Source organism: Oceanospirillum beijerinckii DSM 7166 (assembly GCF_000422425.1).
GTDB lineage: Bacteria > Pseudomonadota > Gammaproteobacteria > Pseudomonadales > Halomonadaceae > Oceanospirillum > Oceanospirillum beijerinckii.
Genome location: NZ_AULT01000009.1, coordinates 115,344 through 173,014 on the forward strand (window position 1 = coordinate 115,344; position 57,671 = coordinate 173,014).

General features: G+C 49.7%; 52 protein-coding genes, 3 tRNA genes and 1 other RNA gene (2 of these 56 cut by a window edge). 31 read left to right on the forward strand and 25 right to left on the reverse strand.

What is annotated here, in order from left to right; all coding sequences use genetic code 11:
• Nucleotides 1-1,474, forward strand: partial view of a sensor domain-containing diguanylate cyclase gene (locus tag H579_RS0103790; RefSeq protein WP_028299576.1) — the 3' portion only. 146 nt of this gene lie to the left of the window's left edge; only the last 1,474 of its 1,620 coding nucleotides appear in the window; its start codon lies beyond the left edge, outside the window; its stop codon occupies nucleotides 1,472-1,474.
• A 74-nt stretch (nucleotides 1,475-1,548) separates the two neighbouring features.
• Nucleotides 1,549-2,298 (forward strand): substrate-binding periplasmic protein, encoded by a 750-nt coding sequence (locus tag H579_RS0103795; protein ID WP_028299577.1) that lies wholly within the window; start codon nucleotides 1,549-1,551, stop codon nucleotides 2,296-2,298.
• Between the two features lie 81 nt (nucleotides 2,299-2,379).
• Here the strand turns inward: H579_RS0103795 and H579_RS0103800 are convergent, their stop codons facing one another.
• The 3 genes from H579_RS0103800 to smpB all read right to left on the reverse strand — a co-directional run bounded on the left by H579_RS0103800 (nucleotide 2,380) and on the right by smpB (nucleotide 4,179).
• On the reverse strand, nucleotides 2,380-3,084 hold the full coding sequence (locus tag H579_RS0103800) for an NHL repeat-containing protein (RefSeq protein WP_028299578.1): 705 nt from the start codon (nucleotides 3,082-3,084) through the stop codon (nucleotides 2,380-2,382).
• Between the two features lie 207 nt (nucleotides 3,085-3,291).
• Nucleotides 3,292-3,649: a transfer-messenger RNA gene (ssrA, locus tag H579_RS28430) on the reverse strand.
• Between the two features lie 44 nt (nucleotides 3,650-3,693).
• Nucleotides 3,694-4,179: an SsrA-binding protein SmpB gene (gene smpB, locus H579_RS0103805; RefSeq protein ID WP_028299579.1), complete on the reverse strand. Its 486-nt coding sequence runs from the start codon at nucleotides 4,177-4,179 to the stop codon at nucleotides 3,694-3,696.
• Nucleotides 4,180-4,306: 127 nt separating this feature from the next.
• On the opposite strand from smpB, the gene H579_RS0103810 reads away from it, so the two are divergent.
• Together H579_RS0103810 and H579_RS0103815 are read left to right on the forward strand one after the other, a co-directional pair.
• On the forward strand, nucleotides 4,307-4,741 hold the full coding sequence (locus tag H579_RS0103810; protein ID WP_028299580.1) for a type II toxin-antitoxin system RatA family toxin: 435 nt from the start codon (nucleotides 4,307-4,309) through the stop codon (nucleotides 4,739-4,741).
• Nucleotides 4,731-5,027: an RnfH family protein gene (locus tag H579_RS0103815; RefSeq protein ID WP_028299581.1), complete on the forward strand. Its 297-nt coding sequence runs from the start codon at nucleotides 4,731-4,733 to the stop codon at nucleotides 5,025-5,027. Before H579_RS0103810 ends, H579_RS0103815 begins: the two co-directional genes overlap by 11 nt.
• Nucleotides 5,028-5,162: 135 nt before the next feature.
• On the opposite strand, the gene H579_RS0103820 is transcribed toward H579_RS0103815, so the two are convergent.
• Entirely contained in the window at nucleotides 5,163-5,387 is a 225-nt protein-coding gene (locus H579_RS0103820) for an outer membrane protein assembly factor BamE (protein WP_051227280.1), read from the reverse strand.
• A gap of 184 nt (nucleotides 5,388-5,571) precedes the next feature.
• Here H579_RS0103820 and fur point away from each other — a divergent pair, with 184 nt between their 5' ends.
• Nucleotides 5,572-5,982, forward strand: a complete 411-nt coding sequence (gene fur, locus H579_RS0103825; RefSeq protein WP_028299583.1) for a ferric iron uptake transcriptional regulator — start codon at nucleotides 5,572-5,574, stop codon at nucleotides 5,980-5,982.
• A 92-nt stretch (nucleotides 5,983-6,074) separates the two neighbouring features.
• Here fur and recN read toward each other — a convergent pair whose 3' ends face one another.
• Nucleotides 6,075-7,748, reverse strand: a complete 1,674-nt coding sequence (gene recN / locus H579_RS0103830; protein WP_028299584.1) for a DNA repair protein RecN — start codon at nucleotides 7,746-7,748, stop codon at nucleotides 6,075-6,077.
• Between the two features lie 218 nt (nucleotides 7,749-7,966).
• Between recN and grpE the strand changes: the two genes are divergently transcribed.
• The 8 genes from grpE to greA all read left to right on the forward strand — a co-directional run bounded on the left by grpE (nucleotide 7,967) and on the right by greA (nucleotide 18,967).
• On the forward strand, nucleotides 7,967-8,536 hold the full coding sequence (gene grpE / locus H579_RS0103835; protein ID WP_028299585.1) for a nucleotide exchange factor GrpE: 570 nt from the start codon (nucleotides 7,967-7,969) through the stop codon (nucleotides 8,534-8,536).
• Nucleotides 8,537-8,711: 175 nt separating this feature from the next.
• Nucleotides 8,712-10,640: a molecular chaperone DnaK gene (gene dnaK / locus H579_RS0103840; protein WP_028299586.1), complete on the forward strand. Its 1,929-nt coding sequence runs from the start codon at nucleotides 8,712-8,714 to the stop codon at nucleotides 10,638-10,640.
• 105 nt (nucleotides 10,641-10,745) lie between these two features.
• Complete coding sequence (dnaJ, locus tag H579_RS0103845; RefSeq protein WP_028299587.1) at nucleotides 10,746-11,894, forward strand: molecular chaperone DnaJ; 1,149 nt, start codon at nucleotides 10,746-10,748, stop codon at nucleotides 11,892-11,894.
• Nucleotides 11,895-12,075: 181 nt separating this feature from the next.
• Nucleotides 12,076-12,930: a serine O-acetyltransferase gene (cysE, locus tag H579_RS24115; protein WP_051227281.1), complete on the forward strand. Its 855-nt coding sequence runs from the start codon at nucleotides 12,076-12,078 to the stop codon at nucleotides 12,928-12,930.
• Nucleotides 12,927-13,730: a 4-hydroxy-tetrahydrodipicolinate reductase gene (gene dapB / locus H579_RS0103855; protein ID WP_211224663.1), complete on the forward strand. Its 804-nt coding sequence runs from the start codon at nucleotides 12,927-12,929 to the stop codon at nucleotides 13,728-13,730. The genes cysE and dapB overlap by 4 nt, the downstream gene beginning before the upstream one ends.
• A gap of 291 nt (nucleotides 13,731-14,021) precedes the next feature.
• Nucleotides 14,022-15,167 carry a glutamine-hydrolyzing carbamoyl-phosphate synthase small subunit gene (gene carA / locus H579_RS0103860; RefSeq protein WP_028299589.1) on the forward strand — a complete coding sequence of 382 codons (1,146 nt, stop codon included), beginning with the start codon at nucleotides 14,022-14,024 and terminating at the stop codon, nucleotides 15,165-15,167.
• Nucleotides 15,168-15,269: 102 nt separating this feature from the next.
• Nucleotides 15,270-18,494 (forward strand): carbamoyl-phosphate synthase large subunit, encoded by a 3,225-nt coding sequence (gene carB, locus H579_RS0103865; protein WP_028299590.1) that lies wholly within the window; start codon nucleotides 15,270-15,272, stop codon nucleotides 18,492-18,494.
• Nucleotides 18,491-18,967 (forward strand): transcription elongation factor GreA, encoded by a 477-nt coding sequence (gene greA, locus H579_RS0103870; protein WP_028299591.1) that lies wholly within the window; start codon nucleotides 18,491-18,493, stop codon nucleotides 18,965-18,967. Before carB ends, greA begins: the two co-directional genes overlap by 4 nt.
• 144 nt (nucleotides 18,968-19,111) lie before the next feature.
• On the opposite strand, the gene yhbY is transcribed toward greA, so the two are convergent.
• On the reverse strand, nucleotides 19,112-19,435 hold the full coding sequence (yhbY, locus tag H579_RS0103875) for a ribosome assembly RNA-binding protein YhbY (protein WP_028299592.1): 324 nt from the start codon (nucleotides 19,433-19,435) through the stop codon (nucleotides 19,112-19,114).
• A gap of 111 nt (nucleotides 19,436-19,546) precedes the next feature.
• Here yhbY and rlmE point away from each other — a divergent pair, with 111 nt between their 5' ends.
• From rlmE to pnp, 16 genes are all read left to right on the forward strand, one after another.
• Nucleotides 19,547-20,167 carry a 23S rRNA (uridine(2552)-2'-O)-methyltransferase RlmE gene (rlmE, locus tag H579_RS0103880; protein WP_028299593.1) on the forward strand — a complete coding sequence of 207 codons (621 nt, stop codon included), beginning with the start codon at nucleotides 19,547-19,549 and terminating at the stop codon, nucleotides 20,165-20,167.
• 95 nt (nucleotides 20,168-20,262) lie between these two features.
• A complete protein-coding gene (gene ftsH / locus H579_RS0103885; RefSeq protein WP_028299594.1) occupies nucleotides 20,263-22,245 on the forward strand; it encodes an ATP-dependent zinc metalloprotease FtsH in 1,983 nt (660 codons plus the stop codon).
• Between the two features lie 61 nt (nucleotides 22,246-22,306).
• Entirely contained in the window at nucleotides 22,307-23,155 is an 849-nt protein-coding gene (folP, locus tag H579_RS0103890) for a dihydropteroate synthase (RefSeq protein WP_036565243.1), read from the forward strand.
• A 6-nt stretch (nucleotides 23,156-23,161) separates the two neighbouring features.
• Nucleotides 23,162-24,511: a phosphoglucosamine mutase gene (gene glmM, locus H579_RS0103895; protein WP_028299596.1), complete on the forward strand. Its 1,350-nt coding sequence runs from the start codon at nucleotides 23,162-23,164 to the stop codon at nucleotides 24,509-24,511.
• Nucleotides 24,512-24,577: 66 nt separating this feature from the next.
• A complete protein-coding gene (tpiA, locus tag H579_RS0103900) occupies nucleotides 24,578-25,324 on the forward strand; it encodes a triose-phosphate isomerase (protein ID WP_028299597.1) in 747 nt (248 codons plus the stop codon).
• Between the two features lie 19 nt (nucleotides 25,325-25,343).
• The gene (secG, locus tag H579_RS0103905) at nucleotides 25,344-25,700 is read left to right on the forward strand and encodes a preprotein translocase subunit SecG (RefSeq protein ID WP_036565245.1); all 357 of its coding nucleotides are present in this window, start codon (nucleotides 25,344-25,346) and stop codon (nucleotides 25,698-25,700) included.
• Between the two features lie 37 nt (nucleotides 25,701-25,737).
• Nucleotides 25,738-25,824 (forward strand) — tRNA-Leu (locus H579_RS0103910).
• A 59-nt stretch (nucleotides 25,825-25,883) separates the two neighbouring features.
• Nucleotides 25,884-25,960, forward strand: a tRNA-Met gene (locus H579_RS0103915).
• A 219-nt stretch (nucleotides 25,961-26,179) separates the two neighbouring features.
• Nucleotides 26,180-26,256 (forward strand) — tRNA-Met (locus tag H579_RS0103920).
• 79 nt (nucleotides 26,257-26,335) lie between these two features.
• The gene (rimP, locus tag H579_RS0103925) at nucleotides 26,336-26,800 is read left to right on the forward strand and encodes a ribosome maturation factor RimP (protein ID WP_028299599.1); all 465 of its coding nucleotides are present in this window, start codon (nucleotides 26,336-26,338) and stop codon (nucleotides 26,798-26,800) included.
• Between the two features lie 23 nt (nucleotides 26,801-26,823).
• Nucleotides 26,824-28,317, forward strand: a complete 1,494-nt coding sequence (gene nusA / locus H579_RS0103930; RefSeq protein ID WP_028299600.1) for a transcription termination factor NusA — start codon at nucleotides 26,824-26,826, stop codon at nucleotides 28,315-28,317.
• A 26-nt stretch (nucleotides 28,318-28,343) separates the two neighbouring features.
• On the forward strand, nucleotides 28,344-30,830 hold the full coding sequence (gene infB, locus H579_RS0103935; protein WP_028299601.1) for a translation initiation factor IF-2: 2,487 nt from the start codon (nucleotides 28,344-28,346) through the stop codon (nucleotides 30,828-30,830).
• Between the two features lie 22 nt (nucleotides 30,831-30,852).
• Entirely contained in the window at nucleotides 30,853-31,257 is a 405-nt protein-coding gene (rbfA, locus tag H579_RS0103940) for a 30S ribosome-binding factor RbfA (protein ID WP_028299602.1), read from the forward strand.
• A gap of 5 nt (nucleotides 31,258-31,262) precedes the next feature.
• On the forward strand, nucleotides 31,263-32,180 hold the full coding sequence (gene truB / locus H579_RS0103945) for a tRNA pseudouridine(55) synthase TruB (protein WP_028299603.1): 918 nt from the start codon (nucleotides 31,263-31,265) through the stop codon (nucleotides 32,178-32,180).
• Nucleotides 32,181-32,427: 247 nt separating this feature from the next.
• The gene (gene rpsO, locus H579_RS0103950) at nucleotides 32,428-32,697 is read left to right on the forward strand and encodes a 30S ribosomal protein S15 (protein WP_028299604.1); all 270 of its coding nucleotides are present in this window, start codon (nucleotides 32,428-32,430) and stop codon (nucleotides 32,695-32,697) included.
• Between the two features lie 163 nt (nucleotides 32,698-32,860).
• Entirely contained in the window at nucleotides 32,861-34,978 is a 2,118-nt protein-coding gene (gene pnp, locus H579_RS0103955) for a polyribonucleotide nucleotidyltransferase (protein WP_028299605.1), read from the forward strand.
• A gap of 177 nt (nucleotides 34,979-35,155) precedes the next feature.
• On the opposite strand, the gene H579_RS0103960 is transcribed toward pnp, so the two are convergent.
• The 11 genes from H579_RS0103960 to dksA all read right to left on the reverse strand — a co-directional run bounded on the left by H579_RS0103960 (nucleotide 35,156) and on the right by dksA (nucleotide 47,496).
• Nucleotides 35,156-36,337, reverse strand: coding sequence for an acetyl-CoA C-acetyltransferase (locus H579_RS0103960; RefSeq protein ID WP_028299606.1), 1,182 nt, complete (start codon nucleotides 36,335-36,337; stop codon nucleotides 35,156-35,158).
• Nucleotides 36,338-36,492: 155 nt separating this feature from the next.
• Entirely contained in the window at nucleotides 36,493-36,873 is a 381-nt protein-coding gene (panD, locus tag H579_RS0103965; protein ID WP_028299607.1) for an aspartate 1-decarboxylase, read from the reverse strand.
• 91 nt (nucleotides 36,874-36,964) lie between these two features.
• A complete protein-coding gene (gene panC / locus H579_RS0103970; protein WP_028299608.1) occupies nucleotides 36,965-37,822 on the reverse strand; it encodes a pantoate--beta-alanine ligase in 858 nt (285 codons plus the stop codon).
• Nucleotides 37,822-38,613, reverse strand: coding sequence for a 3-methyl-2-oxobutanoate hydroxymethyltransferase (panB, locus tag H579_RS0103975; RefSeq protein WP_028299609.1), 792 nt, complete (start codon nucleotides 38,611-38,613; stop codon nucleotides 37,822-37,824). Before panB ends, panC begins: the two co-directional genes overlap by 1 nt.
• Nucleotides 38,614-38,719: 106 nt before the next feature.
• A complete protein-coding gene (gene folK / locus H579_RS0103980) occupies nucleotides 38,720-39,211 on the reverse strand; it encodes a 2-amino-4-hydroxy-6-hydroxymethyldihydropteridine diphosphokinase (protein WP_028299610.1) in 492 nt (163 codons plus the stop codon).
• Nucleotides 39,208-40,608: a polynucleotide adenylyltransferase PcnB gene (pcnB, locus tag H579_RS0103985; protein WP_028299611.1), complete on the reverse strand. Its 1,401-nt coding sequence runs from the start codon at nucleotides 40,606-40,608 to the stop codon at nucleotides 39,208-39,210. The genes folK and pcnB overlap by 4 nt, the downstream gene beginning before the upstream one ends.
• Before the next feature lie 758 nt (nucleotides 40,609-41,366).
• A complete protein-coding gene (locus tag H579_RS0103990; protein WP_028299612.1) occupies nucleotides 41,367-42,812 on the reverse strand; it encodes a sigma-54-dependent transcriptional regulator in 1,446 nt (481 codons plus the stop codon).
• A 2-nt stretch (nucleotides 42,813-42,814) separates the two neighbouring features.
• The gene (locus H579_RS0103995; RefSeq protein WP_028299613.1) at nucleotides 42,815-45,784 is read right to left on the reverse strand and encodes an ATP-binding protein; all 2,970 of its coding nucleotides are present in this window, start codon (nucleotides 45,782-45,784) and stop codon (nucleotides 42,815-42,817) included.
• Entirely contained in the window at nucleotides 45,774-45,950 is a 177-nt protein-coding gene (locus tag H579_RS29300; RefSeq protein WP_028299614.1) for a hypothetical protein, read from the reverse strand. Before H579_RS29300 ends, H579_RS0103995 begins: the two co-directional genes overlap by 11 nt.
• A gap of 95 nt (nucleotides 45,951-46,045) precedes the next feature.
• Nucleotides 46,046-47,008 (reverse strand): tRNA glutamyl-Q(34) synthetase GluQRS, encoded by a 963-nt coding sequence (gene gluQRS / locus H579_RS0104005; RefSeq protein WP_245583204.1) that lies wholly within the window; start codon nucleotides 47,006-47,008, stop codon nucleotides 46,046-46,048.
• A gap of 59 nt (nucleotides 47,009-47,067) precedes the next feature.
• The gene (gene dksA / locus H579_RS0104010) at nucleotides 47,068-47,496 is read right to left on the reverse strand and encodes an RNA polymerase-binding protein DksA (protein WP_028299616.1); all 429 of its coding nucleotides are present in this window, start codon (nucleotides 47,494-47,496) and stop codon (nucleotides 47,068-47,070) included.
• Between the two features lie 272 nt (nucleotides 47,497-47,768).
• Between dksA and H579_RS0104015 the strand changes: the two genes are divergently transcribed.
• Together H579_RS0104015 and sfsA are read left to right on the forward strand one after the other, a co-directional pair.
• Nucleotides 47,769-48,944, forward strand: a complete 1,176-nt coding sequence (locus tag H579_RS0104015; protein WP_028299617.1) for a pyridoxal phosphate-dependent aminotransferase — start codon at nucleotides 47,769-47,771, stop codon at nucleotides 48,942-48,944.
• Nucleotides 48,945-49,037: 93 nt separating this feature from the next.
• Complete coding sequence (sfsA, locus tag H579_RS0104020; RefSeq protein WP_028299618.1) at nucleotides 49,038-49,763, forward strand: DNA/RNA nuclease SfsA; 726 nt, start codon at nucleotides 49,038-49,040, stop codon at nucleotides 49,761-49,763.
• Here sfsA and H579_RS0104025 read toward each other — a convergent pair.
• The 8 genes from H579_RS0104025 to H579_RS0104060 all read right to left on the reverse strand — a co-directional run.
• Nucleotides 49,735-50,079: a Rieske (2Fe-2S) protein gene (locus H579_RS0104025; protein WP_028299619.1), complete on the reverse strand. Its 345-nt coding sequence runs from the start codon at nucleotides 50,077-50,079 to the stop codon at nucleotides 49,735-49,737. The genes sfsA and H579_RS0104025 overlap by 29 nt on opposite strands.
• Before the next feature lie 294 nt (nucleotides 50,080-50,373).
• Nucleotides 50,374-50,727, reverse strand: a complete 354-nt coding sequence (locus H579_RS0104030) for a pentapeptide repeat-containing protein (RefSeq protein WP_028299620.1) — start codon at nucleotides 50,725-50,727, stop codon at nucleotides 50,374-50,376.
• 149 nt (nucleotides 50,728-50,876) lie between these two features.
• Nucleotides 50,877-52,445 carry a bifunctional aminoglycoside phosphotransferase/ATP-binding protein gene (locus H579_RS0104035; RefSeq protein WP_028299621.1) on the reverse strand — a complete coding sequence of 523 codons (1,569 nt, stop codon included), beginning with the start codon at nucleotides 52,443-52,445 and terminating at the stop codon, nucleotides 50,877-50,879.
• Between the two features lie 225 nt (nucleotides 52,446-52,670).
• The gene (gene hemL, locus H579_RS0104040; protein ID WP_028299622.1) at nucleotides 52,671-53,954 is read right to left on the reverse strand and encodes a glutamate-1-semialdehyde 2,1-aminomutase; all 1,284 of its coding nucleotides are present in this window, start codon (nucleotides 53,952-53,954) and stop codon (nucleotides 52,671-52,673) included.
• A 144-nt stretch (nucleotides 53,955-54,098) separates the two neighbouring features.
• On the reverse strand, nucleotides 54,099-54,737 hold the full coding sequence (thiE, locus tag H579_RS24120) for a thiamine phosphate synthase (RefSeq protein ID WP_245583205.1): 639 nt from the start codon (nucleotides 54,735-54,737) through the stop codon (nucleotides 54,099-54,101).
• Entirely contained in the window at nucleotides 54,734-55,534 is an 801-nt protein-coding gene (gene thiD, locus H579_RS0104050) for a bifunctional hydroxymethylpyrimidine kinase/phosphomethylpyrimidine kinase (protein WP_028299623.1), read from the reverse strand. The genes thiE and thiD overlap by 4 nt, the downstream gene beginning before the upstream one ends.
• Nucleotides 55,535-55,558: 24 nt before the next feature.
• Nucleotides 55,559-55,993 (reverse strand): protoporphyrinogen oxidase HemJ, encoded by a 435-nt coding sequence (gene hemJ, locus H579_RS0104055; protein WP_028299624.1) that lies wholly within the window; start codon nucleotides 55,991-55,993, stop codon nucleotides 55,559-55,561.
• A 60-nt stretch (nucleotides 55,994-56,053) separates the two neighbouring features.
• Nucleotides 56,054-57,671, reverse strand: partial view of a chloride channel protein gene (locus tag H579_RS0104060; protein WP_051227283.1) — the 3' portion only. 143 nt of this gene lie beyond the right edge of the window; only the last 1,618 of its 1,761 coding nucleotides appear in the window; its start codon lies beyond the right edge, outside the window; its stop codon occupies nucleotides 56,054-56,056.

Here is a 57,671-nt window from a genome sequence, read left to right on the forward strand (position 1 = left end):
TAACACCCTGTTACCAGTATTGAAACAGGCGGATAAGGCCCATGATTCTGTGTTTTTCCATCAGCAGACGCTATTCCAGCTATATTTGTCCAAAGTTGAAGAGGATGGCTGTGAGTATCTGGCTGCCTCAATTACCAAAGCAGCGCCATCAAAAGAGCAACTGCACAATCTATTTAGTCTGCTGGATAATCTGGGTGCTTATGTCTACTGCAAGGATACACAGTACAACTATAGCTTTGTAAACCGTCAGGTCTGTGAACTCTTCTCTGCGTTGCCGGAGCAGATTATCGGGCGCAATGACAGGGCTTTTTTTGGAGAAGAAAGCGGTCTTCGCCTGATCAGGGAAAGTGATCATTTTGTTATTGAGCAGGGACAGGTGATTGAGAGGGAGGAGGTGAATTTTATTCCTCATCTCAATGAATACCGGCATTACCTGACGGTAAAAAAGCCCTTGTTCGATGATAGCGGTCAGATTACAGGTCTATTTGGTATCTCAACGGATATTACTGAGCTGAAACGCACACAGCAGCAGCTGTTTGAGAGTGAACAGCAATTGAGCACCATTCTGGATAATGTGGGTGCGTATATTTTTATTAAAGACCGTAATTGTTGCTTCCGTTATATCAACAAGAAAACTGAAGAACTATTCCAGAGAAACAGCGCTGAGGTGGTAGGTCTGAACAATCTTGAATTGCTGGGTGAAGAGCAGGCCGCTGAGTTTGACCGTACCGATGTCCAGGTGTTTGAATCGGGTCAGCGTATCGACTGCCTGGAAACGTTTCAATTGGAAGATGAAGTGCGCTACTACTGGACGGTTAAGATTCCTCTCTGCTCTGATCAGGGAGATGTTGAGCGATATATTGGTATCTCTACGGATATCACAGAGCAGAAACGGTTGGAAAATGAGCTGCGAGAGTCGAACAAATGTCTGGAGCAGCAGCTGGAAGAGATTGGGCGTTTAAAAGATGAGCTGCATATTCAGGCAACTCATGATGCCTTAACAGGCCTCTATAACCGGCGCTTTCTGGAAGAGCACGCCGAGTTGGCCTTTACTGATAGTCAGCGTGGTTCTGCCAGTATTCTGATGGTGGATGTGGATCACTTTAAACAGGTGAATGACACTCTAGGGCATCAACTGGGAGATGAAATCCTGCAGCTTCTGGCTCGGGTGATGATAGATGAATGCCGCACCAATGATCTGGTCTGTCGGTATGGCGGCGAGGAGTTTTTGATTCTGCTACCCAATGCCGATGCGGATGTGGCCTATCAAAAAGCGGAGTGGATTCGCAAGGCCTATGAGATTGAAGTTGCCAGACATTTTCCGCAAGCGGGTGGCAGCAGTATCTCTATTGGTGTCGCTGCTTCGCCAAAGCACGGGCAGGATTTTATTAAGGTCTATCAGGCTGCTGATGAAGCTTTGTATCAAGCTAAAGCACTGGGGCGTAACCGTACTGTACGTGCAACCAACGGATGACAGAAGTTTTTATCGTAATTTTTGGTGGATTCTCACGGAGGTGAATCAGAATATATCCAGATCTGGGAGGTTGTATGAAAGTGTTTGGCAAGTTGGGGTTCTTATTCTCTTTGGCTCAGTTTGGTCATGCAGCGATGGCTGAAGAACCGAAACGGGCTGTTAATATGGCCTGTGCTATGTTCCCTCCTTATAAAATAGAAAGTCGTAAGCCTGAAGTACCCCACTCCGGTATTGACCTGGATGTAGTGCGGGAGGCTTTTGCTGTAACAGGGCGCGAGGTGAGCTTCTCCTTCTTTCCCTGGAAACGGACTGTAAAAATGACCGAGCGAGGAGAGGCAGATGCTTTGTGTGGTTGCGCCTATCGTCCGGAAAGGGAAGAGATGTTTATCTATTCCGATATGCTGGGTTTACACAGCCAGGGCATTTTTGTCAGCGCTGGCAGCTCGCTTAAAACGGTTGATTCCCTGGATGATTTAAAAGGACACAGTATTGCCGCTGTCAGAGGCTATGCCGTTCATAGTGAGTTAAAAGCTTGCGGGGATATTAGGGCGGTGGAAGCTAATGATGATGATCAGTTATTACGTTTACTGAGTGCCAATCGGGTTGATGCGATCTATTCCTATCGGGATATTGTACTTTATCGTATGGCAATGGGTTCCGATAGCCGTAAAATTCGTTATTTTGAATTCAGCAGCCAGCCTTATTACCTATGTTTCTCACGCAAACAGTCAGATATTCAATCCATCGTGGATGATTTTAATCGCGGCTTAAGAGTGATCCGTTTTAATGGTCGCTATCAGGATATCTGGCAGAGTTATCGCTAGTCGCCGAAGCAAAACTGCAGAGGCCCTGACGGCACATGATATGCCGTCAAGCGTGGGGGAGGGTATTACGCGGTACTACAACTACTGGCTGCTAACCAGTTGGCCATCCAGTGAGAACTGCCAGTGATTATTTTGCATGCCGCCACCGGACACTGTAATCAGTGATTCACCGTCAACACTGTGTAGCTGACGCTCATTGAACCATCGTGATTGGCCGTACTCATTCAGAAAAACGCCTTGAGTACTAAACACCTTTACGGTGCGGCTACCACTATTGAGCACGTGTACGTTACCCTGGCTGTCCACTGTCAGGCTAAGGGGGGCATTCAACTGTTCTGACATATCAAGACCAAAACTACCGATAGTACCCAGAATATCGCCTTGAGCACTGATCCAGGTGATTTCATGTTTGCCTGATTCCAGTAAGTAGATATAACCGCTGCTATCCAGTGCAAAATCCCTCAGGCTGGAGGTAGGCAGCTGTACTTGCGGCAGAGCTTCACCGTTTTGGCTGTATACACGCAGCAGGCTTTCGGTTTCAAACCAGATGTAAACAGACTCATTGTATTGGCGAATAATCTGCGCTTGCATGGGTACCGCAACGTTTTGTCCATCTGGGGCCTGAATATGGGCAATAGGTGATGGAATATTTAATGCGGAGAATTGGGCGTTACTGACACGGCTATTGCCGGAATCTGATGAGTTCAGGTTTGCCCAGGACAGGCCTGAAAAACTGGTTGCGCCCAGCAGAAGAGAGCTGGAGGTTAAAAATTGACGACGATCCATAATGATGCATCCTGCTAATTTGAAAACAAAATTAAGTTAAAGCTCGACTAGTTTAATCAAGAGTGAGTCATCTGACTGGCGTCATCATATGGCTGGTGATATAAATAATTAATCATTTGATTGGTTTTTGTTTTTGGAATGCGACATTTAATGTCTTTGTTTTTCGAAGGGCATAAAAAAACCAGCCGGTTGGCTGGTTTTTAAATGTGGTGGAGGTGGCGGGAATTGAACCCGCGTCCGTCAGTCCTCTGCCATCGGCTCTACATGCTTAGTTTCGTCTTTTGATTTAGCATTTAACACTCCAACGAACAAGATTGTTAAACGCGAGCCTTAAAAATATTTAGCAGCGCGGTCTAAGGCGGACTTTGCTGCGAGCCTGTTTCGCGGGCTCATAAACCTTGTCCAGAAGTTACAGGCAACTTCCTTCAAAGGCAGCCATTAAGCGGCTAGAGCGTAGTTTTCGTCGTTTGCGACTATTTAGTAGTAACGCGGGATTTACGAGATACGTTACCCTCTCGACATGCACCTCAGGGTTCGAAACCAGCGTCGAAGCCAAGTCACCCCCAGATAATCCTGCAATTATAATGATTTACAGGACTTTTACCAGCCTTATCCAGCATGCTCACGAACAATACGTGCCTTTTGACGTCCCCAATCACGGTCTTTCTCTGTTGCGCGCTTGTCATGCTGCTGCTTACCGATAGCCAGAGCGATTTCACATTTCACCTTGTTCTTTTTCCAGTACAGGGCTAATGGTACGCAGGTCTGACCTTTTTGATTGATGGTGGCAAAAATCTTAGCGATCTCTTTTTTATGCAGCAGCAGCTTACGATTACGGGTTGGATCAGCAATTATATGGGTTGATGCGCTGATCAGTGGCGTAAAGTGAGCGCCCATAAGCCAGACCTCACCCTGATGCATAATCACATAGGCATCGGTGATCTGTGCCTTACCTGCACGAATACTTTTAACTTCCCAGCCAGCCAAAGCGACACCGGCCTCGAATTTATCATTAATATGATATTCGTGGCGGGCGCGTTTATTGAGCGCTATGGTGCTGCCTTCGGTTTTTGCTTTTTTCTGTTTTTTAGCCATACCCGCATTATAAAGCGAAGTTTGCCAAAGGGCTATGCAACAAAAACGTGAAAAATCAATTTCATGCTACAATTTCGTTTTTTACTGGGGTATTCCCTGTCTTGATCAAGATCTGAGAGTGTCGTCAATGACAACTGTGACCCGAACTGCACTGGTTATGCATTCTGCCAAGCAGATGTATGACCTGGTAAATGATTGCGAATCTTATCCGAAGTTTTTGCCCTGGTGCTCAAATGCCCGTCTGATTGAGTTTTCGGATACTTATATGGTGGGTGAACTGGAAGTCGCCAAAGCGGGCATAAAGCACAGCTTTACAACGCGTAATACATTACATGAGCCTCATAAGATTGAGCTGGCGCTGGTGAATGGCCCCTTTAAACGTCTGGAAGGTGAGTGGCGTTTTGACGCGCTATCTGAAGAAGCCTGTAAGGTATCGCTGACTCTGGAATTTGAGTTTGCCGGTAAAATGTTAGGGTTGGCATTGGGAAGTGTATTTAACCAGGCCGCTAATACGATGGTCGATGCGTTTTGTCATAGGGCAGATGAGGTTTATGGACGATAAGTTAATTCGGGTAGAAGTGGTCTACGCGCTGGCTACTGAACAGCGGGTCATTGAGATTTTTGTACCTGAAGGTACTCATATAGTAGAAGCCGCCCGTCAATCAGGCATTGCGGATCATTTTCCAGAGATTGATCTGTCTTCGGCACCGATGGGGGTGTTTGGTAAAGTCATCAAACAGCCGGAACAGCACGTGCTGAGAGAGAACGATAGGGTTGAAATCTATCGTCCACTGATTGCTGACCCTAAAAAAGCCCGTGCTAACCGGGCCGCAAAGCAGGAAAAGTAGCCTTCGTGCTGTGATACGACCGGCTTTTACCTGTCAGGCCCTTAATTGACAGAGGCTCTGCCAGTAAAAAGGACAAAATAAGCACTGCTTTATCGATAAAACGGTGCTTACTCTGGCCAGGCAGGTGTGGGGCGCTCAGCCTTTGGGTTTTGGAAATTGCTCAATAGAGCGCAGGATATCGCCATCGAAAAATAGGGTAACGCGTTTCTCGGTGACATTATCTCTGGGATCTTTCGACCAATAGGTGTAATCCCAGCGCTCTTTGTTAAAGGTCGCCGGGGAGAGTGGCGTACCCATGACATAAATAACCTGTTCACGGGTAAGTCCTTGTTTTAGCTGTGACAGCATCTCCTCTGTCATTACGTGACCCTGTTGTAGCTCCCGTTTGTAAATTCCGGGAAAAATACAGCCAGAAAGTGTGACGAATGAGGAAAAGATGACTAAAATGATCAGTCTTTGCATATGAGAATATCTTTCACTATGTTGTGCAAGTCTGGAATAATACCGGAATAAGTACCGACTGCGAAGCGAGACCAATAAAACCATGGCCGATCAAAACCAAGAATTGAAAAAAGTAGGTTTAAAAGTAACTCTACCCCGAATCAAAATCCTGCAGCTGCTGGAAGCCGCCGAAGCCCGTCATATGAGTGCAGAGGATGTCTATAAGGCCCTGCTGGATGCAGGGGAAGATGTTGGCCTGGCGACTGTGTATCGTGTGTTGACGCAATTTGAATCTGCCGGTTTGGTTGAACGTCATAATTTCGATGGTGGCCATGCGGTATTTGAAATTGCCCGCGAAGAGCATCACGATCACATGGTATGCGTAGACAGCGGTGAAGTGATTGAGTTCTACAGCCCTGAAATTGAAGATATGCAGCGTAAGATTGTTGAGGAACATGGCTTTGAGCTGGTTGAGCACTCCCTGGTGCTGTATGTACGGAAGAAAGAAGGTTAATCCGTTACTGTCGTGTTCATCTTATCAATGCCCCTGGTATCGAGTGTAGTATCAGGGGCGTTGTTTATAGTTTGTTCAGAGGGGCTTGCGGCTTAAGCGACCTGACTGCCCAAGAGCATCTCGCGGGCGTGGGCCAGAGTCTGTTCTGTGAGATCTACTCCACCTAACATGCGGGCCAGTTCAGTCACCCGCTGATCTTCATCAAGCCAGTGCATTTCGGATTTGGTACTGTTTTTAGTGCTGAACTTGCGGATATGCAAGTGTTGGTCACCTTGGGCTGCTACCTGAGGCAAGTGAGTAATCGATAGAATCTGCCCGCTTTTTGCCAGATCATGTAGCAGTTTGCCAACAATTTCCGCCGTGCCTCCACTGATGCCTACGCCTACTTCGTCAAATACCAGGGTTGGTATAGTTGAGGTTTGGGCCGTGACTACCTGGATGGCCAGACTGATCCGCGACAGCTCACCGCCGGAGGCGATCTTTATCATGGGTTTCGCAGGCTGGCCGGGATTAGTACTGATCATAAACTCGACATCATCCAGTCCTGTGGATTGGAACTGCTCCGTCGGTTGGACGCGGGTTTCAAAACGGGCACTGCCCATTCCCAGCAGGGCCAGCTGCTTGTTGATCTGGCGATTAAGTTTGTCGGCGGCAACCCTGCGCTTCTGACTGATTTGAGCAGCCTGTTCGCGGAATATCTGAGTTAGCCCTTCCAGTTGTTCGGCAATCAGGTCGATATTTTGCGGCCCGCTTTCGATTCTATCCAGCTCCTCTCGCAGCTGAATACTGTGCTGATACAACTCTTCCGGCAGGATATGATGCTTGCGTGCTAGTTGGTAGATTGTGGACAGACGTTCTTCAACAAACTGCAACCGTTCCGGGTCCAGCTCACAGCTATCGACAAAGTAATTCAGCTCTCTTGAGGCTTCTTCCACCTGGATTAGTGCTTCGTTTAACAGTTGGTTAATCTCGTTCAGGCGGGCATCCTGTGTGGGGATCTGGCTTAGGCGTTGGCAGGCGTAGTTCAGGACCTGACGGGCGCTGTTATCATCGCCGTCACACAACTCAAGTGTCGCTTGCCCCTCGGCAATCAGGGTTTCGGCATTGGCCAGTTTTTGCTGTTCCTCTTCCAGTGTCTGTAGTTCCTGATCTTCCAGCGCCAGTTGTTCCAGTTCCTCGACCTGATAACGTAGCAGTTCCAGGCGGGCCTGCTGTTCGCTGTCCTGATTTTTCAGTTGTTCCAGCTGGCGGCGGCACTTCTGCCAATCCCGGAAAATCTGGCTCTGTTTTTGTACGGATTTCTCTAAATGAGCAAACTCGTCCAGTAGGATCAGATGTGTGTCCTTTCGCAGCAGTGATTGATGTTCATGCTGGCCGTGAATATCGATCAGGTAGCTACCCAGTTGTTTCAGTTGCTGCACGGAACAGGGTTGGCCGTTGATCCAAGCTTTCGAGCGACCGTTGGCGTGAATCACGCGGCGTAGAATGCACTCGCTGCTGTCTTCGCCATCAAGCTCGTTTTCTTTCAGCCAGCGTTGGCCCTGGGCTAGTTTGGTGATGTCAAAATGCGCGTGAATCTCCGCCTTGGGTGTGCCGTGGCGTACGCTGTCTGCGTCGGCCCGGTCACCCAAAGCCAGGCCCAGGGCGTCAAGCATAATGGATTTACCAGCACCGGTTTCACCGGTAATCACTGTCATGCCGGCGGGTAGATCCAGCTCAAGCTGTTCCACAATCGCCAGGTTATTAATCGCCAGATAGGTCAGCATCGGGGCTTCCTCTTGCCGGTATGCCTAAGAATCAAAGCACCTAAGGGAATATTTGGCTTAGGTTGATATGTGTATTTATACAGTATTTTTGCGGACTGTCACAATCAAAGGTTTATTTTTTTATTACCCCGCTGGAAAAAGGGTTGAAAAAAAATCCCCAAGCCCAATATAGCCAAGCAACTGGTGATAACAGATCTTACACGAGAGATACAAACACGATGACAACAGAAGAGCAGAAAAATACCGAGCAGGCTGAACTGAATCAGGACGCACAAACCGAGCAGGTTGATGTGGAACAGAATGCTGACAATGGTGATGCCGTTGTTGATTTTGCTGCCCAGCTGGCAGAACTGCAAGAGCAGTTAGATCAGGCAAAAGATCAGGCATTGCGCGCGCACGCTGATGCTCAAAATGCACGTCGTCGGGCGGAAAAGGACGTCGAGAACGCTCATAAGTTTGCTCTGGAGAAATTCTCTAAGGAGCTGTTGCCTGTTGTCGACAGCCTGGAACACGCTCTGGCTGCCTTTGATCAGCACGAAGTGGCCGATGCGGTAAAAGAAGGGGTTGAGATGACCCTGAATATGTTTATAAGCACTCTGGGTAAGTTTAACGTTGAACAGATCGATCCAACCGGCACACCATTTGACCCTCAGTTCCATGAGGCGATGTCGATGGTGCCTAACCCGGATGTGGAGCCAAACACTGTAATTGCTGTGATGCAGAAAGGGTATCTGTTAAACGGTCGTTTGGTGCGTCCTGCGATGGTAATGGTCGCTAAAGCACCTTAAGGCTACTTTCTAAGTCCTTGTCTGAAGGCGCTGAAAAAAGCGTAAAAAATTCAGATTCAGGCCTTGAAAGAAAATCTAAAGGCCTTATATAGCAGTTAAATGCAAAGAAAAGCGGCGAAAGATATAGCAACGTCGCGAATATTGACAGAATTTAAGATTTAAGTCGGAGATAGTTATGGGTCGCATTATCGGTATCGATTTAGGAACAACCAACTCTTGCGTTGCAGTAATGGATGGTGACAAGGCGAAGGTGATTGAGAACGCTGAAGGCGATCGCACCACCCCATCAATCATCGCTTTTACTGATGATAACGAAACGCTGGTTGGTCAGTCTGCAAAACGTCAGGCTGTGACCAACCCTAATAATACTCTGTTTGCGGTTAAGCGTCTGATTGGTCGTCGTTTTGAAGATGATGTTGTTCAGAAAGACATCAAAATGGTGCCTTACAAGATCGTTAAAGCAGACAATGGTGATGCCTGGGTTGAAGTAAAAGGCGATAAGAAAGCACCGCCACAGGTTTCCGCAGAAGTTCTGAAGAAAATGAAGAAAACTGCTGAAGATTACCTGGGTGAGCCAGTGACTGAAGCAGTAATCACTGTACCGGCTTACTTCAACGATTCTCAGCGTCAGGCCACTAAAGACGCGGGTAAGATCGCAGGTCTGGACGTAAAACGTATTATCAACGAGCCAACTGCAGCAGCGCTGGCCTACGGCATGGACAAGGCCCGTGGTGACCGCACTGTAGCGGTATATGACCTGGGTGGTGGTACTTTCGATATCTCTATCATCGAGATCGCTGAAGTAGACGGCGAGCACCAGTTTGAAGTACTGGCGACCAACGGTGACACCTTCCTGGGTGGTGAGGACTTTGACCTGGCGGTGATTAACTACCTGGCAGATGAGTTCAAGAAAGAATCCGGTATCGATCTGCATAACGATCCTCTGGCGCTGCAGCGTCTTAAGGAAGCCGGTGAGAAAGCGAAGATCGAACTGTCCAGCAGCCAACAGACTGACGTTAACCTGCCGTATATCACAGCAGATGCGACCGGTCCTAAGCACCTGAATGTTAAGTTGACTCGTGCCAAGCTGGAATCTCTGGTTGAAGAGTTGGTTAAGCGCTCTCTGGCTCCGTGTGCGACAGCACTGAAAGATGCTGATCTGTCTGCTTCCGAGATCGATGATGTGATCCTGGTGGGTGGTCAGACCCGTATGCCTATGGTTCAGGAGAAGGTTGCTGAGTTCTTCGGTAAAGAGCCGCGTAAAGATGTTAACCCGGACGAAGCGGTAGCAATCGGTGCTTCTATTCAGGGTGGTGTACTGGCGGGTGACGTGAAAGACGTACTGCTGTTGGACGTAAGCCCTCTGACGCTGGGTATCGAGACTATGGGTGGTGTTGCAACACCACTGATCGATAAGAACACCACGATTCCTACTAAGAAGTCTCAGGTGTTCTCAACGGCCGATGATAACCAGACTGCAGTAACCATTCATGTGGTACAGGGTGAGCGTAAGCAAGCGCAGCAGAATAAGTCTCTGGGTCGTTTCGATCTGGCGGATATTCCACCAGCACCACGCGGCGTGCCTCAGATTGAGGTAACGTTCGATATCGATGCCAACGGTATTCTGAATGTGTCCGCGAAAGACAAAGCGACCGGCAAAGAGCAGTCGATCGTAATTAAAGCGTCTTCTGGCCTGAGCGATGAAGAGATCGATCAAATGGTGGCGGATGCGGAAGCGAACGCAGAAGAAGATAAGAAGTTTGAAGAGATGGTGCAGGTGCGTAACCAAGGTGACAGCATGTTGCACGCCACTAAGAAAACTCTAGAAGAAGCAGGCGATAAAGCATCTGCTGAAGAGAAGGAAAAGATTGAATCAGCAATCAGTGCTTTGGAAGAAGCCCTGAAAGGTGACGATATCGAAGATATCAAAGCAAAAACCAACGCACTGACTGAAGCCTCTGGTGAGCTGGCTCAGAAACTGTACGCTGAGCAGGCGCAACAGGTTGGTCCAGGCGCGGCAGGTGAACAGCCAAAGCAGGATTCTGCTAAAGCAGACGACGTGGTAGATGCTGAGTTTGAAGAAGTGAAAGACGACAAGAAATAAGTCGTCTTAGCAGGGATGATACAAGAACGCGGGAGTCTCTCCCGCGTTCTTGTCTGTGCAAAACTTGATTCAGAATTTTCTTTCCAAATCGATGGTTAGCTAGCAATGTCAAAGCGCGATTTTTACGAAGTACTGGGTGTCTCTAAGAGCGATGATGAGAAGGCGATCAAAAAAGCCTATCGTCGTCTGGCCATGAAGTACCACCCGGACCGTAACCCGGATGATGAAGAAGCCGCGGAAAAATTCCGTGAAGCTACCGCAGCCTATGAAGTGCTGACGGATAGTGAAAAACGGGCCGCCTACGATCAGTACGGTCATGCCGGAGTTGACGGTCAGGCTGGATTCGGTGGTGGCGGCTTTGGTGGCGCTGGTGCTGGTGGTTTTGGTGATATTTTTGGCGATGTATTCGGCGATATCTTTGGTGGCGGCGGTGGTCGTCAGCATAATCCGAATGCACCGCAAAGGGGTTCTGATCTGAGATATCGCCTGGATCTGAATCTGGAAGAAGCGGTCCACGGCACCACGGTTAGCATAAAGGTGCCGACCATGGTGGAGTGTGATACCTGTGATGGTACAGGCTCTGCGGATAAATCTGATCCAGTGACCTGTACGACCTGTGGTGGTCATGGTCAGGTGCGTATGCAGCAGGGTTTCTTCTCTGTGCAGCAGACCTGTCCGGCCTGTCATGGTCGTGGTACTCAGGTGAAAAACCCTTGTCGTACCTGTCGTGGTGAAGGTCGCAGACAGGATCAGAAGACCTTGTCGGTTAAGATTCCTCCGGGTGTGGATACCGGTGATCGTATTCGTCTGTCTGGCGAGGGTGAGTCTGGTGTTAATGGTGGACCAACCGGTGATCTGTATGTGCAGGTGAGCGTACGTCAGCATGCGATCTTTGAACGCGATGGCAAGGACCTGTATTGTGAAGTACCTGTGTCTTTTGTTGATGCGGCGCTGGGTGGTGAGCTGGAAGTGCCGACGCTGGATGGTCGCGTGAAACTGAAGATTCCTGCGGAAACCCAATCCGGTAAGATGTTCAGGCTGCGTGGAAAGGGTGTGAAGCCTGTGCGTGGTGGTTCTCAAGGTGATCTCTTGTGTCGTGTTCAGGTCGAGACACCTGTCAATCTGACCTCTCGTCAGAAGGAGCTACTGCAGGAGTTCCAGGACAGTATGGAAGATACCAGTCATAAACACTCACCTAAAAAGAGTGGCTGGTTTGATTCAGTGAAAAACTTCTTTGAAGACTTTAAGAGCTGATTGTTACAATTAGTCTTACTGCAGGAAGCGGTCCCGGAGCTTGGTAAAGGCTTTGGGCGCTTCCTGTTTTTGTTTCTGGCATGACGATCTCTATTTATCAGCATGAATAGAGCAGTGAGATCCGCTAGTGTCAGATAGTAGAAAAAATTAACTCACCTGAAGCAAATGCAAGGGTTGTTGTATGGCTCCTATCCCAATTGATAAATCTGCCCTGTGGCAGGGGATTCAAGATGAGGCGCGTCTGGAAGCAGAACGTGAGCCTTTTCTTGGCAGTTACTTTCACTCGACCATCATCGGTCATAGCAATCTATCCAGTGCGCTGTCCTATCTTCTGGCGGTTAAGCTGGCCGATGATGTGATGCCAGCCGTTAGTCTGAGAGAGTTGATTGAAGAGGCGCTTGATAGTAACTGTCAAATTATCGAATCCACCTGTCAGGACTTGATAGCAGTGCGTGAGCGGGACCCGGCGATCAGCCAGTTGTCCACGGTGTTGTTGTATCTGAAAGGCTTTCATGCCCTACAGGCTTATCGGGTGGCTCACTGCATGTGGTGTCATGGTCGTCGTTCCATGGCGCTTTATCTTCAGAGTCGCATCAGCTCGGTGTTTCAGGTGGATATTCACCCCGCGGCTAAGATCGGTAAGGGTGTGATGTTTGATCATGCTACTGGTATTGTCGTCGGTGAAACCTGCGTCATTGAGGACGATGTCTCCATTCTGCAGAACGTGACTCTGGGTGGTACTGGTAAAGAGTGCGGAGATCGTCACCCGAAAATTCGTGAGGGTGTATTGATCGCTGCAGGTGCCAAAATCTTTGGTAATATCGAGATTGGTGCGGGCGCTAAAGTGGGCGGTGGTTCTGTTGTGTTGGAAAATGTGCCGCCACACACGACTGTGGTCGGTGTGCCTGCAAAGATTGTTGGGCGGCCGGAATGCGAAAAGCCTGCTCTGGATATGAATCAGCAGATTTCCAGTGTAGACGATGCGGATAATAATCCTGCTGAAGCAAGAGAAACTGAAGGAAGTAACGAATGGTGATCAGAGTGGCGGTAATCGGCGCAGCAGGCCGTATGGGCAAAACCAATATCGAAGCAGTGACTCAGGCGGAAGGCGTGACTCTGGGCGCGGCCATTGTTGAGCCGGATAGCTCCCTGATTGGTGCAGATGCCGGTGAAGTGGCAGGTGTTGGCAAGCTGGGTGTGGCGATTGTGGGTGGCCTGGCTGACGCCAAAGATGACTTTGATGTGCTGATCGATTTCACCTCGCCACAAACGACATTGAAGAACCTGGCGTTCTGTGCGGAGCATAAGAAGCAGATCATTATTGGCACGACAGGTCTGAATGAGGCTGAAAAGGCTGAGCTTGAATCCTATGCCGACAAAGTGGCGATTATGTTTGCGCCTAATATGAGTGTCGGTGTTAACGTGACGCTGAAGCTGTTGGAGTTGGCAGCGAAGACCTTGGGTGATGACTACGATGTGGAGATCATCGAAGCGCACCACCGTCATAAGGTGGATTCCCCTTCCGGTACTGCGATCCGTATGGGTGAAGCGGTAGCCGATGCGCTGGGGCGTGATCTGAAAGAGTGTGCGGTCTATGGTCGTGAAGGTCAGATTGGTCCGCGTACGCAGAAAGAGATCGGTTTTGAAACCATTCGTGCCGGTGATGTGGTGGGTGATCATACCGTACTGTTTGCCACCGAAGGTGAGCGTATCGAGATTACCCATAAGGCGTCTAGCCGTATGACCTTTGCGAAAGGTGCGGTACGTGCCTGTAGTTGGTTGGCGGATAAAGAAGTGGGCCTGTTTGATATGCAGGATGTGTTGTCTCTGAAATAGATAACAGAAGAAGAGCTACAGTATGGCAATAAGCGATGCTGTAGCTATTTGTCGGTGCTGAATTGAGATAAACCGCAATGCCTGTGTTTGATTAATTTCCCCCTTGTCTGCGGATAATCGTGGACATCTCCGGGGTAAATTGCATAAAATACTGCAGATTAGTGGCCAACTGACAGGCCAAAAATCACACCGAATAATAAAAAAGCGAGATGAAACATTGTTTCATCTCGCTTTTTTGCAGCTATAGCCCAGAGTTTTCAGTTCAGAATCGCGTGACGGGAGGAGGTTGACTTGACTAGACCAGCCATATTGGCCCTAGAAGACGGCAGTGTTTTTAAGGGTGTTGCTATTGGCAACGACGGCATCACCAGTGGCGAGGTGGTATTTAATACATCGATGACCGGATATCAGGAAATCCTGACCGATCCATCTTATACCAAACAGATTGTAACCCTCACTTACCCCCATATCGGTAATACAGGTACTAACAGCGAAGACGTTGAATCTGAAAACGTTTGTGCATCCGGCCTGATTATCCGAGATCTTCCTCTTTTAGCCAGCAACTTCCGTAACCAGAAATCTCTGGATGATTACCTGAAGGAAAATGGCATCGTTGCTATCGCTGATATCGATACCCGTCGTTTAACCCGTATTCTGCGTGAAAAGGGTTCTCTGCGTGGCGCTATCATTGCTGGTAGCGATATCTCTGAAGATGCTGCTCTGGAAGCCGCTAAGGCATTCCCAGGCCTGAAAGGCATGGATCTGGCCAAAGAAGTGACTACCCGTCAGTCATACCGCTGGAACCAGTCCACATGGGCGCTGGGTGAAGGCTATATCCACCGTGATGACAGCGAGTTGCCATTCCACGTAGTGGCCTATGATTACGGTGTGAAGCACAACATTCTGCGTATGCTGGTTGAGCGCGGTTGCCAGCTGACCGTCGTACCGGCGCAAACGCCTGCCAGCGAGGTGCTGGCGCTGAATCCGGACGGTGTTTTCCTGTCCAATGGCCCCGGTGATCCAGAGCCATGTGATTACGCGATTGCGGCGATTAAAGAGATTCTGGAAACTGATATCCCTGTCTTTGGTATCTGCCTGGGTCACCAGCTGCTGGCTCTGGCCTCTGGTGCGAAGACGGAGAAGATGAAGTTTGGTCATCACGGTGCCAATCACCCGGTTCAGAACCTGGATGACAAGACGGTAATGATCACCAGTCAGAACCACGGTTTTGCGGTAGAAGAAAGCAATCTGCCAGCTAATCTGCGTGCGACCCACAAGTCTCTGTTTGATGGCTCTCTGCAGGGTATTGAGCGTACTGATAAGAAAGCGTTCAGCTTCCAGGGGCACCCTGAAGCAAGCCCGGGTCCACGTGATGTGGCACCTCTGTTTGATCGTTTTATCGAAAACATCAAGGCTTTTACCGAGCAGCGCGGTTAACAGCACACTAGGTGCTCGCGGGTGGAGTCTTGTTAGAGATTCGCTTTGTGAGCGCCAGGCGCTGAACCTGTTATCAATCTGATTTTTAGTGTGTGAGTTACCATGCCAAAACGTACCGACATAGAAAGTATTCTGATTCTGGGTGCCGGCCCGATCATTATTGGTCAGGCCTGTGAGTTCGATTACTCTGGCGCTCAGGCGTGTAAGGCGCTACGTGAAGAGGGTTACCGGGTTATTCTGGTGAACTCTAACCCTGCGACCATTATGACCGACCCTGCCATGGCTGATGCGACCTACATCGAGCCAATCACCTGGCAGACAGTGGCTAAGATTATTGAGAAAGAGCGCCCGGATGCAGTGCTGCCGACCATGGGCGGCCAGACAGCGCTTAACTGTGCCCTGGATCTTGAAAAGCACGGTGTGCTGGAAGAGTTTGGCGTTGAGATGATTGGTGCCAATGCCGACACCATCGACAAAGCTGAAAACCGTGAGCGTTTTGACCGGGCGATGAAAAACATCGGTCTGGAGTGTCCACGCGCCGATATTGCCCATTCCATGGAGGAAGCTTGGGAAGTACAAGCCAAGCTGGGTTTCCCATGTATTATTCGTCCTTCTTTCACTATGGGTGGTACCGGTGGTGGTATCGCGTATAACAAAGAAGAGTTCGAAGAGATCTGTACCCGTGGTCTGGATCTGTCGCCTACCAGCGAGCTGCTGATTGACGAATCCCTGATCGGCTGGAAAGAGTACGAGATGGAAGTTGTGCGTGATAAAAACGACAACTGCATCATCGTTTGTGCCATCGAAAACTTCGATGCTATGGGTGTGCACACTGGTGATTCCATCACCGTTGCTCCAGCACAGACTCTGACCGATAAAGAATATCAAATCATGCGTGACGCCTCTCTGGCGGTACTGCGTGAGATCGGTGTTGAAACCGGTGGTTCTAACGTACAGTTCGGTCAGTGTCCTAAGACCGGCCGTATGGTTGTGATTGAGATGAACCCCCGTGTATCCCGTTCCTCTGCTCTGGCCTCTAAAGCGACCGGTTTCCCGATTGCTAAGATCGCCGCTAAGCTGGCAGTGGGTTACACCCTGGATGAGCTGCAGAACGATATCACTGGCGGTAAGACTCCGGCGTCGTTTGAGCCGTCCATCGATTACGTTGTGACTAAAATTCCTCGTTTCACCTTCGAGAAATTCCCACAAGCCAATGACCGTCTGACTACTCAAATGAAGTCTGTGGGTGAGGTGATGGCGATTGGCCGTACTATTCAGGAATCGATGCAGAAAGCACTGCGTGGTCTGGAAGTGGGTGCAAGTGGTTTTGATCCAGTGCTGGATACTACGGCTGAAGATCATCTGGAAGTACTGAAAGGCGAGCTGCAGAATCCGGGTGCTGAGCGTATCTGGTATATCGGTGATGCTTTCCGTCTGGGTATGAGTGTTGATGAACTGTACGCCATTACCGGTGTTGATCCCTGGTTCCTGGTACAGATCGAAGACATCATCAAAGATGAGCAACGTGTAGCCAAGATGGGTATGGCGGAGCTGAATGAAGATGTGATCTTCCGTCTGAAGCGTAAAGGCTTCTCTGATGAGCGTCTGTCGACTCTGCTGGACGTATCAGAAAAAGAGTTCCGTAAGCTGCGTCAGAAGCTGGGCGTACGTCCGGTTTATAAACGCGTTGATACCTGTGCCGCTGAATTCGCTTCTGATACCGCTTACATGTACTCCACTTATGAAGAAGAGTGTGAGGCTGACCCAAGTGACCGCGACAAGATCATGGTAATTGGTGGCGGCCCTAACCGTATCGGTCAGGGTATCGAATTCGATTACTGCTGTGTACATGCGGCGCTGGCCGCTCGTGAAGACGGTTACGAAACCATTATGGTGAACTGTAACCCAGAGACGGTTTCTACCGACTACGATACCTCTGATCGTCTGTTCTTCGAGCCGATTACGCTGGAAGATGTATTGGAAATTGTCGATAAAGAGAAGCCAAAAGGCGTGATCGTGCAGTTTGGTGGTCAGACGCCTCTGAAGCTGGCTCGTGAACTGGAAGCTGCGGGTGTACCGATTATTGGTACGACTCCTGATGCGATCGACCGTGCGGAAGACCGTGAGCGTTTCCAGAAGATGATTGAACGTCTGGAGCTGGAACAGCCGCCTAATGCAACGGCGCGCAGCCTGGATGAAGCGCTGCTGCTGGCTCAGAAGATCGGTTACCCTCTGGTGGTACGTCCATCCTATGTACTCGGTGGTCGTGCGATGGAGATCGTCTACAGCGATGAAGAGCTGAACCGTTATATGAATACTGCGGTACAGGTGTCTAACGACAGTCCTGTTCTGCTGGATCACTTCCTGAATGCAGCGATTGAAGTGGATATCGATGCGGTATCTGACGGTAAGCAAGTAGTGATCGGCAGTATTATGCAGCACATTGAGCAGGCTGGTGTTCACTCTGGTGATTCCGCATGTTCTCTGCCGCCATACAGCCTGCCTTCCGATGTTCAGGATCAGATGCGCGATATGGTTAAGCGCATGGCGCTGGAACTGGGTGTTGTCGGTCTGATGAACGTTCAGCTGGCCTGGCAAGACGGTGTGATCTACGTAATCGAGGTGAACCCTCGTGCTTCCCGTACCGTACCGTTTGTGTCCAAGTGTATCGGCACCTCTCTGGCTAAAATCGCTGCACGTTGTATGACAGGCATCTCTCTGGAGGAGCAGGGCTTCACGAAAGAGATTGTACCGACGTTGTACAATGTGAAAGAAGCGGTGTTCCCGTTCAATAAATTCCAGGGTGTGGATCCGATCTTAGGCCCTGAAATGAAGTCCACCGGTGAGGTGATGGGTACCGGTGAAAGCTTTGCTGAAGCCTTCCTGAAAGCCCAGCAAGGTGCAGGTGAGCAGATGCCAGCTAAAGGTGGCCGTGTGATCCTGAGTGTACGTGAAGCCGATAAAGCCGGTGTCGTTGATGTTGCAAAAACGCTGCAGAAGCTGGGCTTTGAACTGTTAGCGACCCGTGGTACTGCTGCGGTACTGGAAGCGGCGAACATTCCTGTTACTATCGCTAATAAAGTGAGTGAAGGTCGTCCGCATATTGTGGATATGCTGAAAAATGACGAAGTGGATTATGTGGTTAATACCACAGAAGGTCGCAAGGCGATTGCAGACTCTTCTACCATCCGTCGTACTGCACTTCAGCACAAAGTACCTTACACTACGACTTTAGCCGCAGCTAAGGCTGTTTGTATGGCACTGGAGTATGGTGACGAGATCAATGTACGTCGCCTGCAGGAAATCCATTCAGGAGTAAATGCATGAACCGTTTCCCGATGACAGTGGAAGGTGAAAAGCGCCTCAGAGAGGAGCTGGATGACCTGAAAACTGTTCAGCGTCCACGGGTGATCGAAGCGATTGCTGAGGCCCGTGAACACGGTGATTTAAAAGAAAATGCTGAATACCATGCAGCTCGTGAGCAGCAGGGGTTCATCGAAGGTCGCATTCAGGAGCTGGAAGGCAAGCTGTCTACCGCTCAGGTGATCGATGTCACAACCATCAGCAAAACCGGTAAAGTGATTTTTGGTACCACCATTGATCTGATCAATCTGGATACTGACGACGAAGTGCGTTATCAGATTGTGGGTGATGATGAAGCGGATATCAAAGCCGGTAAGATCTCTGTGAACTCGCCGATTGCCCGCGCTTTAGTGGGTAAAGAAGAAGGTGATGTAGCCGTAGTTATCACACCTGGCGGTGAAGTGGAATACGAGATTTCAGAGGTGCATCACATCTGATCTATTCGTAAAAAAGGGGGCGTATGCCCCCTTTTTGATAAAAACTGGCATGACTCACATTCTACAGAAGTATCAGTGCCGCCAGAACGCTCAATGAGATCCAGTCAAATCCAACTGATTTCTCTTTGAGCTGATTGGTCGTGATTAGCGATTCAGGTAATGCTCGTAGCGCACTAGATTGGACAGTTTGTGGTTTTGTTCAGTGGATTTACGGAACAGGACTGCCATCTTACCGATCGTTTGTACCAGTTCTGCCTGAGTCTGCTGGCAGATCTCTTCAATTAACAGTCCCTTGCTTTCGCGGTCGGCCACACTGATGCGAACCTTGATCAGTTCATGATCCGTCAGTGCACGATCAACCTCTGTGATTAATCCTTCGCTGAGACCGTTTTCAGATACGATCACAACAGGATTCAGATGGTGAGCAATGGCGCGATACTGTTTTTTAGTAGCAGATGTTAATGGCATAGAGCTTCCAGAAGATTGTTGCCTTGAATTTGGCGAAAATTAAACCCACATTGTAGCTAAGAGCAAGTCAGTTGATAATAACTCCCTGAAATAAGTTAGCAGGAATTTTTTGTGGGCAGATCAAAATCCAGTGCAGGCTGGTTAAAAGAACACTTTGATGATCAATATGTGCAGCGGTCCAAGGAGGACGGTTATCGCTCCAGGGCCAGTTACAAGCTGCTGGAGATGAATGAGAAGGATCGTCTCTTTCGTCCCGGTATGACGGTCGTGGATTTGGGGGCGGCCCCAGGTGGCTGGTCACAGATTGCTATCGAGAAGGTGGGGGATAGTGGCGTTGTTATCGCATCCGATATTCTGGAGATGGAGCCCATTGCCGATGTGACCTTTATTCAGGGGGATTTTACAGAGGATGCAGTTTACGATCAGATCATGGCAGCCATTGGCGAGCGTCCGGTTGATCTTGTTATTTCTGATATGGCCCCTAATATGAGTGGTATGGCGGCCATTGATCAGCCAAAAGCTATGTATCTGGTGGAGCTTGCATTGGATCTGGCAACGCGTACCCTGAAAAAAGATGGCGTTTTTCTGGCTAAAGTCTTTCAGGGTGAGGGGTTTGATCAATATCTGCAACAGATCCGAGATAGCTTTAAAAGCGTAATAACCCGCAAGCCTGAAGCTTCCCGAGCCCGTTCCCGGGAGGTTTATCTGCTGGCAAAAGGATTTAAAGGCTAAACCCTGGTCGGATAGTTGAACCGAACAGAGTATAGTATGGTCTACTACAAAGCCTGGTTTCAGGTATACAAAGCGGTCAAACAGAGGGTGAGCCCTTGAACGATATGGCAAAAAATTTAATTCTGTGGCTGATTATTGCTGCGGTGTTATTGACAGTATTTAACAATTTCAGTGTCGACTCTTCGCCACTGCGCATGAATTACTCGGAATTTGTCGAGGAAATTCAGCAGGATCAGGTGCGTAAGGTTGTGGTCGATGGCTACACCATTCAGGGTGAGCGTATTGATGGCAGTCGGTTCGAAACCATACGCCCTGCGGTCCAGGATCCTAAGTTGATGGACGATCTCATTCGTCATCAGGTGATCGTAGAAGGCCGCATGCCTGAGCAGCAGAGCATGTGGTCCCGTCTGCTGGTGGCCAGTTTCCCGATTTTGATCATTCTGGCGATCTTTATCTTCTTTATGCGCCAGATGCAGGGCGGCGGGGGTGGCGGCAAAGGCCCCATGAGCTTTGGTAAGTCCAAAGCCCGTTTGCTGACGCGGGATCAGATCAAAACCACTTTTGCTGATGTAGCTGGTGTTGACGAGGCTAAGGAAGAGGTAAAAGAGCTGGTGGACTTCCTGCGTGATCCGGGTAAGTTCCAGCGCTTGGGCGGTAAGATTCCTCGCGGTGTTTTGATGGTAGGTCAACCGGGTACTGGTAAAACCATGCTGGCTAAAGCGATTGCTGGCGAGGCTAAGGTGCCTTTCTTCACGATTTCAGGTTCTGACTTTGTTGAGATGTTTGTTGGTGTGGGTGCATCCCGCGTACGTGACATGTTCGACCAGGCGAAGAAACAAGCGCCGTGTATCATCTTTATCGATGAGATTGATGCGGTCGGTCGTCACCGGGGTTCTGGCATGGGAGGTGGTCACGATGAGCGAGAGCAAACTCTGAACCAGCTGCTGGTTGAGATGGATGGTTTTGAACCCAACGATGGTGTCATCGTGATTGCTGCGACTAACCGTCCGGATGTACTGGACCCTGCACTGCTGCGTCCTGGTCGCTTTGACCGTCAGGTGACCGTAGGTTTGCCGGATATTCGTGGTCGTGAGCAGATCCTGAAGGTACATATGCGTAAGGTGCCGATTGCTGAGAATGTCAATCCAGCAATTATTGCCCGTGGTACTCCAGGCTTCTCTGGTGCGGACTTGGCGAACCTGGTGAACGAGGCGGCACTGTTTGCAGCCCGTTCAGATAAGCGTCTGGTTGGCATGGATGAGTTTGATCTGGCGAAAGATAAGATCATGATGGGCACTGAGCGTAAGTCCATGGTGATGTCAGAAAAAGAGAAGCTGAATACAGCCTATCACGAAGCAGGTCACGCGATTGTCGGTCGTATGGTGCCTGAGCATGATCCGGTTTATAAGGTGAGCATCATTCCTCGTGGTCGTGCGCTGGGTGTGACCATGTTCCTGCCAGAGGAAGATCGTTACAGCCAAAGCCGTACTGGTCTGCTGAGTCAGATCTGTAGCCTATACGGTGGCCGTATTGCCGAAGAGATGACCTTGGGGTTCGACGGTGTGACCACAGGTGCGGCGAACGATATTAAGCGTGCTACTGAGATAGCCCATAATATGGTGGCTAAGTGGGGCTTATCCCGTGAACTGGGTCCTCTGATGTATAACGAAGATGAGTCTCATCAGTTCCTGGGTGGTCCTGGCGGCGGCGGCGCTGGTAAATTTGGTTCTGCAGAAACCAACAGTAAGCTGGACAAAGAAGTGCGCAAAGTAATCGATGAGTGTTACGAGCGTGCCTTTACTATTCTGACTGAAAATCGCGATAAGCTGGATATGATGGCCGATGCTTTGATGAAGTACGAAACCATCGATGCTAAACAGATCGACAGTATTATGGAAGGTAAGGTGCCAGCGGCTCCAGAGGGTTGGACTGAGAAACATGAAGCTGAGGCCGCGAAATCAGCCTCTGCGGACGATGTGATTTCTGAGATTAAGTCAGACATCTCTTCTCAGGATCATCAGTCAAAAACTGATACTGAAAACAAAGGTGATGATAAAGATCAGAATAACCTGCACTGATCTGGTTGCCTGATACCGGGGCGTGATTTAAAGTGTTTGATTTTCAAGTCGAGTTACCTTGATGTCAGCACAGGAATCACGCCCTTTTTCTTTTGCCACCCGCACCCTGGACCTGAATACTCCTCAGGTGATGGGGATCCTCAATGTCACTCCTGATTCTTTTTCCGATGGCGGCCAGCATCATGGTTTGGACCAGGCGTTGCGCCATGCCGAACGTATGTTGCAGGAAGGCGCTACTTTAATTGATATTGGTGGTGAGTCCACCCGACCCGGTGCCGACCCTGTGACAGAACAGGAGGAGCTGGAGCGTGTTGTGCCTGTGGTTGAAGCCATTAACGCGCGTTTTGATGCCGTGATCTCGGTGGATACCAGTACACCTGCCGTCATCACTGAAGCGGCCAAAGTGGGGGCCGGTCTGATTAATGATGTGCGTGCTCTGCAGCGGGAGGGTGCTGTTGAAGCCGCGGCCGGCACAGGTTTACCCGTATGTTTGATGCATATGCAGGGGCAACCTAAAGATATGCAGCAGCAACCCAGTTATCAGGATCTGCTTGCCGAGTTAAAACAGTTTTTTACTCAACGGGTGCAGGTTTGTGAGCAGGCGGGCATATCAGCGGATAAGATTATTCTCGATCCCGGTTATGGCTTTGGTAAAACTGTGGAGCACAATTTTAGTTTGATTAAACACCTGCCGGATATTCTGGCCATGGGTTATCCGGTTCTGACGGGCACCTCGCGTAAGAGTATGTTGGGTGCTGTAACAGGACGGGAAGTAGTCGACCGTCTACCGGCTAGTATTATCAGTGCTACGCTGTGTGCTGAGCGTGGTGCAGGTATTGTTCGTGTGCATGATGTGGCCGAAACAGTAGATGCGCTAAAGATTCTGGCTGCCGTTTTAGAGGCGAAATAATTACATATGAGTCGTAAATATTTTGGTACCGATGGTATCCGTGGCACCGTAGGTGAGTATCCTATTACCCCTGAGTTTGTACTGAGGCTGGGTTGGGCTGCAGGTAAGGTGTTTAACCAGCAGGGCCACAACCGTATTTTGATTGGTAAAGATACCCGTATTTCTGGCTATATGTTTGAATCTGTGCTGGAGGCTGGTTTGTCTGCGGCAGGGATGGATGTTTATCTGCTCGGCCCTATGCCTACTCCAGGTATCGCTTATCTGACCCGCACCTTCCATGCTCAGGCTGGAATTGTGATCAGCGCGTCCCATAACCCGTTTGCCGATAATGGCATTAAATTCTTCTCTGCGAGCGGTACCAAGCTGCCGGATGATACCGAGCTACAGATTGAAGCGATGTTGGATCAGGAGATGAGTACGGTTGCCCCTGATAAACTTGGAAAGGCCCGCCGTATTGATGATGCTGCTGGGCGCTATATTGAATTTTGTAAAAGTACCTTCCCGAACGGCTATGATCTCAATGGCTTAAAGATCGTGTTAGATTGTGCCCATGGTGCGACTTATCATATTGCTCCAGCAGTATTTGAAGAACTCGGTGCAAATGTAAGTTCAATTGGTGCCAAGCCGGATGGTCTGAATATCAATAAAGAGGTGGGGTCTACACACCCTGTTGCACTACAGGCGGCGGTATTAGGGCAGCAGGCTGATCTGGGTATTGGCTTTGATGGCGATGGTGATCGTCTAGTAATGGTCGACCAGGCCGGGCGTATCCTGGACGGTGATGATCTGCTCTATATCATTGCTAAAGATATGCAGCAGCAAGGCACATTGAATGGTGGAGTAGTCGGTACCTTGATGACTAACTTCGGTCTGGAGCAGGCTTTTAAGAGGATGGATATTCCTTTTATCCGTGCCAAAGTAGGCGACCGTTATGTGATGGAGCAGCTCCAGGTGAATGATTGGTTGTTAGGGGGGGAAAACTCCGGCCATCTGGTATGCAAGCATGTACAGACCACGGGTGATGGTATCGTTTCGGCCCTGCAGGTGCTGGCAGCGATGAAACATAATAATAAGAGTCTAACTGAAATGTTAGAGGGTTTAGCCAAGCTGCCTCAAGTGCTGATCAATGTGCGTCTGGGTAATAAGGGGGCAGCTGAGGTGCAAAATGCAGACGCGGTTCAGCAAGCCATCGCAGATGTTGAAGCTAAGCTGGATGGTAGTGGCCGCCTGTTATTGCGTCCGTCAGGTACGGAACCTTTGATCCGGGTAATGACCGAAGGAGAGAGTGAAAGTGAGATTCGTCTGCTGGCGGAGTCATTAGCTCAGGTAATTGAGCAGGAAGTCGCCCGTATTTAGCCGCATGCGCTTGTCAGCGGCAGTGGCTTGCAGTAATATTTTGCGCCCTGAATTAGTGGAATTGCCATGCGTAAGAAAATCGTTGCCGGCAACTGGAAAATGAACGGTTCTTTGGAGCTGGTCAATAACCTCTTGCCCCGTTTAGTAGAAGTTAGTGAAGAAACTCAGGCTCAGATCCTGGTTTGTCCTCCTGCACCCTATCTGACCCAGGCTCAGGCGCTGGCAGGCGATAAGGTGGCTGTGGGTGCTCAAAACTGTAGTGAGCAGGCTTCCGGGGCGTTCACCGGTGAGGTTTCTGTGTCCATGTTAACAGAGCTGGGTATGAGCCATGTTCTGATCGGTCATTCGGAGCGCAGGGCAATTTACAGTGAAACTGATGCCCTGGTGGTTGCTAAGGTTAAAGCGGCTGTAGAGGCTGGCCTGGTTGCTGTACTGTGTGTAGGTGAAACTCTGGAACAGCGCGAAGCAGGCCATACCTTGGGTGTTGTGCTGGGTCAGATCAAGGTGGTGCTGGATGAGTTAACCGTTGAGCAGTGGTCTCAGCTGGTTGTTGCCTATGAGCCTGTCTGGGCTATTGGTACAGGAAAAACGGCAACCAGTGCACAGGCTCAGGACGTTCATCAGGCTATTCGTCAGCAACTGGCGGGATATGATGTGCAGCAGGCTGAGGCTGTCTCTATTCTGTATGGAGGTAGTGTGAAGGCCTCTAATGCGGGTGAGCTCTTTGCTCAACCGGATATTGATGGGGCTCTGGTGGGTGGTGCATCCCTGGTGGCCGAAGAATTTATCTCAATCTGCCGTCAGGCGGATTAATTGAACACAGGTTAGTTTGATGGAAACGATTATCTTAGCGGTACACGTAGTTCTGTCGGTTGCTCTGATCGGTCTTGTAATGATTCAGCAGGGTAAAGGTGCAGAGGCGGGTGCTTCTTTTGGTGGCGGTGCTTCACAAACCATTTTTGGTAGCACAGGTAATACTAGCTTTTTGGGTCGTATTACCGCTATAATTGCCGCCCTGTTTTTCGCAACCAGTCTGGCTTTGGCGGTTTATGCCAGTCAGCAGGCAAAAACGAGTAACGCTGCGGCAACCACAGGTCTTGTGACTGAGGAAGCTGTTAAAGAAGCGAGTACTCTGCCTACTCTGGAGGAAGATGCAGCACCGTCTAACGGTGATGTGCCAAGCGAATAAGCGCTTTTGGATATAAAATAAGCGTAGTGTTAATGTTGCCGAAGTGGTGGAATTGGTAGACACGCCATCTTGAGGGGGTGGTGTCCTTATGGACGTGCGGGTTCAAGTCCCGCTTTCGGCACCAAGTTTTTCCTTAATTTGCAGACACTTAGAAATAAGTGTGTTATATTAAGGATATGTTGATGCGGGGTGGAGCAGCCTGGTAGCTCGTCGGGCTCATAACCCGAAGGTCGTCGGTTCAAATCCGGCCCCCGCTACCAATTCAAGGTCAGAATAAGCGAGTCGTTTATCTGCCTTTTGCTTATCGGTAGTAATAGTTGTTTGCTCTGATAAGTGCTGGATCCAATAGCGCAAGTAAAAGTGTTTTAATGCTCTGCTTGGTTATTGCGACAAGATGCTGTGTTATATATAAGTTGAGCAGTATCTAAGCATTTGTTGACTATCTGTACTAGAGTCAATATAATGCGCTCCTTCATTGATGCGGGGTGGAGCAGCCTGGTAGCTCGTCGGGCTCATAACCCGAAGGTCGTCGGTTCAAATCCGGCCCCCGCTACCAATTTCAAATAACAAAAAGCCCCTTTTATAGGGGCTTTTTGTTAGCTACGAAAAAAGTTTCAGCATATTTGGGGTGAGAGATGGCAAAGAAAGAGACTTTGCTGATCGAGCTGGCCAAGCCAGTGGTCGAAGCGCTGGGGCTGGAATTCTGGGGACTTGAATATAAGCCTCAGGGGAATCATTCATTACTGCGTGTCTTTATTGATAGTCCTAACGGCATCACCGTCGATAACTGTGCGGAAGTTAGTCGCCAGTTTAGTGGTGTGCTGGATGTCGAAGATCCTATCAGCAGTGAATATACCCTGGAAGTATCATCCCCCGGAATGGATCGCCCCCTGTTCACGATTGAACAGTTTGCACGTTATAAAGGACATAAAGTAAGCCTGCGTCTGAATCTGGCCTACGAGGGCCGCCGCAAGTTTACCGGCATACTGAACGGCATTGAAAATGACGACGAAGTGTTGTTAGTGGTCGATCAGGATGAATACTGTTTCCCGATTGAAAATATTGAGCAGGCCCGAGTAGTGCCGCAGTTTGATAATTAAGGACTTTTTGTTGAGGCAATGGCATGAGTAAAGAAATTCTTCTGGTAGTAGATGCCGTTTCAAACGAGAAAGGCGTTTCCAAAGAAGTTATTTTTGAGGCAATCGAACTTGCTCTGGCAAGTGCCTCCAAAAAGCGCTTAGATGACGAAGAAGCTGAAGTTCGGGTGGTGATCAACCGTAAAACCGGTGATTACGATACTTTCCGCCGTTGGCACGTAGTGGAAGATATTGAGCTGGATGACCTGGATTACGAGATCTCCCTGACCAATGCTCAAAAACAGAACCCTGATCTGAATGTGGGTGATGTGATCGAAGAGCAGATTGAATCTGCTGAGTTTGGTCGTATTGCCGCTCAGACTGCGAAACAAGTGATCGTACAGAAAGTACGTGAAGCTGAGCGTGCTGAGATTGTTCGTCAGTACGAAGAGAAGCAGGGTGAGGTCGTTAACGGTTCTGTCAAGAAAGTGACCCGTGATGGCATTATTGTAGATCTGGGTAACAATGCTGAAGGCTACCTGGCACGTGACGAGATGATTACTGGTGAAAAATACCGCATCAATGATCGTGTTCGTGCTCTGCTGGCTGAAGTTCGCCCGGATGCCCGTGCTTCTCAGTTAATTCTGAGCCGTGCCTGCCCTGAGTTCCTGATCGAGTTGTTCCGCATAGAAGTACCTGAAATTGCAGAACAGCTGATCGAAATTCGCGGTGCCGCCCGTGACCCTGGCCAGCGTGCTAAGATTGCGGTTAAGACCAACGATAAGCGTATTGACCCTGTGGGTGCTTGTGTTGGTATGCGTGGCTCCCGTGTACAAGCAGTGTCTTCCGAGCTGGGTAATGAGCGTGTTGATATTGTGCTGTGGGACGATAACCCAGCTCAGTTAGTGATCAATGCTATGGCTCCGGCTGATGTGGCTTCTATCATCGTTGATGAAGATAAAAACGAGATGGATGTCGCTGTAAATTCCGAAAATCTGGCTCAGGCCATCGGTCGTAATGGACAGAACGTGCGTCTGGCCAGTGAACTGACCGGCTGGAAGCTGAACGTGATGACGGAAGAGGAAGCGGACGCCAAGCAAGGTGAAGAGTTCGACAGTATCGTACAACTGTTTATCAATCATATGGATGTTGATGAAGAGTTGGCTCGTGTACTGGTGGAAGAAGGTTTCACTTCGCTGGAAGAGATTGCATATGTGCCTATTGATGAGATGTTGAGCGTCGAAGGCTTTGATGAAGATTTAGTTAAAGAACTGCGCAGCCGTGCGAAAGATGAGTTGTTGAATCTGGCTATTGCTACTGAAGAGCAGCTGGAAGACTCAGAACCTGCGGAAGATCTGCTGAATATGGAAGGTGTTGATAAACACCTGGCCTATGTGCTTGCCAGCAAAGGCATTTGCACAATGGAAGATCTGGCAGAACAGTCGATTGAAGACTTGCTGGATATTGAAGGCATGTCTGAAGAGAAGGCTGGCCAGCTGATTATGACGGCTCGTGCCCCATGGTTTGAAGACGGCGAGTAAGCGTAGAAGTCACAGGAGAGAAATGAATGGCAGAAACAACTGTAAAAGAGTTTGCCGAAAGTGTGAACCGACCTGTGGACCGTTTGCTGGAGCAGATGAGCGAAGCAGGCCTGCCACATAAGCGTCAGGACGAAGCTGTATCTGAGAAAGACAAGCAAACACTGTTGGCTTTTCTGAAGAAGAGTCACGGTGGTGATACTGCTGAGCCAGGCAAGATTACGCTGAAGCGTCGTACAACCAGCAAACTGAAAACGGGTGCGGGTAAGAAGACGGTTAATATCGAAGTGCGTAAAAAGCGTACTTATGTGAAGCGCAACGAAGCTGAGCTTGAAGCAGAAGCCAAAGCCAAAGCAGACGCTGAGGCGAAAGCCAAAGCTGAAGCAGAGGCTAAGGCCAAAGCTGAAGCGGATGCTAGGCGTAAAGCCGATGAAGCGGCTAAGCGTAAGCAAGCGGATGCAGCGCGAGCTAAGTCCACTGGTGAGCGTCAGTCTAAGCCTGCGGAAGCAGCGCCAGTAGAGCAGAAGACAGAAAAACCTGTACGCGAGAAGAAGTTCCGTGATCAGGATGCAGCACCAAGCAAGCCTGCCGGTAAAGGCAAGCGCAGCGGTAACAAACCTTCTTTTGCTAGTGAAGATGGTCGTCGCGGCGGTGGTAAGAAAGACAGTCGTGGTGCACGCAAAGGTCAAAAAGGCGCGCGCGGTAATGATCGTCGTAATGAACCTAAGCGCGAACATGGTTTTGAAAAGCCAACGGCACCTATTGTGCGTGAGGTATCGATTCCAGAAGCGATCACAGTCAGTGAACTGGCTGAGAAAATGGCTGTTAAAGCCGCTGAAGTGATCAAGGTTATGTTTAATATGGGCGCTATGGCGACCATTAATCAAGTGATCGATCAGGATACTGCGCAGATCGTAGTAGAAGAGATGGGTCACAAGTTCAAGCTTATCAATGATAACGCCCTGGAAGATGACTTCCTGGATGCGATCAGCTACGAAGGTAAGGAAGTAACCCGTGCGCCAGTTGTGACCGTGATGGGTCACGTTGATCACGGTAAAACCTCCCTACTGGATTACATCCGTCGTGCCAAGGTTGCTGATGGTGAGTCCGGTGGTATTACCCAGCACATCGGTGCTTACCATGTAGAAACCGGTCACGGTATGGTGACCTTCCTGGATACCCCAGGTCACGCTGCTTTTACTGCGATGCGTGCCCGTGGTGCCAAAGCCACTGACGTGGTGATCCTGGTTGTAGCGGCTGACGATGGCGTGATGCCTCAGACAGAAGAAGCGGTTCAGCACGCGAAAGCGGCAGGCGTACCTATCGTTGTTGCAGTGAACAAGATTGATAAAGAAGCGGCTGATCCAGATCGTGTGAAAACTGAACTGGCCGCTAGAGAAGTGATCCCTGAAGAATGGGGCGGTGACGTTCCTTTCGTTCATGTATCTGCTAAAGCAGGTACGGGTGTTGATGAGCTGTTGGATGCCGTACTGTTACAGGCTGAAATTCTGGAGCTGACTGCAGTACCGGAAGCGCCAGCGAAAGGTGTGGTAGTCGAAGCGCGCCTTGATAAAGGTCGTGGCCCTGTTTCAACGGTAATGGTTCAGAACGGCACCCTGCGCAAAGGTGATATGGTTCTGGCAGGCGTTCACTATGGTCGTGTGCGTGCACTGATTGATGAAAATGGTCATCAAACAGAAGAAGCGGGCCCTTCCATTCCAGTTGAAATTCTGGGTTTAGATGGTACGCCTGATGCGGGCGATGAGTTCACCGTAGTTCAGGATGAGCGTAAGGCCCGTGAAGTGGCGCTGTTCCGTCAGGGTAAATTCCGTGATGTGAAACTGGCTCGCCAGCAGGCTGCTAAACTGGAGAACATGTTTGAGAACATGGGCAAAGGTGAAGTGGCTAACCTGAACGTGGTGCTGAAAACCGACGTACGTGGTTCCCTGGAAGCGATCAGTGCAGCACTGCAAGATCTGTCGACCGATGAAGTGAAGGTGAATATCATCTCCTCTGGTGTGGGTGGTATCGCGGAAACTGATGCAAACCTGGCCCTAGCGTCTAGCGCCGTACTGGTAGGCTTTAACGTGCGTGCGGATGCTTCTGCCCGTAGTATCGTTGAGCGTGAAGAGATCGATCTGCGCTATTACAGCGTGATCTACGAACTGATTGATCACGTGAAACAAGCCATGACCGGTATGCTGGCACCTGAATATAAAGAAGAGATTGTGGGTATCGCCGAAGTGCGTGATGTCTTCCGTTCTCCGAAACTGGGTGCAATTGCTGGCTGTATGGTGGTTGAGGGTACGGTTTACCGCAATAAGAAGATCCGTGTGCTGCGTGACAACGTTGTAATCTATGAAGGTGAGCTGGAATCCCTGCGTCGCTTTAAAGATGACGTTAACGAAGTACGTAACGGTGTCGAATGTGGTATCGGCGTGAAGAACTATAACGATGTGAAAGAAGGCGATAAGATCGAAGTCTTTGACAAAGTTAAAGTTGAGCGCACGCTGTAATCTTACTGAGGATTCAATCTGAATGTCCCGTGAGTTCAAGCGTACGGACCGAATTGGTGAGCAGCTCCAGAAGGAGCTGGCTCAACTGATTCAGTTTCAAGTTAAAGATCCACGTCTGGGGATGGTGACGGTTAATCACGTCAAGATCAGCCCGGACCTGGGTCATGCGGATGTCTATGTCACTATATTGGGCAAAGATACGGAAGAAGAAGCGAAAGAAGACCTGAAGGTACTGAACAGTGCGACAGGTTTTCTACGTCGTGAGATCGGTAAAGCGATCAAGCTGCGTGTACTGCCACACCTGCGCTTCCGTTATGATGTTGCTCTGGTACAGGGGCAAAAGCTCTCCAGCCTGATTGATAAGGCTGTAGCAGAAGACAACGCGCGCAGTGGTTCAGACGCTGCTGATAATCAGCAGGAGGGCTGAGCCCTGTGGCCCGTCGACGTAAAGGTCGGAATATTTCCGGCGTTTTGCTATTAAATAAGCCGACCGGTATTTCCAGTAACAAGGCGCTGCAACGTGTACGCGCCATGTTAAATGCCAGTAAGGGTGGCCACACCGGCAACCTGGATCCTATGGCGACCGGTCTGCTGCCTCTCTGTTTTGGTGAAGCCACCAAGTTTTCCAGCTATCTGCTTGATGCCGATAAGGCTTATATCGCCTGTGCCCGTTTGGGCCAGATCACCGACAGTGGTGATGCCGATGGTGAGATGATCGAAGAGCGTCCGGTTCCTGAGATTACCGAAGAACAGATTCGTCAGGTGATGGATCAGTTTACCGGTGATGTTGAACAGGTACCGCCGATGTATTCTGCTCTGAAACAGAATGGTCAGCCGCTGTATAAATTGGCTCGTGAAGGGAAAACCGTTGAGCGCAAACCGCGCCCGGTGACGATTTTCCAGATCGAATTGATCAGTTGGCAGAGTCCAGATTTGACCTTCTCCGTGCGCTGCTCTAAGGGTACCTATGTGCGTACCCTGGCAGAAGATATGGCAGAGGCGTTGGGTCCAGGTGCTCACCTGATCAGCCTGCATCGTACCCATACCGGTGGTTTTGCTGCGGATGCCATGATCGATATGGATCAACTGCAGAGCGAGCGTGATCAGGAGCTGTCGTTAGATGGTTATCTGATGAGTCCTGATGTCTTAGTGGCCCATTTCCCGCAGAAAAATTTGTCAGCGACGGAAAGTCAGCGTATCCTGCACGGCCAGGATGTCGCCAATGATGGTAACCTCACCGGAATGGTGCGTTTATACGACGCTGAAGACCAGTTTATCGGTCTGGCAGAAGCGACAGATGAAGGGCGTTTACAGCCCCGACGTATTGTCGTCACTGAGCAGAATGATTGATCTCTTTTAGCACTAAATCACGCTAAAAGATCAGTTAGGCTTAAGTAGCATCCTATTTTTCATTGTGAAAAATTAACGAATTTTTAGTCAGTGCCTTTATCCCGTTTATAAACGGTAGATAATTGCGCTGACTTAATCTGTGGGTTGATTGGGTTCTACTCGGTCAACCACAGCTAGGATAACTGTAAATATGCACGGTTATCCCGAACTTTTCTTTCATTGCATATTTTTTTATTGGAGAAGTACCATGGCACTGTCTGCAGAAAAGAAAGCAGAAATCGTAAAAGAATACCAGCAAGCTGAAGGCGATACTGGTTCTCCTGAAGTTCAGGTTGCTCTGCTGACTCACAACATCAATGGTCTGCAAAGCCACTTCAAAGCGAACAAGCAAGATCACCACTCTCGTCGTGGTCTGATTCGCATGGTAAACCAGCGTCGTAAGCTGCTGGACTACCTGAAGAAGAAAGATCTGGGCCGTTACAGCTCTCTGATCAAGCGTCTGGGTCTGCGTCGCTAATATTAGCTACGTTGTCCGCAGGACATATGGCTCTTTGTTCTTGAGCATTTTTACTCATTGACAATAGATTGCCCTTTGAAGCCCGCTATCACTTTGATAGCGGGCTTCTTTGTGTGAAAATAACGCACACATAGAAAGCAATAGATATTGGAAGGAAATTACCGTGAATCCGGTTACTAAGACTTTTACATACGGCAATGAGACCGTAACGCTTGAAACGGGCCGTATTGCCCGTCAGGCCACTGGTGCTGTAATGGCTACTATGGGTGGCACCTCTGTGCTGTGTACGGTTGTCGCCAAGAAAGATGCGGCACCGGATGCGGGCTTTTTTCCACTGTCTGTTCACTACCAGGAAAAAACTTACGCAGTAGGTAAAATCCCTGGCGGTTACTTTAAGCGTGAAGGTCGTCCTACTGAAAACGAGACCCTGACCTCTCGTCTGATCGACCGTCCAATTCGTCCTCTGTTCCCAGACGGCTTTATGAATGAAGTACAGGTGATCTGTACAGTGATGTCTGCGGACAAGATCAACAACCCTGATATCGTAGCCATGATCGGCACCTCTGCAGCTCTGGCTGTATCCGGTGTACCTTTCAACGGCCCTGTGGGTGCGGCGCGTGTTGGTTTCTCTGATGATGAAGGTTACCTGCTGAACCCAAACAAAGAGAAGCTGGAAGAGTCTCTGCTGGACATGGTGGTTGCTGGTACTGAAAGTGCGGTACTGATGGTTGAGTCTGAAGCAGAAGAACTGACCGAAGACGAAATGCTGGGTGCGGTACTGTTTGCTCATAAAGAGATGCAAGCTGTAGTTCAGGCTGTACGTGAGTTTGCCGCTGAAGTAGCGACACCTGCCTGGGACTGGCAAGCTCCGTCTGAAGACACTGAAACCAAGCAACTGGTTTCTCTGGCTTACGCTGATAAGATTAAAGAAGCTTACAAGATTACTATCAAACAGGACCGTTATGCGGCTCTGGGTGAACTGAAAGCTGAAGCTGTTGAAAAACTGGCTAACGAAGAGACCGGTCCATCTGCGGATGCGATTAAGTCAGCCTTCAGCAGCCTGGAAAAACAAACCGTACGTCAATCCGTAGTAAACGGTGAGCCACGTATCGACGGCCGTGATCAGGATACTGTTCGTGGTATTAACGTTGAAGTGGGTATGCTGGCTAAAACTCACGGTTCTGCCCTGTTCACCCGTGGTGAGACTCAGGCTATCGTAACGGCTACTCTGGGTACGGCTCGTGATGCACAGATGACTGAAACTCTGGCCGGTGAAGTACGCGACCCGTTCATGCTGCACTATAACTTCCCTCCATACTCTGTAGGTGAAGCAGGCTTTATGGGTGGTCCTAAGCGTCGTGAGATCGGTCACGGTCGTCTGGCCCGTCGTGGTGTGCAAGCAGTTCTGCCAACTGAAGAAGAGTTCCCATACTCTATCCGTGTGGTTTCTGAAATTACTGAATCCAACGGTTCCAGCTCTATGGCGTCTGTTTGTGGTGCGTCTCTGGCTCTGATGGATGCGGGTGTGCCTCTGAAAGCACCGGTTGCCGGTATCGCAATGGGTCTGGTTAAAGAGGACAACGGCTTTGCTGTTCTGACCGATATTCTGGGTGACGAAGATCACCTGGGTGATATGGACTTTAAAGTTGCAGGTACTTCCGAAGGTATCACTGCTCTGCAGATGGATATCAAGATCGAAGGTATCAACGAAGAGATCATGGAAGTGGCTCTGAATAAAGCTCTGAATGCGCGTCTGCACATTCTGGGTGAGATGAATAAGGTGATCAGTACAGGTCGTGAGACGCTGTCTGAAAATGCACCGGCCATGACTCAGTTGAAGATCGATCCTGAGAAGATTCGTGACGTAATTGGTAAAGGCGGTGCAACTATTCGTTCTATCTGTGAGCGTACCGGTGCATCTATCGATATCGACGACGACGGTACTGTTAAGATCTACGCAGAGAACAAAGCTGCGGCACAAATGGCGATCGACGAAGTAGCAGGCATTACAGCCGAAGCTGAAATCGGTGCGGTTTATAAAGGTACTGTAGTACGTCTGGCTGACTTTGGTGCCTTTGTTAACTTCCTGCCGGGTCAGGATGGTCTGGTACACATCTCTCAGATTGCACAAGAGCGTGTTAACGCAGTCAGCGATTACCTGAAAGAAGGTGACGTAATTGCAGTTAAAGTTCTGGACGTGGACAACCGCGGCCGTGTGAAACTGAGTGTGAAAGAAGTATCTGAAGAAGAGAAAGCGGCTACTCTGGCAGAAGCCGAGTAAGCTTTTCTTCACAAAATGCTTTAAAAAAACGGGTCGCTTATGCGGCCCGTTTTTGTTTCTGCCTGCTTTTATGGCGGGCAATAAAAAACCGAAGCCGCAATTGACTTCGGTTTTGTACTTCGCTTCTTGGTATCAGATCAAGCGTGGGCTTAATCTATACCAAACAGCTAACGCGTATTAATCACGCTCAACGGCCAGAGCAACACCCAGACCGCCGCCGATACACAGAGTCGCCAGACCCTTCTTCGCATCTTGCTTGATCATTTCGTGTACCAGGGATACCAGGATACGACAGCCGGAAGCACCGATTGGGTGACCGATAGCGATAGCGCCACCATTAACGTTCACTTTCGACGTGTCCCAACCCAGCTCTTTGTTTACACTCAGTGCTTGAGAGGCAAACGCTTCGTTGGCTTCAACCAGATCCAGATCATCCAGGCTCCAACCTGCTTTTTCCAGACAGGCGCGAGTGGCAGGCGCAGGACCAATACCCATGATCTCAGGGTTTACACCTACATTAGAGTAAGCTTTGATCTTAGCCAGTACAGGCAGGCCCAGCTCTTCAGCTTTTGCTGCGCTACACAGGATTACCGCAGCTGCGCCATCGTTAATGGTAGAGGCGTTACCTGCGGTGACTGTACCGTCTTTCTTGAATGCTGGGCGCATACCGGCCAGCTTTTCAGCCGTTGTACCGAAGCGAGCGTTCTCGTCGGTATCAAAGACAATTGGATCACCTTTACGTTGAGGGATGGTAACAGGGATGATTTCATCGGCAAAACGGCCGCCTTTGATCGCTTCTTCTGCTTTTTGCTGAGACAGGGCTGCAAAGGCATCCTGCTCTTCACGAGTGACGGAGTATTTTTCAGCCAGGTTTTCAGCGGTGATACCCATGTGGTAATCGTTGAACGCATCCCACAGACCGTCAACAATCATGGTGTCCTGTAGGTTCCAGTTCCCCATGCGCTGACCATTACGGGAGTTAGGCAGTACGTGAGCTGACAGAGACATGTTTTCCTGACCACCGGCGATGATGATATCGGCATCGCCCAAGCGGATCGCTTGAGTCGCCAGGTGTAGTGCTTTAAGTGCGGAACCACAAACCTTATTGATGGTCATGGCAGAAGTTGTTTCAGGCAGACCGGCTTTGATGGTTGCCTGACGCGCTGGGTTTTGACCGCAGCCTGCTGTCAAAACCTGACCCAGGATCACTTCATCAACCTGGCTACCTTCGATTCCGGTTTTTTCCAGCAGGCCCTTGATTACTGTAGCGCCCAGGTCGCTTGCAGCCACAGAGCTCAGTGTTCCATTAAAACTACCAACAGCGGTACGACCCGCAGCAACGATTACAACGTCTTGCATAGGTATTTCCTTTCTTGTCGTGTGTAGCGAATGTTATTGTGCCTTGCAGCATCCATTATGTTACAACTTTGCTAATAAGAAAATACCCTGAAAAGATGACAAAAAAAAAGCTGACCTTAGGTCAGCTTTTAAAAAATCGTGTTTCGCGTAAAAAGTTAGGCGACCTGTACAGGAATCGCGTTGCTTTCGTGAGAAACCTCATTGCCTTCTTTCATGTAGATCAGTGCAGGCTTAAAGGTTGCCAGCTCTGCTTCTGTATAGTTGGCATAGGCGCAAATAATGACACGATCTTCTGGTTTAGCCAGGTGTGCCGCAGCACCATTGACAGAGATGATGCCTGAGCCTTCTTCACCACGGATTGCGTAGGTGGTGAAGCGTTCGCCATTTTCAATGTTATAGATCTGGATCTGCTCGTATTCACGGATGCCGGCCATGTCCAGCAGGTTGCCGTCAATAGCGCAAGAACCCTCATACTCCAGTACTGCGTGAGTGACACGAGCCTGGTGCAGTTTTGCTTTCAGCATGATGGATTGCATGATTATTAACCTTTGACCACTATTTACCTGATACTTGAGCGTGCGCAATTTTGCTGCTAAAAGCAGACAAGTGGCGCAGTATGCCCGAGTTTTAGTTATGATTCAACGCAAATGCGATGTTGTCGATCAGCCGGGCTTTGCCCAAATGAGCTGCCGCAAGGATAACTAGTTCGTCATCATCCGGCCCGGCGGGCTTGAGATCAGACTGACGCCTAACGCTGAGATAATCCGGTGTAAAACCAAGTTGGCTCAGCTCCTCATTACCCTGGGCGCAAAGTGTATCAAAATCTTTGCCACCCTTTTCGATCGCTTGTTTAATTTTGACTAATGTCTGATAGAGCTGTGGTGCCGTTGCCAGCTCTTGCTCTGTCAGATAGCCATTGCGTGAGCTTAATGCCAGATCAGATTCAGCGCGGACTGTTGATACGCCAATAATTTCAACCGGCATACACAAGTCTGCTGCCATCTTGCGAATGACGGCCAGTTGCTGGAAGTCTTTCTGGCCAAACAAGGCAATATCTGGCTGGATGATGTTAAATAGCTTAGTCACTACAGTAGTGACACCCGTAAAGTGACCGGGGCGGCTGGCACCGCAGAGCTCTTCAACCAGCTCGGGGACATTGACCTGGGTTTGGGCTTCGATGCCATTGGGGTACATCTCATTGGCGTTAGGCACAAACAGGATATGACAACCCGCTTCGGTTAGTTTTTCGCTATCCGCTTCCAAGGTTCTTGGATAAGCGTCCAGATCTTCGTTAGGACCAAACTGCATCGGATTAACAAAGATGCTGCATACTACGATATCGCCCGCTTCATGAGCTTCATGCACCAGCTGCACGTGACCGGTATGAAGGTTGCCCATGGTGGGAACAAAAGCGACTTCACAACCGCTTTTGCGATGCTCTTTAATCGCTGCCCGCACCTCTTTGATGGTATGACACAGAATCATTAGAAACAGTGCTCCTCGGATGGGAAGGAATTGTCTTTAACCGCCTGATGGTAGTGCTTCAGTGCCTCAGGGATTGACTGTGCATCGACCATAAAGTTACGTACAAAGCGTGCGGTACGACCCATGGTGATACCCAGCATATCCTGCAGCACCAGAATCTGGCCGTCAGTATGAGGGCCTGCACCAATACCGATCACAGGTACGGTGACAGCTTCTGTTACCAGGCGTCCCACCTCAGATGGTACACATTCCAATAGGATAATACTGGCGCCGGCATCAACCAGCTCTTGGCTGGCAGCAATGATGGCTTGTGCCGCAGCTTCGGTTTTACCTTGTACCTTGTAACCACCGTACTGATTGACCATTTGTGGTGTCAGCCCAAGGTGAGCACACACAGGAACCCCACGCCGGGTCAGTTCGGTAATGCCTTCGGCCAACCAGGCTTCGCCCTCAAGCTTGATCATATGAGCGCCCGCCTGCATCAGTTTCCCGGCATTGACCAGCATCTGTTCAGTGGAAGGGTTGCTCATAAATGGCATATCCGCCATGATCAGAGAGCCGTTGTTACCTCTCGCTACACATTGAGTGTGGTATACGATGTCATCAACACTGACTGGAAGTGTGCTGTCATGGCCCTGAAGCACCATTCCCAGAGAGTCACCGATCAGCATCACTTCGATCTCAGCGGCGCTGATTTGACTGGCAAAGGTTGCATCGTACGCTGTCAGGCAGCTAAATTTCTCACCGGCCTGTTTCAGTTTAGTCAGGGTACTGATTGTCACTGTCTTCATTGTTATCTTCCGTCATTACAATAACGCCCACTGCTTTTGGCGTGGGCGTTTCGGAAAGTGTTACTTTGACGTTACCTGCATCATAAGGTAACAAGCTGGGGTAACTTTACTCTGTAACTGTCAGTAGCTGCAAGTCATCTGTACCAATATAGTGCAGAATCTCTGTAACCAATCCTTTACCGGGAATGCTGATTTCGGGGGAAATTTCCTGCAAAGGTAACAGTACAAAGCCCCGTTCATGCATATGGGCATGGGGCACGGTCAGGCGGGGATTAGTAATAAAATCATCATCATACAGTAATAGGTCGAGGTCCAGGGTTCGTGGGCCCCAGTGGCGCTCCCTTATGCGACGGTGGCTTTGCTCCAGTGCCTGTAACCGATCCAGTAACACTAAAGGCGTAAGCTCTGTCTGCAGTTTGGCAACGGCATTAACGAAGTCCGGTTGGTCCTGAGGGCCTACTGGCTTGCTACTATATAAGGACGATTGAGCGATCAACTGGCATTGATCCAGTTGATCCAGTTCGGTGAGGGCGGTCAGCAGCTGCTGTACCGGATTTTCCAGGTTACTACCCAGACCGATATAAGCTATATGGCTCATGAGCTGCTACTTCGCTTGCGATTACGGTAACGGGGGCGACGCTTACGTTTACGGGGGGCCTGATCGTCATCTCCGGTGTTTTGCAGCAGGTTTTTGCGCCCTGAGCCATCGGTGTCCTGAAAACGGGTCCACCAATCCGCCAGTGCCTGAACGTCTTCCCCCGATTCACTGCGTAATACCAGGAAGTCATAAGCGGCACGGAAGCGAGGGTGCTCTGCTGTTTGGAAAGCGCGCTTGCCCTGACGGCGCTCCAGACGTAATTGGAACTCCCAGATCTCACGCATCGGCTGGCTGAAGCGTTTCGGAATCGAAGTAAAATCTGATTGAGCAAACAGGGTCTGCTGTCCTGCCTGTTGCATTGCTGGTACGGGAGGTATGCCTTCTTCCATGAGCTCGCGGAAAGCATTTTGAATAACCGGCCAAAGCAGTGCGGCAAACAGGAAGGCCGGTGTCACCGGCTTATCTTCGGCGATGCGGCGATCGGTATTTTCCAGTGCCTGCAGGATAAAATGCTCTTTTTCCGGTGCCAGGCTCAGTTGTTCCGAGGTATAAGGGAACAGCTCCTGCAACAGTTGATACTCCTTCAGCAACTGGAAGGTCGCTGCGGATTGACCGGACAGGAATAGCTTCAGCACTTCTTCAAACAGGCGAGCCGCAGGAATCTGGCGTAACAGTTCCGCCATGGGGCGAATCGGCTCAGCCGTTTCCGGGGCGATATTAAAGTCCAGCTTGGCGGCAAAACGAATCGCGCGCAGCATACGTACCGGGTCTTCCCGGTAACGTGTGGCTGGATCACCGATCATACGAATGCAGCGATGATTGATATCTTCAATACCGTCAGCGTAGTCGTAGATGGAGAAATCGCGAATATTGTAATACAGCGCATTGATGGTGAAGTCCCGACGCAGGGCGTCTTCCTCAATGGTGCCGTAAACATTATCCCGTACCAGTAGGCCGTGTTCGGACTGAGAAGAGTGCGCCTTGGCGGTATCTTCTGCCGGTGGTGCCCGGAAGGTGGTGACCTCAATGATCTCGCGGCCATAACGTACATGAACGATACGGAAGCGACGGCCAATAATGCGTGCATTATGGAACAGAGATTTTACCTGCTCCGGCGTGGCATTGGTGGCTACATCAAAATCTTTCGGATGCAGGTCCAGCAAGGCATCGCGCACGCAGCCGCCTACCAGAAAGGCATCGTAATTAGCCTTCTTTAACCGATAAAGCACTTTCAGTGCATTTTCAGAAATACCGGAACGGCTGATGGGATGTTCGTCACGGGAGACAATACGCAATTCATAAGGCTTGGAATTGGATTTGGGCGAGCCGTCTGAATTCAGCAACTGCCGTATAGTCTTACCGGGACGCTTTAGAAACGAAGGAATTCCTTTTAGCATCTCAGGATCTTGAATCTGTGAATAAGAAGGGATGAGTGTACCCTAAAAATAAAAACGGGGCCAAACAGTTGGCCCCGTATAATAACTGTCCGCTTCCGTGCAGACGATATGTCAGACTTCGGTAAATCGCTCTGAATGCGCAATGACAGTCTATTAATGTACAAACCCTGGTGGTTAAACCTGTTATTTTTGTTTTCCAGTACGAAGTATCACTACTTCTAGCTTGGACCGCCTCGTATTCAAAACAATTATCCAATGATGTTTTTTCTGCCCGCTGTTGTTTTTATTTTCAGGCAAGTACCTTTGTGACCTGTTTTGTTGTTTTTGTTACAAGTGTTAGGTACTACAGTTAGTTCGCTACGGTTAATCTTTTTTGACCTGATTTGTTATTGTTGTTTCAGGTTTGGCATTGTACCGGGCTTTGTTTTTATTTTTCCCATGTCGCTTGCCGCGTTTTTCAGACTCTTATTATTTTTGTTGATCAAGTCTGTTTAAGAGTTTTTTGCCGTTTGTTGTTTTTGTTCGGCGTGAACGTTAACCGTCGTTCTTGTTGTTCTGATCATAGTAATTGCACTTGATGTGCCAGCTTTTCTAAATTCGTTTAAAAACAATGGGTTGCATGTATTGTTTGATGGGGCTGGACTTTTGTTTTGACAGGTTGTTACCTATGAAACAATCTTTTTAGGGAGATGCTGGGTGTTACGGTAACACTCGGTATTTTTACCAAGTGTTACCAAGTATTGTTCAGAAATGTGAACTCAACCACTTTTTTTCTGGTTGCTCTTACGTCGGGGGATGCCCAGGCGCTGACGACGCTCCCATAGACACTTACGGCTGATGCCCAGTTTCTGTGCCAGTTCGGTTTCGCTCATCTGATCTTGGTGTTCCAGCACAAAATGTTGGAAATAGTCTTCTAAAGACAAGTCATCCGGTGCTTTAGTTCCATCATTACGTGCGTTACTCACAGGAGAGCGCTGGGGTACACCGATAGAAGGTAATGCCGATTGAGTACCGGGTGCAGGCCGGCTTGGAGCCTGAGTTGGCAGTTCAATACCCATATCGTCCAAATGAATCAGGTTACCTTCAGCCAGAATTACGCCGCGCTCGACGGCATTTTCCAGTTCACGCACGTTGCCAGGCCAATCGTATTTGCTGATCGTTTCGCTGGCATGCTTTGAGAAACGCAGATTGTTGCGCTCCATACGTTCACAAGCAAGGGAGAGGAGAAACTCGGCAATTTCCAGAATATCATCACCGCGCTCTCTTAATGCAGGCAGACCTATCTCCATTACATTAAGTCGGTAATAGAGATCGAGACGGAAGTCGCCTTCCCTGGATAGCTTTTTCAGATTGCGGTGTGTCGCTGCAACCAGACGCACATTGACCTTTTTTGATTGCACGGAACCGATACGGCGGATCTCACCTTCCTGCAGCACCCTTAATAACCGGGCCTGAGCTTCCAGTGGTAGCTCACCAATTTCATCCAGAAACAGGGTGCCACCATCGGCGGCTTCGACCAGACCGCTACGATTGGTATTAGCACCGGTAAAGGCGCCTTTTTCGTAACCAAACAGCTCGGACTCGATGAGGGTTTCGGGAATTGCGGCACAGTTGACCGAGATCAGCGGAGCATTCTTACGTCGACTCTGGTTATGAATCGCTTTGGCTACCAGCTCTTTACCGGTACCTGATTCGCCCTGAATCAGAACCGTCGCATCCGTGGGGGCCACTTTGCGGATGCGCTGATAAACCATCTGCATGGCAGCACAGTGGCCGATCATGCCCATGGTGCCGGGTTCATCACTGTCTTCTTCTCTGCCACTGGCCTCCGTTTCTCTATGAGGTGACTTATTGGCGTGCAGGGTAAGAATGCGATTAACCGCTTCCAGCATTTCATCATGATCAAAGGGTTTGGCGATATAGTCCACCGCGCCCATCTTCATGGAGTCCACCGCAGAACGCAGGCTTGCGTAGCTGGTCATAATCAGGACCGGAATACCTTCTGCCAATTTGATCAGATCGGTGCCTGGCGTTTTGGGTAAACGCAGATCCGAGATTATCAGATCAAACTCTTTCAGCTTGTAACGTTCCAGTGCTTCATCCACTGAAGCGGCTTCGCTGACCTGAAAGTCATTGCGTTCCAGCAGGCGTTTAAGCGCCGTACGAATAATATCTTCGTCTTCTACTACCAGTATCTTGGTCATTATCACGTCCACGCAGATTCGCTTTTGGCTTCAGCATGGTGAAGAGGCAGGGTTATATTGACCTGGGTTCCTCGACCTTGCATCCGGTCGGCGGGGCTGACGATGTGTATCTGGCCATAGTGTTCTTCAACAATACTATAGACCAGTGCCAGTCCCAGACCGGTCCCTTCTCCGGGCTCTTTAGTGGTGAAGAAGGGCTCAAAAATATGTTCTAGCTGGGCCTCAGGGATACCACAGCCACGATCAGTAACAGATACTGTTACTGTGTTCTCCAAAAGGGTGGCAGTTATAGTAACACTATCTCCGGCTTCTGAGGCATCCCTTGCGTTACTTAATAGATTAACAAATACCTGAATCAACTTCTGAATATCGCCAATCACCTGAATATGAGATGAACACTGGTTGAGAAACTCAATATCTTTGCCCTTTGAGCTCAGCGATACGAGACTCACGGCCTCATTTATCGCCGCGCAGATATGCATCGGCTCCTGCTGATCCTGACCGGTATGACGACCAGCATGGGCAAAACTCACCAGGGAGTGCACGATGCGACTCACCCGTTTGGTGAGTTCCAGAATCTGTTCGGCGGTTTCTTCGATCACCTCGGGGTTGTCGGTTTCATACTTTAAGTTCTGTACCAGGGAGGATATGCCCGTAATAGGGTTGCCGATCTCATGAGCCACTCCCGCAGCCAGACGACCGATGCTGGCCAAGCGTTCGCTGTGTACCAATTCCTCTTCCAGCTGTTGGGTATCGGTATGATCTTCCAGCAGAATCACGGAACCATCCATATGGGACAAGGGCTCTTCAATATGAGCCTTATGCAGGGAGAACCAACGGGGTTGGCCATTATCCTGGATAACTTTCTGAAATAGATGGGCCTGCTCTTGTTGTTGGATAAATTCGCCCAGCAGGTTCTGCCACGGCTGAGGCAGGGCATCAAAGCGGGAACCGATCACTTCCTTGCTGCTGATGGCGGTGAGTTCCTCCATCGCGTGGTTCCACATCAGAATCTCCCGATCATTACCTAGGGAGCAAACACCGATAGGCAGATATTCCAAGGTTTGTCGGTGGTAACGGCGTAAGCTATCCAGCTCTTTAGCTAATCCTGTGAGCTGAGACCGATAGTTCTCTAATCGGGTTTCCACAAAGTGAATGTCTTCCGAGTGACTTTGACTGTTACCGGCCTGATAGGGTAGATACTGATCAACAATCTCCTGAGCAATGGCTGGCCCCATCAAACCGGAGAGATTAGCCTGAATGCGGTCTCTTAATCGGCGCAGAGCATAAGGCCTGCCATCATCTGGACTAAGCTTCAGACTACGCAGCGCACTGTCTACTTCCCGTTGTGCAGTGTTCTGGCCCAGAGGTACAGCCAGGAAGCCAACAAAGTCCTGACAGGTGCGGGCTTGTAGTTGTAAGCGATGAGGCCTGGACATGGCATCGACTGAGCAGGCACTGGCACCCTCTTTTTCATCTTCACTGGGCTGAATAAACAGAGACGTAAAAATAAAGACGACAATATTGGCGGTCACAGAGGTCAGTGCCACCTGATACCAGCCATCACTGCCGGACTGAAACACCAGATTGGTGGCGGGAACAGCGATCTGATCCAGGTTATAGAGTAGAGGAATCACCTGGCCAAAGATCCAGATACCGATACCGGTGCATAGACCGGCAATCAAGCCGATACGGTTGGCCGTGGGCCAGTAAAGCACGGCCAGAATACCGGGCAGAAACTGCAGAATACCGACAAAAGAGGTCAGTCCCAGGCTGGCCAGATCGTGTTTGACGCCCAGCGTGAGATAAAACAGATACGCGGCAATAATAATGGTACCGATCAACAGGCGACGGAACCACAGCAGCCAGTTGTAGATATCAAATTTGGCTCCGGGTTGATAGGCCGCCAGTACCAGGTGGTTCAGGGTCATTGCAGCCAGGGCTAGTGTGACGAGGATAATAGTCCCGCTGGCAGCAGACAGACCGGCGACAAAGACCAGAATGCCGATCAAACCATGGGTCGCTTCCTGACCGATACCCAGAATCATATATTCCGGTTGTAGGCTAACCCCCTCTGCCATACCAGCCCATAAAATCAGCGGCACCGGTAAACTGAGCAGTAACAGGTATAAAGGCAATGCCCAGGTGGCACGATACAGCACCTCGGTGGATTGGTTCTCGGTAAAGATGATATGGAACATATGAGGCATGGCGACTGCGGCTGCAAAAAACAGCAGTAACATGGTGCGCCATTGCCCTGCCTCTAGTGGCTGCTGTAGGGCCTGGAGTTGATCGCTGTGATCCTGTAGCCAGATTTCTAAACCCTGAAAACCATCAAACACCTCAAACAGGGCATAGCCACCAATCAGCAACATCAGAATCAGTTTGATAATGGATTCAAAGGCGATAGCAACTACGAGGCTTTCATGCTTTTCCCGCAGCGAGGTATGTCTGGCGCCAAACAGAATAGCAAAGGTGGTGATCACCAGACAGAAGGCTAACGCCAGGGTATGGGGTGAGGCTTCGTTGGTCAGAATATAGATGGAATCGGCAACCGCCTGGATCTGCAGTGCTAACAAGGGCATCGCCCCCATCAACATAAAGACAGTCACTAAACTACCGATCCAGCGGCTGCGAAAGCGAAAGGCAAACAGATCCGCCAGAGACGATAGCTGATAGGTCCGGGTGATACGCAGAATCGGGATCAGTAAGACGGGAGCTAAAACAAAGGCTCCGGCGACACCGAGATAATAGGATAAAAAGCCGTAGCCGTGCTGATTAGCCAGTCCAACGGAGCCGTATACCGCCCAGGCACTGGCATAGACACCCAGGGATAATACGTAGACAACCGGGTGGCGGGTCAGTTTCCTGGGTAGCCAGCGACGTTCGGTGGCATAGGCGCATAAGAACAGAACTAACAGGTAGCCGACACCGATGGCGAAAATCTGTCCCAGACTAAAGCTAAAGTTCATCAAGTTTTCTCTTTTGTTCCAGCCAGACGGAGATGCCGATCAGTGCGGCCCATACCAGATAAGGACGATACCAGCTGCCGTTACTGTCGCCCCACCAGTCCATTAATACGGGGGAAAACAGATAACCGGCAAATACCAGAAAAAGGATCAGGCGGTAGATATACATTGAAATGCCTTACACGGTCAGTGATGACCCTGCTGAATTGAGTGTGTTGTGAAATTACGTGTTATGCAATCAATCGTATACACGATGTCTTCAGATTAAAGCGAGTCGGCAGTAGCGTGCAGGCTCGCTTCAGGAATATCGGCACAGCCTGGAACACGGGAGATCTGCCACTGCTGGATCGCCCACTGTAACAGCTCAATATAAGTGGCGGTAAGTATATTTTTTTCTAACGCTATGTCAGAAATCAGGCCTAACGCCTGTAATGCCCGTAGCAACAATTGACGCCGATCTTCGGGTGCAATTCCAGGGGCCAGATTTTGTTTGCTTAGCTTCTGCCCCGTGGGATTGGTAATTACAGGGATATGGGCATACTCAGGCTTTGGCAATTTAAGATAATCGATCAGCTGTAACTGTCGTGGCGTGCTTTCCAGAATATCGTAACCGCGCACGATCTGGTTGACGCCCTGTTCGGCATCGTCCAGTACCACGGCCAGCTGATAAGCAAAGAGTTTATCCCGGCGCTGAATAATAAAATCACCCAGTTCGTCCATCTGCCAGGAGCAAGTACCCTGGATACGATCTTCAATACTGAACTGGCCCTGAGTCCGGATACGCACGGCGCAATCGGTTGTACGTTCGGGTGGTTTTACTCTGCACCAGTTGGGATAAACGGGATGACCTTTGAGCTGTTTGCGGCTGCACTGGCAGTAATAGGCCAGGCCTTGCTGTAGCAGCCAATCAACACAGGCCTGATAGCGTTCGTTTTGCTGGCTCTGGTAAAACACCTCACCATCCCAATGCAGATCAAAGTCGTCCAGAGTTTGCAGGATTTGTGTGCTGGAGCCGGGTTGTTCACGTGGCGGATCGATATCTTCGATACGCAATAGCCACAGGCCGTCGTGTGCTTTAGCATCCAGATAACTGGCTAATGCGGCGACCAGAGAACCAAAATGAAGAGGACCAGAAGGTGTCGGTGCAAAACGACCGATATAACGTTGCTCGGTTATGTACGTTGTCGGTGTTGAAGGCATTGCATGAGCTGTAGAAATGAGAGGCATAGGTAGAGTGATGCAATAACGGGGCAAGGAAAGCTTGCCCCGATTATTGAATAAGAGAGTTAACCGCCAATCTGACGCTCTTTGATTTCAGCCAGCGTTTTACAGTCTGCACACAGAGTGGCTGTAGGGCGTGCTTCTAAGCGACGAATGCCGATTTCAATACCACAGGACTCACAGTAGCCGTAGTCTTCGTTATCAATATCGTCTAATGCTTCATTGATCTTTTTGATCAGTTTGCGCTCACGGTCACGTGTACGCAGTTCTAGGCTGAATTCTTCTTCCTGAGTGGCTCGGTCAGCGGGGTCAGCAAAGTTGTTTGCATCTTCCTGAAGATGTTGCACTGTACGGTCAACCTCTTCCATCAGATCCTGTTTCCATTGCAGAAGAATCTGGCGAAAATGCTCAAGCTGCTTATCATTCATGTACTCCTCGCCGTCAACGAGGTTATACGGTGTGAATGAATCATTGTTGGTTGCATTGTCTGGCATATGACTGCCCCATATTAGTGTTATTGGATACCTGGGGGATGCCTGCCGATTTCTCGTCCATTAGTGGCACCCTCACAACGCAGAACAACCTCTGCGTTTTTGAAAGCTTTGCTTATTTATCGGAAAAGCGTTCAGAATGCAACTTGAAGAGTAAATTATAGAACATATTTTTCCCTTCAGCTGTTTCAAAAAATGGGGCGAAGGTGCATAAACGCGGGCTTTTCCCTATTATGTACAGAAATTGTTACTAGAAAGCCGAGTTGGGGTAGTTTATGTCTCTATCTAATTTCAAATGGGCAGACAGGGTTGCCGAAGTTGCCCCTTTTCATGTGATGCAGCTTTTATCCCGAGCCCGTCAGTTACAGGCTGAGGGTAGGGATGTAATACATATGGAAGTTGGGGAGCCGGATTTCCCCACTGCAGCGCCCATTGTTGCTGCAGGACAGGATGCTTTGGCAAAAGGTCTGACGCAATATACTCCAGCGGCAGGTTTGCCGGAACTGCGAGAGGCCATTGCCGGTCACTATCAAACGGCCTATGGCGTCAGCGTTGATCCAAAGCGTGTTATCGTGACGCCAGGTGCATCTGGGGCGTTATTGTTACTGGCGGCTTTGTTGGTGAACCCAGGTGATCAGGTTTTGATGGCCGACCCCACTTATCCTTGTAACCGCAACTTTATGCGCCTGTTTAGCGGTGAACCCAAGTTGATTCCTGTGGGGGCGGAGAGTCAGTTTCAGCTGACGGCTCAACATATTGAACAGCACTGGGCTGAAAACACCCGGGCCGCGATGTTGGCGACGCCATCCAACCCTACCGGCACTTTAGTGGATGAGAGTGCTTTACAAGCGATCAGTCAGGCAGTTGCCGAGCGTAATGGTGCGCTGATTGTTGATGAGATCTATCAGGGGCTGACTTATGGTGTTGATGCGCTGACTGCACTGTCGGTAAACGACGATACTTTTGTGATTAATAGCTTCTCAAAATACTTTGGTATGACCGGCTGGCGGCTGGGTTGGTTAGTCGCACCTGAGTGTGCGGTGCCTGAGTTGGATAAGCTGGCGCAAAATATCTTCCTGTCTGCGACCACACCATCGCAATACGCCGCACTGGCCGCTTTCCAACCGGAAACCATCGCCATTTTGGAAGAGCGTCGAGCCGAGTTTGCCCGTCGTCGTGACTATTTGTTACCGGCGCTACGTGATCTGGGGATGTCGATTCCGGTCACACCGGAAGGGGCGTTTTATATCTATGCTGGTGTTGATCATCTGACCGATGATAGCTATCAATGGTGTCAGGATCTGCTGGAGCAGGAAGCAGTTGCGGCTACGCCAGGTTTGGATTTTGGCATTGAGGGAGCGCGCAGCACGGTACGTTTTGCTTATGCTACCGATCTGGTGCAGCTGGAACGAGCCATTGAACGTATTGCCCGTTTTATCCAGCGTGGTTAATTTTTTCTAGCACGGCGACTGACTTGGCTTGTAAGAAGCTTGGCTTTTTAAGTAGTAGGATAAAGAAGCTAGATAAGAACATGGGAGCGAGTGATGCAGTGGGTTTCTGAATTAAAACCAGCCACTCTGATTCGACGTTACAAGCGTTTTATGGCGGATGTACTGCTTGAAGATGGTTCCGAGATCACTCTGCATTGCCCCAATACCGGTTCCATGCGTAACTGTATGCAGGAAGGTTGGCGGGTATGGTACTCCGATTCCGGTAATCCGAAACGTAAATACCCCTGTAGCTGGGAGTTGACCGAAACCCCGGATGGTCACCGTATCTGTGTTAATACCGCCCAGGCTAATAAGCTGGTGTATGAGGCCCTGCAGGAAGGCTGGATTGAGGAGCTGCAGGGTTATGACTCTATTCGACCTGAGGTGAAATACGGCTCGGAAAACAGTCGGATCGATTTTCTACTCAGTCATACTGATCAGCAGTGTTACGTGGAAGTGAAAAGCGTTACCTTGCTGGAAGAAGATAGAGGTGAGGGCGCTGGATTTTTCCCTGATGCCGTCAGTCAGCGTGGGCAAAAACATCTGCGTGAATTGCAGGAGATGGTTCAACAGGGGCACCGTGCAGTATTGCTGTTTTGTGTTAACCACACGGGGATTGAACAGGTTAGCCCGGCTCGCCATATCGATCCAACTTATACTCAGGCGCTATCAGAAGCGATGGCGGCAGGCGTTGAGGTATTGGCATACCGGGCACAACTGGATATCAATTATGCCCGGTTGGATCAGGCGCTTACGCTTCTACCTGAGTCTCAGTGGTAATGTGCAGGCAGATCTCGTTATTATTATTGATCTCGTAAGGGATGGGGCGTAATGCCTTGCCCTTACAGGGGCCGTAAATACATTCCCCAGTTTTGATCAAAAATTGTGCCCCGTGCAGTGCGCATTGAATCAACTGTTTGCTGCTATCCAGAAACTGGTCTGGCACCCACTCCAGATTGATTCCCATATGCGGACACTCGTTGGCGTAGAGAAAAACTTTCTTTTTTTTCTTTACGGCAAAGATGGGCCCCAGAGGGCTCTGAAAACCTTTGCTGCTATTGGGTTCAATAGCATCAAGGGAGCAAAGTATATACATAATATCCTCCCCGCTGAGAGAGATTCATCCAAGTCTATTCTAGACCTGGAAGATGACAGCGGCTTATCGGTTTTCTTGCGGTTTTGCACTGGCCTTACAGGTGGCTCTGGTGGTAATCGATTGGCAATAAAAAAGCCGCTTGCAAACGCAAGCGGCTGAAATCCGGTTAGTTTCCTAACCTCGAACACTAGATAACCCCTGTTCGGACACCTGCATTATCTATAGCATCTGTGACAAGGAGATGACAGAAGCCTTCTTTCCCGGTAGTCATCTCTTTATTTGGCTATGATGTTTTTATGGGGTGTTATAGCGCATACGGGTGCCGTGGTTCAGGGATAACAATAACTCGTCGGCAGATAACTCCTTTGGGAAATAACAGCCTGAAATATTAGCACCGGCCAGGCTTGCACCTTCAAGGCGGGTATGGCTGAAGTCTATTCCCCGCAGATCGGCACCTCGGAAATAAGCATTGCTCAGATCCAGCCCATGAGCATCCAGGCCACGTAGGTCCAGGCCTCTAAAATCACCACTTCTTAAATCAATCGCCCCACCGGCTGAGCGAGCAGTGTTAAAATCTTCAATATTTTCATCCCTAAGTAGCTGATACAAAGGGTCTTGTAGAATTTTGGGTGTTTGCGCTTGAGTCATGGCTGATCCCTCCCAGGAAAGTTCCGTAGTAGCGGCTTTATTACTGATATAGAGTCTAGTCAGAACTTTTCTGATAAGAAAGGCTCATCATACGAGGCCCTTGAGTCGACACTTAATATCAGTATAGCCGCCCGAATATGCCAGAAATGTTATGTCAGTCCTAAGTGACGACGGATGCTATTTAGCAGATTCTGTGTGGCATTATCTTCATCGGTATTGATGACTACAGTATAGTGGCTTTCCTCTTCCGTGATTATCTCTTGCTGCTGCAGTTGTTTCTCCAGTACTCCAAGATCTGCTTCGGAAGCATCAGCGCCTTTAATATGACGTTTCTTCACCCGGCGGCGCAAAGTTTCCTCGCTGGCGGTAAAAGACAGTGTCAGTGCCGGTACAGCCAGTTGCTCTGCTTTTTCACGCAGGGCATCACGTTGCCAGCGTTTCAGGTTGGTGGCATCCACAATGACCGGTGTGGCAGAGTGAATAATACCATCGGCCAGCTCAATCAGGCGCTGATAGGTTTGCTCTGTCGCCTCTGGGGTATAAATACCCGCATCCAGATCGGAATGGCTTCTATCATTGGCATCCAGGCCAAACAGACGTTTGCGTTCTACATCGGAGCGGATGCGAATTACACCCAGATCTTTGATTACTGCACGACTGATAGAGCTTTTACCAGAACCCGATACACCGTGTGTAATCAGCATAAACGGCTGCTCGAACATGGTGTAGGATTCGGCCAGATCGATATAACGCTGGTAGTCCGCTTCCAGATTGTTACGAGCTGCGTCATCAATATTTGGATCGGCGAGCATAAAACGAGTCACTTTGGCACGGACCATGGCACGATAGCTCTTATAGAAGCTCAGCAGTTGCAGGCCTTCGTAATCGCCGGTCAACTCCAGGTACAGGTTGATAAAGTGGCGGGCCAGTTTATCTTCGGCATGGGCTTCCAGGTCCATCACCAGGAAAGCTACATCACTGATTACATCAATCCAGCGGAACTCGTCATTAAACTCGATGCCATCAAATAGGGTGACCTTGTCATCAATGACGACGGCATTGCCCAGATGAATATCACCGTGACACTCACGCACCATGCCATTCTGTTTACGCTGGGCAAACAGCGGTTCCAAGCGGGTAAAGGTATCTTGCATCCAACCTTCCAGCTGAGCCAGTTGGTTTAGAGCCGCTTTATCGTTCAGCATCTCTTTGATCTGGTCAAAGTTTTGCTGCGCTGGTGCTAATACTTCAGCAGGATCGCCCAGTAGGGTGCTGTCATCGGCTTTAGCGATATCGGCGTGGAAGCTGGCGATCTGTTGTGCCAGGCCATCCATATGTTCCTGGGTCAGGCTGCCATTGGCTTGTAAGGCGCTTAACAGCTGATCATTATCAAACTGTTTTACCTTGATGGCGTATTCAAATGGAGCGCTGTCATCACCCAGCAGAGGAGCATCTTCAGAACCGGAAATTGGCAGTACGTCCAGATAGATCTCTGGTGCCAGACGTTGGTTGAGCTTCAACTCCTGCTGACAGAAGTGCTGGCGCTGCTCCAGGGTGGTGAAGTTCAGAAAACCAAAATCCATCGGTTTTTTGATCTTGTAAGCGTACTCTCCGGTCAACAGTACCCAGGAAATATGGGTCTGGTAGAGCTTAAATTCCGTTACCGGATGGTCATAAAGGGCCGGGTTCTGCAGCGCATTAATCAGCGTCTGGCTCACAGGCGTACTCCTGTTGATTCTTATGGTGTTTCGTCGATTCTTATGACGTCAGTGCAGAACCTGTCAGGTCAGGTTTTGCACTAAGCGATTACTGAGTCACCATCATATCACTATGATCAAGCCTATCACTAAGATCAAAGGCTCAAAGGTCGGTCTATAAACCTGTGCTTATCAACCTGGCATCACTTTGAGCGCTTGTTTTGCTATCTTAGTTTTTTAAAGGTCTTAGCTCAGTTTGGCAAAAGCCTTACGGGCTGCTGCCAGCGTGTTTTCAATATCTTCATCGGTGTGCACAGAAGAGACAAAACCCGCTTCGTAAGATGCTGGTGCCAGGTAAACACCCTCTTCCAGCATAGCGTGGAAGAACTGGTTAAACTGATCCAGATTACAGTTCATCACTTCGGCAAAACCGTTTACAGCAGGCTTATCGGTAAAGAAGATACCGAACATACCGCCCACATTCTGGGTGATAAAAGGTACACCAGCTTCTTTCGCCGCTTCTTCAAGGCCTGTACACAGTTTATCGACCTTAGCGCTCAGTTCTTGATGGAAGTTAGGCTGGCTAATGGTATCCAGCAGTGCCAGGCCTGCGGCCATCGCCAGTGGGTTACCAGACAGGGTACCGGCCTGATAAACAGGGCCCAGTGGTGAGATATGAGACATAATCTCTTTCTTACCACCGAAAGCACCGACTGGCATACCGCCACCGATGATCTTACCCAGAGTGGTCAGATCCGGTTTGATATTAAAGTGTTGCTGAGCACCGCCCAGAGCCACGCGGAAACCGGTCATCACTTCATCAAAAATCAGTACAGAACCGAATTCGTCACACACTTCACGCAGGCACTCCAGGAAACCAGGTATCGGTGGAATGCAGTTCATATTACCGGCTACGGGCTCAACGATAATACAGGCGATCTGATCACCGATCTGACGGAAGCACTCACGTACATTGTCGATATCGTTGTAGGTCAAGGTGATGGTGTGTTCCGCCAGTGCAGCAGGCACACCCGGTGAATTAGGCTCACCAAAGGTCAGGGCACCGGAACCGGCTTTTACCAGCAGGGAGTCGGAGTGACCGTGGTAACAACCTTCAAATTTAACGATCTTATCACGGCCAGTATAACCACGGGCCAGACGGATAGCACTCATGGTGGCTTCGGTGCCTGAGTTCACCATGCGCACCATTTCGATATTGGGCATCAGTTCACAGATGCGCTCGGCCATGGTGGTTTCGATGGCGGTAGGCGCACCAAAGCTCATGCCGTCATCCAGACGATCTTTCACCGCTTGCAGGACTACCGGGTTGGCGTGACCTGTGATCATAGGGCCCCAGGAGCCTACATAATCGATATATTGCTTGTCGTCCTCGTCATAGAGGTAAGCGCCTTTGGCACGCTTAATAAATACCGGAGTACCTCCAACACTCTTGAAGGCACGTACCGGAGAGTTTACACCACCAGGGATAACGGCCTGAGCCTGGTTAAATAACTGTTCTGACGTGGACATTGGATTTCCTATGTATCTTTCTTGGAAACGTACACACTTACACAAAAGTGCTTCGATATTTTTCGGCCAATAGCTGAAGAATAACGCTATTGGCTAAAGAGAAACTTTTGTGTGAGTGCTTATCAAATAACGTTAATTTACTGCTTATGCGGACTCTACCTTGTTCAGAGTCTGCTGCATACGACTAACTTGCAGATCCGGTTGATCCCCAGCAAACAGACTGTGCACCACGGCAACGTAGTCCGCACCGGCAGTAATCACCTGTCCGGCATTGTCGTGGTTGATGCCGCCAATGGCAACAATCGGACAATCAAAGCTCAGTTTGGCCTGAGCCAACAGATTCAGTGATGCGGGCTTGGCATTGGGTTTGGTATTTGAGGGGAAAAAGCGACCAAAAGCGATATAGCTGGTACCTTCATTGATCGCTTGTTGCGCCAGTTCCAGAGAGTCATGACAGGTGGCACCGATAATCTTATTCGGACCAAGCTGCTGGCGCGCATCGGCAATAGAGCCATCCTGCTGACCCAAATGAACACCATCGGCATCAACGGCCAAAGCTAACGCCAGATCATCATTGATAATCAGCGGTGTTTGATATTGACGACATAGCTTAAGCAGCTGTGTCGCTTCCTGCTGACGTTCTTCATCTGTACCGCCCTTACGGCGGTACTGTAAAAAAGCCAGGCCTGCTTTTAGGGCTAAAGCTGACTTTTCCAGCAATAGCTCGCCTGGCATCAGTTGAGAATCGGTGATGGCGTAGATCTTTGATGAGTTTGAACTCACGTTTTACTCCAGAAAAAACGATTAGGCAGGTATTGGCCGTGACCTAATTGATAGGCTTGTTCCAGGCTGCTCCAGGTAAACTTTTGTGCCATCTCGACCGCATTGCAAATATCGGCACCTTGAGCCAAAAAGGCGGCGCAGGCCGAGGCAAAGGTACAGCCGCTGCCGTGATATTCACCGGGTAATCTTGGCCAGGACTTACGCTGGATCTCGCCGTGAGAACCGTACAGGGTGTTAGTGACATCCTGAGTATCGGCATGAGCACCCGTTACCATGACATAGCGACAGCCTTGTTCAATCAGATGCTGGCAGCGTGCACTGTCCGAATCGGCGGTAGGACTCAGTTGTACCAGCTCCTGAGTATTGGGTGTTATTACTGTGGTATAGGGCAGCAGTAGAGTACAAATGGCATCGACCATGGCTTCGCTGCTTAAAGGCTTACCACCACCGGCGCGCAGGATAGGATCTAACACCACGGGCAGATGGGAATAGTCGGTAAGCAGAGTATGGATCGCTTCGATATTTTCGATACTGGCCAGCAAGCCAATCTTAATCGCGGCAACCGGCATATCATCCAAAATCGCCCGCGCCTGAGCAATCAGGTCATTGGCGTTCACTGGGTGGATGCTCTGGACATTGCGGGTGTCCTGGCAGGTGGTGGCGGTAATCACGGTGGCGGCATAACCGCCCAGAGAGCGGATACTCTCAATATCCGCATGGATGCCCGCGCCGCCGGACGGGTCGTGTCCCGCCAGTACGAGGGTAACTGCCGGTTTGTGTTCCGTTGAATCAGGCATAACGACTCCTGTTGCACTCTAGGGTTAACCGCTAAAGGGTTTGACCACAGCCAGAATAATGATACCGATCAGGGTAAATACCGGTAACTCATTAAATATGCGGAAGTAAACATGACTGCGCTGGTTGTTGTTATTGGCAAACTGCTTTAGATGATAACCACAGGCAAAATGGTAAATAACTAACAGGCCTACCAGTAGCAGTTTAGCGTGCATCCAGGGTTGTGACATATAGTGGCTGAAGTTGAGGCTCAGTAGTGCGATGCCCAGTAATATGACCGCAATCATCGAAGGGGTGGTGATACCGCGATACAGCTTGCGTTCCATAATCTTAAAACGTTCATCACCGGCTTGATCCTGAGTGTCAGCGTGATACACATACAAGCGGGGTAGGTAAAACAGACCGCTGAACCAGGTTACGATGGCCATAATGTGGAAGGCCTTCAGCCATAAATAATCCATGTTGACTCCATAAAGTGTTGAAACGTTCAAAATAGGCAGCTTAGCCTGCTGCGCGGGCAATCAGGTGTAATAGCGTTCGATCATACCGTTAGTCAGTATTCCAATGGGCTGCTGGTGCTCATTGATGATATAGAGTGCATCCTCGCGAATATCGGCGATACGGATATAAGCCTCAGTTAGCGTTAAATGATCATCAATCGGACCAACGGTCAGTCGATCTTCTGCGGGAATTTCTGATAACAGTAGAGTATCGGGAATCGGCTTATCGTCCTGCTGTAATAAGTAGAGATGATTAGCCAGCTCTGCCGCAGGCATCAAGGTTTTCGTATCACCGGATTGATCTGTAATCAATAACCACTGGGGTTTACGTTCAATCAAGGCACAAGCTTCTTGGATAGTGACTTGATTCAGGCTGCTGAGAAAGTCCTGTTCCATTACCGAAGTCACTCCGATACGGCTCATGGCTTGAGCTAAAGGTGGATGGCTGACATCCAGGCCTCTCATCGCCAGCATATGGTGGAAAATCGCTGGATTATCCGGCACCCAGTGGCGGCAGGCCAGGGTGGCAGAAATCACTGCTAACATACCGGGCATAATAATATGGGGGTTATTGGTCAGCTCTAATAGTGCCATTAAGGCTGCCAGTGGTGCCTGTAGGGATGCTCCCATCATAGCAGCCATTCCAATCATAGCGTATACGCTGATTGGTGAGGTGGCCTCATCCACCAATTGGTCACCGAAAAACGTACCGATATGTCCTGTTGCCGCTCCCAGTAAACCACCAATTACCAACATGGGGCCAATAATGCCAATGGGAATGCCCAGGCCAAAGGTTATTCCGGTCAGCAGCAATTTGCCTGCGGCCAGAACTAACAGCAGGGTCAGGCTTATTTCACCAGCAAAGGATAGGTTGACCAGGTCATAGCCCGTCCCCATTAATACCGGCAGATAGAAGCCTGCACCTGCCGTTAACAGGGCAATTGTCAGTACCCGTAGCCACAGTGGATAGCGTTGTAAGCGATTGAAGTGGCGACATAGCAGTAAGAAAAGTGCGGCGACGCAGCCAATCAAAATACCGCTGGCAGCAACCCAGGGCAGTTCAATCAAAGAAGAGAGTTGATCCGGGGCAGAGTGAAACAGAATGGGCTGCCCCAACAACCACTGGCTTAATGCGGTACCGCTGACAGAGGCCAGAATAATCGGTGTAAAACCGACCACGGTGTACTCTGCCATAATGACTTCCATGGCAAAGATCACCCCGGCAATGGGCGTATTAAATGAGGCACCGATAGCGGCAGCTGAACCACAGCCGACTAAAATACGCAGGCAGTTATTGGGCAAACGAAACTTCTGGCCCAGCCAGCTACTGACACAGGCACCCATATGAACCGCAGGGCCTTCACGACCTGCCGATAAACCACAGGAAAGGGCAATCGTAGCGGAAAAAAACTGATGCAGGCCATTTTGCCAGGGTAGGCGGCCTTGGTTAAAAGAGAAGCGCTCTATGACATGACCAATCCCTTGTGCACGCCATTGCTTGGGTACAAAGGTCAAAAGAAGAAAAATCAGTAGGCAGCCGATCAGAGGGGCACATAGGCGTATAGCCAGAGGCATATGCTCGTAGTCTTCCCAGTCGCTGCCGAGTAAGGTTTGGCTAAGGTAATTTAAACAGCTAAGA

Excerpts from the sequence above, each read along its gene's own strand:
- H579_RS0103795 (WP_028299577.1), top strand. The coding sequence starts at position 1,549 with ATGAAAGTGTTTGGCAAGTTGGGGTTCTTATTCTCTTTGGCTCAGTTT.
- H579_RS0103800 (WP_028299578.1), bottom strand. The coding sequence starts at position 3,084 with ATGGATCGTCGTCAATTTTTAACCTCCAGCTCTCTTCTGCTGGGCGCA.
- smpB (WP_028299579.1), bottom strand. The coding sequence starts at position 4,179 with ATGGCTAAAAAACAGAAAAAAGCAAAAACCGAAGGCAGCACCATAGCG.
- H579_RS0103810 (WP_028299580.1), top strand. The coding sequence starts at position 4,307 with ATGACAACTGTGACCCGAACTGCACTGGTTATGCATTCTGCCAAGCAG.
- H579_RS0103815 (WP_028299581.1), top strand. The coding sequence starts at position 4,731 with ATGGACGATAAGTTAATTCGGGTAGAAGTGGTCTACGCGCTGGCTACT.
- H579_RS0103820 (WP_051227280.1), bottom strand. The coding sequence starts at position 5,387 with ATGACAGAGGAGATGCTGTCACAGCTAAAACAAGGACTTACCCGTGAA.
- fur (WP_028299583.1), top strand. The coding sequence starts at position 5,572 with ATGGCCGATCAAAACCAAGAATTGAAAAAAGTAGGTTTAAAAGTAACT.
- recN (WP_028299584.1), bottom strand. The coding sequence starts at position 7,748 with ATGCTGACCTATCTGGCGATTAATAACCTGGCGATTGTGGAACAGCTT.
- grpE (WP_028299585.1), top strand. The coding sequence starts at position 7,967 with ATGACAACAGAAGAGCAGAAAAATACCGAGCAGGCTGAACTGAATCAG.
- dnaK (WP_028299586.1), top strand. The coding sequence starts at position 8,712 with ATGGGTCGCATTATCGGTATCGATTTAGGAACAACCAACTCTTGCGTT.
- dnaJ (WP_028299587.1), top strand. The coding sequence starts at position 10,746 with ATGTCAAAGCGCGATTTTTACGAAGTACTGGGTGTCTCTAAGAGCGAT.
- cysE (WP_051227281.1), top strand. The coding sequence starts at position 12,076 with ATGGCTCCTATCCCAATTGATAAATCTGCCCTGTGGCAGGGGATTCAA.
- carB (WP_028299590.1), top strand. The coding sequence starts at position 15,270 with ATGCCAAAACGTACCGACATAGAAAGTATTCTGATTCTGGGTGCCGGC.
- greA (WP_028299591.1), top strand. The coding sequence starts at position 18,491 with ATGAACCGTTTCCCGATGACAGTGGAAGGTGAAAAGCGCCTCAGAGAG.
- yhbY (WP_028299592.1), bottom strand. The coding sequence starts at position 19,435 with ATGCCATTAACATCTGCTACTAAAAAACAGTATCGCGCCATTGCTCAC.
- folP (WP_036565243.1), top strand. The coding sequence starts at position 22,307 with ATGTCAGCACAGGAATCACGCCCTTTTTCTTTTGCCACCCGCACCCTG.
- glmM (WP_028299596.1), top strand. The coding sequence starts at position 23,162 with ATGAGTCGTAAATATTTTGGTACCGATGGTATCCGTGGCACCGTAGGT.
- tpiA (WP_028299597.1), top strand. The coding sequence starts at position 24,578 with ATGCGTAAGAAAATCGTTGCCGGCAACTGGAAAATGAACGGTTCTTTG.
- secG (WP_036565245.1), top strand. The coding sequence starts at position 25,344 with ATGGAAACGATTATCTTAGCGGTACACGTAGTTCTGTCGGTTGCTCTG.
- rimP (WP_028299599.1), top strand. The coding sequence starts at position 26,336 with ATGGCAAAGAAAGAGACTTTGCTGATCGAGCTGGCCAAGCCAGTGGTC.
- nusA (WP_028299600.1), top strand. The coding sequence starts at position 26,824 with ATGAGTAAAGAAATTCTTCTGGTAGTAGATGCCGTTTCAAACGAGAAA.
- infB (WP_028299601.1), top strand. The coding sequence starts at position 28,344 with ATGGCAGAAACAACTGTAAAAGAGTTTGCCGAAAGTGTGAACCGACCT.
- rbfA (WP_028299602.1), top strand. The coding sequence starts at position 30,853 with ATGTCCCGTGAGTTCAAGCGTACGGACCGAATTGGTGAGCAGCTCCAG.
- rpsO (WP_028299604.1), top strand. The coding sequence starts at position 32,428 with ATGGCACTGTCTGCAGAAAAGAAAGCAGAAATCGTAAAAGAATACCAG.
- H579_RS0103960 (WP_028299606.1), bottom strand. The coding sequence starts at position 36,337 with ATGCAAGACGTTGTAATCGTTGCTGCGGGTCGTACCGCTGTTGGTAGT.
- panD (WP_028299607.1), bottom strand. The coding sequence starts at position 36,873 with ATGCAATCCATCATGCTGAAAGCAAAACTGCACCAGGCTCGTGTCACT.
- panC (WP_028299608.1), bottom strand. The coding sequence starts at position 37,822 with ATGATTCTGTGTCATACCATCAAAGAGGTGCGGGCAGCGATTAAAGAG.
- panB (WP_028299609.1), bottom strand. The coding sequence starts at position 38,613 with ATGAAGACAGTGACAATCAGTACCCTGACTAAACTGAAACAGGCCGGT.
- folK (WP_028299610.1), bottom strand. The coding sequence starts at position 39,211 with ATGAGCCATATAGCTTATATCGGTCTGGGTAGTAACCTGGAAAATCCG.
- pcnB (WP_028299611.1), bottom strand. The coding sequence starts at position 40,608 with ATGCTAAAAGGAATTCCTTCGTTTCTAAAGCGTCCCGGTAAGACTATA.
- H579_RS0103990 (WP_028299612.1), bottom strand. The coding sequence starts at position 42,812 with ATGACCAAGATACTGGTAGTAGAAGACGAAGATATTATTCGTACGGCG.
- H579_RS0103995 (WP_028299613.1), bottom strand. The coding sequence starts at position 45,784 with ATGAACTTTAGCTTTAGTCTGGGACAGATTTTCGCCATCGGTGTCGGC.
- H579_RS29300 (WP_028299614.1), bottom strand. The coding sequence starts at position 45,950 with ATGTATATCTACCGCCTGATCCTTTTTCTGGTATTTGCCGGTTATCTG.
- gluQRS (WP_245583204.1), bottom strand. The coding sequence starts at position 47,008 with ATGCCTCTCATTTCTACAGCTCATGCAATGCCTTCAACACCGACAACG.
- dksA (WP_028299616.1), bottom strand. The coding sequence starts at position 47,496 with ATGCCAGACAATGCAACCAACAATGATTCATTCACACCGTATAACCTC.
- H579_RS0104015 (WP_028299617.1), top strand. The coding sequence starts at position 47,769 with ATGTCTCTATCTAATTTCAAATGGGCAGACAGGGTTGCCGAAGTTGCC.
- sfsA (WP_028299618.1), top strand. The coding sequence starts at position 49,038 with ATGCAGTGGGTTTCTGAATTAAAACCAGCCACTCTGATTCGACGTTAC.
- H579_RS0104025 (WP_028299619.1), bottom strand. The coding sequence starts at position 50,079 with ATGTATATACTTTGCTCCCTTGATGCTATTGAACCCAATAGCAGCAAA.
- H579_RS0104030 (WP_028299620.1), bottom strand. The coding sequence starts at position 50,727 with ATGACTCAAGCGCAAACACCCAAAATTCTACAAGACCCTTTGTATCAG.
- hemL (WP_028299622.1), bottom strand. The coding sequence starts at position 53,954 with ATGTCCACGTCAGAACAGTTATTTAACCAGGCTCAGGCCGTTATCCCT.
- thiD (WP_028299623.1), bottom strand. The coding sequence starts at position 55,534 with ATGCCTGATTCAACGGAACACAAACCGGCAGTTACCCTCGTACTGGCG.
- hemJ (WP_028299624.1), bottom strand. The coding sequence starts at position 55,993 with ATGGATTATTTATGGCTGAAGGCCTTCCACATTATGGCCATCGTAACC.